43 protein-coding genes, 1 tRNA gene and 2 pseudogenes (1 of these 46 only partly in view) are annotated in these 50,642 nt (G+C 62.0%); 30 read left to right on the top strand and 16 right to left on the bottom strand.

Features of this window, described 5'->3' with window-relative positions; genetic code table 11:
- Nucleotides 1-145: 145 nt before the first annotated feature.
- The gene (locus tag BSU04_RS42885) at nucleotides 146-2,281 is read left to right on the top strand and encodes a prolyl oligopeptidase family serine peptidase (RefSeq protein WP_089166234.1); all 2,136 of its coding nucleotides are present in this window, start codon (nucleotides 146-148) and stop codon (nucleotides 2,279-2,281) included.
- A 91-nt stretch (nucleotides 2,282-2,372) separates the two neighbouring features.
- Here the strand turns inward: BSU04_RS42885 and BSU04_RS42880 are convergent, their stop codons facing one another.
- Nucleotides 2,373-3,596, bottom strand: a complete 1,224-nt coding sequence (locus BSU04_RS42880) for a Bcr/CflA family multidrug efflux MFS transporter (RefSeq protein WP_089166233.1) — start codon at nucleotides 3,594-3,596, stop codon at nucleotides 2,373-2,375.
- A 407-nt stretch (nucleotides 3,597-4,003) separates the two neighbouring features.
- Here BSU04_RS42880 and hemL point away from each other — a divergent pair, with 407 nt between their 5' ends.
- The 10 genes from hemL to BSU04_RS42820 all read left to right on the top strand — a co-directional run bounded on the left by hemL (nucleotide 4,004) and on the right by BSU04_RS42820 (nucleotide 14,083).
- On the top strand, nucleotides 4,004-5,287 hold the full coding sequence (gene hemL, locus BSU04_RS42870) for a glutamate-1-semialdehyde 2,1-aminomutase (protein WP_089166231.1): 1,284 nt from the start codon (nucleotides 4,004-4,006) through the stop codon (nucleotides 5,285-5,287).
- A gap of 11 nt (nucleotides 5,288-5,298) precedes the next feature.
- Entirely contained in the window at nucleotides 5,299-6,435 is a 1,137-nt protein-coding gene (gene ribD / locus BSU04_RS42865) for a bifunctional diaminohydroxyphosphoribosylaminopyrimidine deaminase/5-amino-6-(5-phosphoribosylamino)uracil reductase RibD (protein WP_089166230.1), read from the top strand.
- Between the two features lie 33 nt (nucleotides 6,436-6,468).
- A complete protein-coding gene (locus BSU04_RS42860; protein WP_089166229.1) occupies nucleotides 6,469-7,110 on the top strand; it encodes a riboflavin synthase in 642 nt (213 codons plus the stop codon).
- A 641-nt stretch (nucleotides 7,111-7,751) separates the two neighbouring features.
- A complete protein-coding gene (locus tag BSU04_RS42850; RefSeq protein ID WP_089166227.1) occupies nucleotides 7,752-8,732 on the top strand; it encodes an ABC transporter substrate-binding protein in 981 nt (326 codons plus the stop codon).
- Nucleotides 8,733-8,822: 90 nt separating this feature from the next.
- Nucleotides 8,823-9,797 carry an ABC transporter permease subunit gene (locus BSU04_RS42845; RefSeq protein WP_089166226.1) on the top strand — a complete coding sequence of 325 codons (975 nt, stop codon included), beginning with the start codon at nucleotides 8,823-8,825 and terminating at the stop codon, nucleotides 9,795-9,797.
- The gene (locus tag BSU04_RS42840) at nucleotides 9,794-10,555 is read left to right on the top strand and encodes an ATP-binding cassette domain-containing protein (protein ID WP_089166225.1); all 762 of its coding nucleotides are present in this window, start codon (nucleotides 9,794-9,796) and stop codon (nucleotides 10,553-10,555) included. The genes BSU04_RS42845 and BSU04_RS42840 overlap by 4 nt, the downstream gene beginning before the upstream one ends.
- Nucleotides 10,556-10,689: 134 nt before the next feature.
- Nucleotides 10,690-11,862, top strand: a complete 1,173-nt coding sequence (ribBA, locus tag BSU04_RS42835) for a bifunctional 3,4-dihydroxy-2-butanone-4-phosphate synthase/GTP cyclohydrolase II (RefSeq protein WP_089166224.1) — start codon at nucleotides 10,690-10,692, stop codon at nucleotides 11,860-11,862.
- Between the two features lie 45 nt (nucleotides 11,863-11,907).
- The gene (gene ribH / locus BSU04_RS42830; RefSeq protein WP_047896193.1) at nucleotides 11,908-12,411 is read left to right on the top strand and encodes a 6,7-dimethyl-8-ribityllumazine synthase; all 504 of its coding nucleotides are present in this window, start codon (nucleotides 11,908-11,910) and stop codon (nucleotides 12,409-12,411) included.
- Nucleotides 12,408-12,845 (top strand): transcription antitermination factor NusB, encoded by a 438-nt coding sequence (gene nusB / locus BSU04_RS42825; protein WP_089166223.1) that lies wholly within the window; start codon nucleotides 12,408-12,410, stop codon nucleotides 12,843-12,845. Before ribH ends, nusB begins: the two co-directional genes overlap by 4 nt.
- A 20-nt stretch (nucleotides 12,846-12,865) precedes the next feature.
- On the top strand, nucleotides 12,866-14,083 hold the full coding sequence (locus tag BSU04_RS42820; protein WP_089166222.1) for a pyridoxal phosphate-dependent aminotransferase: 1,218 nt from the start codon (nucleotides 12,866-12,868) through the stop codon (nucleotides 14,081-14,083).
- Between the two features lie 147 nt (nucleotides 14,084-14,230).
- On the opposite strand, the gene BSU04_RS42815 is transcribed toward BSU04_RS42820, so the two are convergent.
- Entirely contained in the window at nucleotides 14,231-15,391 is a 1,161-nt protein-coding gene (locus tag BSU04_RS42815) for a lytic transglycosylase domain-containing protein (protein ID WP_089166221.1), read from the bottom strand.
- A 670-nt stretch (nucleotides 15,392-16,061) separates the two neighbouring features.
- On the opposite strand from BSU04_RS42815, the gene BSU04_RS42810 reads away from it, so the two are divergent.
- From BSU04_RS42810 to BSU04_RS42800, 3 genes and pseudogenes are all read left to right on the top strand, one after another.
- Nucleotides 16,062-17,669 (top strand): UbiD family decarboxylase, encoded by a 1,608-nt coding sequence (locus BSU04_RS42810; protein ID WP_089166220.1) that lies wholly within the window; start codon nucleotides 16,062-16,064, stop codon nucleotides 17,667-17,669.
- On the top strand, nucleotides 17,666-18,724 hold the full coding sequence (locus BSU04_RS42805; protein ID WP_089166219.1) for an asparaginase: 1,059 nt from the start codon (nucleotides 17,666-17,668) through the stop codon (nucleotides 18,722-18,724). The genes BSU04_RS42810 and BSU04_RS42805 overlap by 4 nt, the downstream gene beginning before the upstream one ends.
- 105 nt (nucleotides 18,725-18,829) lie before the next feature.
- Nucleotides 18,830-19,508: pseudogene (locus BSU04_RS42800) on the top strand (LysE family translocator).
- A gap of 10 nt (nucleotides 19,509-19,518) precedes the next feature.
- Here the strand turns inward: BSU04_RS42800 and BSU04_RS42795 are convergent.
- The 3 genes from BSU04_RS42795 to BSU04_RS46955 all read right to left on the bottom strand — a co-directional run bounded on the left by BSU04_RS42795 (nucleotide 19,519) and on the right by BSU04_RS46955 (nucleotide 21,590).
- Nucleotides 19,519-20,484 carry a threo-3-hydroxy-L-aspartate ammonia-lyase gene (locus BSU04_RS42795; RefSeq protein WP_089166218.1) on the bottom strand — a complete coding sequence of 322 codons (966 nt, stop codon included), beginning with the start codon at nucleotides 20,482-20,484 and terminating at the stop codon, nucleotides 19,519-19,521.
- A gap of 226 nt (nucleotides 20,485-20,710) precedes the next feature.
- Complete coding sequence (locus BSU04_RS42790) at nucleotides 20,711-21,034, bottom strand: hypothetical protein (RefSeq protein WP_089166217.1); 324 nt, start codon at nucleotides 21,032-21,034, stop codon at nucleotides 20,711-20,713.
- A gap of 394 nt (nucleotides 21,035-21,428) precedes the next feature.
- A complete protein-coding gene (locus tag BSU04_RS46955) occupies nucleotides 21,429-21,590 on the bottom strand; it encodes a hypothetical protein (protein WP_165087753.1) in 162 nt (53 codons plus the stop codon).
- A gap of 217 nt (nucleotides 21,591-21,807) precedes the next feature.
- Here BSU04_RS46955 and BSU04_RS42780 point away from each other — a divergent pair, with 217 nt between their 5' ends.
- The 5 genes from BSU04_RS42780 to trmB all read left to right on the top strand — a co-directional run bounded on the left by BSU04_RS42780 (nucleotide 21,808) and on the right by trmB (nucleotide 25,066).
- The gene (locus tag BSU04_RS42780) at nucleotides 21,808-22,725 is read left to right on the top strand and encodes a Rossmann-like and DUF2520 domain-containing protein (RefSeq protein WP_089166216.1); all 918 of its coding nucleotides are present in this window, start codon (nucleotides 21,808-21,810) and stop codon (nucleotides 22,723-22,725) included.
- 299 nt (nucleotides 22,726-23,024) lie between these two features.
- Nucleotides 23,025-23,348 (top strand): EthD family reductase, encoded by a 324-nt coding sequence (locus BSU04_RS42775; RefSeq protein ID WP_089166215.1) that lies wholly within the window; start codon nucleotides 23,025-23,027, stop codon nucleotides 23,346-23,348.
- A gap of 121 nt (nucleotides 23,349-23,469) precedes the next feature.
- Nucleotides 23,470-24,042, top strand: a complete 573-nt coding sequence (locus BSU04_RS42770) for a YggT family protein (RefSeq protein ID WP_089166214.1) — start codon at nucleotides 23,470-23,472, stop codon at nucleotides 24,040-24,042.
- A 74-nt stretch (nucleotides 24,043-24,116) separates the two neighbouring features.
- Nucleotides 24,117-24,190: transfer RNA gene (locus tag BSU04_RS42765), tRNA-Gly, on the top strand.
- Between the two features lie 117 nt (nucleotides 24,191-24,307).
- Nucleotides 24,308-25,066 (top strand): tRNA (guanosine(46)-N7)-methyltransferase TrmB, encoded by a 759-nt coding sequence (gene trmB, locus BSU04_RS42760; RefSeq protein ID WP_089166246.1) that lies wholly within the window; start codon nucleotides 24,308-24,310, stop codon nucleotides 25,064-25,066.
- A gap of 148 nt (nucleotides 25,067-25,214) precedes the next feature.
- On the opposite strand, the gene BSU04_RS42755 is transcribed toward trmB, so the two are convergent.
- The 3 genes from BSU04_RS42755 to BSU04_RS42745 all read right to left on the bottom strand — a co-directional run bounded on the left by BSU04_RS42755 (nucleotide 25,215) and on the right by BSU04_RS42745 (nucleotide 27,055).
- Nucleotides 25,215-26,048, bottom strand: coding sequence for an undecaprenyl-diphosphate phosphatase (locus tag BSU04_RS42755; RefSeq protein WP_089166213.1), 834 nt, complete (start codon nucleotides 26,046-26,048; stop codon nucleotides 25,215-25,217).
- Nucleotides 26,049-26,126: 78 nt separating this feature from the next.
- Entirely contained in the window at nucleotides 26,127-26,714 is a 588-nt protein-coding gene (locus tag BSU04_RS42750) for a DUF1439 domain-containing protein (protein WP_089166212.1), read from the bottom strand.
- Between the two features lie 47 nt (nucleotides 26,715-26,761).
- Nucleotides 26,762-27,055, bottom strand: coding sequence for a YkgJ family cysteine cluster protein (locus tag BSU04_RS42745; protein ID WP_089166245.1), 294 nt, complete (start codon nucleotides 27,053-27,055; stop codon nucleotides 26,762-26,764).
- Between the two features lie 153 nt (nucleotides 27,056-27,208).
- Here BSU04_RS42745 and hemN point away from each other — a divergent pair, with 153 nt between their 5' ends.
- Nucleotides 27,209-28,606, top strand: a complete 1,398-nt coding sequence (hemN, locus tag BSU04_RS42740) for an oxygen-independent coproporphyrinogen III oxidase (RefSeq protein WP_089166211.1) — start codon at nucleotides 27,209-27,211, stop codon at nucleotides 28,604-28,606.
- A gap of 251 nt (nucleotides 28,607-28,857) precedes the next feature.
- Nucleotides 28,858-31,403: pseudogene (locus BSU04_RS42735) on the top strand (efflux RND transporter permease subunit); the annotation flags it as partial.
- A 90-nt stretch (nucleotides 31,404-31,493) separates the two neighbouring features.
- Here BSU04_RS42735 and BSU04_RS42730 read toward each other — a convergent pair.
- Nucleotides 31,494-31,961 carry a DUF2442 domain-containing protein gene (locus BSU04_RS42730; protein ID WP_218827422.1) on the bottom strand — a complete coding sequence of 156 codons (468 nt, stop codon included), beginning with the start codon at nucleotides 31,959-31,961 and terminating at the stop codon, nucleotides 31,494-31,496.
- Nucleotides 31,945-32,196, bottom strand: coding sequence for a DUF4160 domain-containing protein (locus tag BSU04_RS49080; protein ID WP_089166210.1), 252 nt, complete (start codon nucleotides 32,194-32,196; stop codon nucleotides 31,945-31,947). The genes BSU04_RS42730 and BSU04_RS49080 overlap by 17 nt, the downstream gene beginning before the upstream one ends.
- Nucleotides 32,197-32,581: 385 nt before the next feature.
- Here BSU04_RS49080 and BSU04_RS42720 point away from each other — a divergent pair, with 385 nt between their 5' ends.
- From BSU04_RS42720 to BSU04_RS42675, 9 genes are all read left to right on the top strand, one after another.
- Complete coding sequence (locus BSU04_RS42720) at nucleotides 32,582-33,958, top strand: amidase (protein ID WP_089166243.1); 1,377 nt, start codon at nucleotides 32,582-32,584, stop codon at nucleotides 33,956-33,958.
- Between the two features lie 132 nt (nucleotides 33,959-34,090).
- The gene (locus tag BSU04_RS42715) at nucleotides 34,091-34,603 is read left to right on the top strand and encodes a disulfide bond formation protein B (RefSeq protein WP_089166242.1); all 513 of its coding nucleotides are present in this window, start codon (nucleotides 34,091-34,093) and stop codon (nucleotides 34,601-34,603) included.
- Between the two features lie 461 nt (nucleotides 34,604-35,064).
- Nucleotides 35,065-36,567, top strand: a complete 1,503-nt coding sequence (gene xdhA, locus BSU04_RS42710) for a xanthine dehydrogenase small subunit (RefSeq protein WP_089166209.1) — start codon at nucleotides 35,065-35,067, stop codon at nucleotides 36,565-36,567.
- Between the two features lie 37 nt (nucleotides 36,568-36,604).
- Complete coding sequence (gene xdhB, locus BSU04_RS42705) at nucleotides 36,605-39,037, top strand: xanthine dehydrogenase molybdopterin binding subunit (protein ID WP_089166208.1); 2,433 nt, start codon at nucleotides 36,605-36,607, stop codon at nucleotides 39,035-39,037.
- 19 nt (nucleotides 39,038-39,056) lie between these two features.
- Nucleotides 39,057-40,082 (top strand): xanthine dehydrogenase accessory protein XdhC, encoded by a 1,026-nt coding sequence (gene xdhC / locus BSU04_RS42700; protein WP_089166207.1) that lies wholly within the window; start codon nucleotides 39,057-39,059, stop codon nucleotides 40,080-40,082.
- A gap of 28 nt (nucleotides 40,083-40,110) precedes the next feature.
- Nucleotides 40,111-41,157, top strand: coding sequence for an adenosine deaminase (locus BSU04_RS42695; protein WP_089166206.1), 1,047 nt, complete (start codon nucleotides 40,111-40,113; stop codon nucleotides 41,155-41,157).
- Nucleotides 41,158-41,168: 11 nt separating this feature from the next.
- On the top strand, nucleotides 41,169-42,530 hold the full coding sequence (locus BSU04_RS42690) for an NCS2 family permease (RefSeq protein WP_089166205.1): 1,362 nt from the start codon (nucleotides 41,169-41,171) through the stop codon (nucleotides 42,528-42,530).
- A gap of 34 nt (nucleotides 42,531-42,564) precedes the next feature.
- On the top strand, nucleotides 42,565-43,896 hold the full coding sequence (gene guaD / locus BSU04_RS42685; RefSeq protein ID WP_089166204.1) for a guanine deaminase: 1,332 nt from the start codon (nucleotides 42,565-42,567) through the stop codon (nucleotides 43,894-43,896).
- A 387-nt stretch (nucleotides 43,897-44,283) separates the two neighbouring features.
- Entirely contained in the window at nucleotides 44,284-44,724 is a 441-nt protein-coding gene (locus tag BSU04_RS42675) for a hypothetical protein (RefSeq protein ID WP_089166202.1), read from the top strand.
- A gap of 97 nt (nucleotides 44,725-44,821) precedes the next feature.
- On the opposite strand, the gene aepY is transcribed toward BSU04_RS42675, so the two are convergent.
- The 6 genes in view from aepY to BSU04_RS42645 are tightly spaced (at most 21 nt apart) and all read right to left on the bottom strand, a layout consistent with a single transcriptional unit that may run on beyond the window.
- Nucleotides 44,822-46,006, bottom strand: a complete 1,185-nt coding sequence (gene aepY / locus BSU04_RS42670) for a phosphonopyruvate decarboxylase (protein WP_089166201.1) — start codon at nucleotides 46,004-46,006, stop codon at nucleotides 44,822-44,824.
- The gene (gene aepX / locus BSU04_RS42665; RefSeq protein WP_089166200.1) at nucleotides 46,003-47,712 is read right to left on the bottom strand and encodes a phosphoenolpyruvate mutase; all 1,710 of its coding nucleotides are present in this window, start codon (nucleotides 47,710-47,712) and stop codon (nucleotides 46,003-46,005) included. Before aepX ends, aepY begins: the two co-directional genes overlap by 4 nt.
- Nucleotides 47,709-48,476 (bottom strand): phosphocholine cytidylyltransferase family protein, encoded by a 768-nt coding sequence (locus tag BSU04_RS42660; RefSeq protein ID WP_089166199.1) that lies wholly within the window; start codon nucleotides 48,474-48,476, stop codon nucleotides 47,709-47,711. The genes aepX and BSU04_RS42660 overlap by 4 nt, the downstream gene beginning before the upstream one ends.
- A gap of 21 nt (nucleotides 48,477-48,497) precedes the next feature.
- Nucleotides 48,498-49,505, bottom strand: a complete 1,008-nt coding sequence (locus BSU04_RS42655; protein ID WP_089166198.1) for a flippase-like domain-containing protein — start codon at nucleotides 49,503-49,505, stop codon at nucleotides 48,498-48,500.
- On the bottom strand, nucleotides 49,502-50,320 hold the full coding sequence (locus BSU04_RS42650) for a HalD/BesD family halogenase (RefSeq protein WP_256983898.1): 819 nt from the start codon (nucleotides 50,318-50,320) through the stop codon (nucleotides 49,502-49,504). The genes BSU04_RS42655 and BSU04_RS42650 overlap by 4 nt, the downstream gene beginning before the upstream one ends.
- On the bottom strand, nucleotides 50,317-50,642 hold the final stretch of the coding sequence (locus BSU04_RS42645; protein WP_089166197.1) for a CDP-alcohol phosphatidyltransferase family protein. It continues 379 nt past the right edge of the window; 326 of the gene's 705 nt are visible here — the last part of the coding sequence; its start codon lies off the right edge, out of view — the gene reads right to left on this strand; its stop codon occupies nucleotides 50,317-50,319. The genes BSU04_RS42650 and BSU04_RS42645 overlap by 4 nt, the downstream gene beginning before the upstream one ends.

Below are 50,642 nucleotides of genomic sequence, written 5' to 3'. Positions count from 1 at the left end.
AGCCCGCAAGGGCTGCGCGGCTTTTTACGTTGCTGCGCCGCAAGCTTAAAAACCAGCTGGGCGGCCATCAGGCACAATCCCCCTTCTGAACTCCCGAACACGCCGGCGCATCCACCGGCAACGCAAAGCAGGCGGCCTCCCCGACATGACAGATTCTTTCCTCAGCCAGCATCCCGAACTCGAATGGCACGCCGCCAACGGTACCGATCCGTTCATTGAACTGGAAGCGCTTGACAATGCCCGCGTCGACACGTGGGTGAGCGCCCAGAACGCGCGCACGACCGATGCCTTCGGCAAGACCACGGAAACCGACGCACTCACAAAGAGGCTGGCGAAGGCCTACACCTCGCAGGAGCGCATCGTGTCCTGTTCGCGCTATGCCGACTGGGGATACAACACATGGCAGGACGAGCAGAACCCACTGGGCATCGTCAGGCGCACACCTTGGCAGAAATGGCTCGCCGGCACGCCGGAATGGCAAACCATCCTGGACGTCGACCAGATCGACTTGAATACGAGCGCCGCCAAAGACGGCATCCGCTGGGCGCTGCATGACTTCGACATGCTCTACCCGACCTGGGACCGGGCGTTGGTGAGCTTGTCGCCGGGCGGCTCGGACGCATGCATGGTCCGCGAGTTCGACATCGAAACACAGCGCTTCGTAGAGGACGGCTTCACGCTTGCGGACGTTGGCAAGCACGGCATTTCGTGGATCGATCGCGACACGGTGTATGTCGGCTGGGACGATAGCGCGCACAGCAAGAAGCCCGCACTGACCACGTCCGGTTTCCCCCGCCAGGCCCGCAAATGGAAGCGCGGCACGAAGCTGGCGGATGCGCCTATCGTCTTCGAAGGCAAGCGTCGCGATGTCTCGGCCGGCGTGGACTACGATCAACTCGAAAAGCTGCATCTGGCTTCCCGCGCGACGTCGTTCTTCGAAACGCTGCAATACTGGCTCGATGAAGCCACCGGCGAGTGGCAGCAATACGATGTCCCGCTGCACGCAGAACTGGAGCATTGGAACGGCTGGCTGTTCGTCACGCCACGCGAGTCCTACGAAGCGGGCGCAACATCGGGCGCAACGACCTACGCGAGCGGTTCGCTGCTCGTCATTCGCCGCGATGCCTTCCTGAAAGGCGCGCGCAATTTCACTGTGCTGTTCACGCCGTCGGGCCGAACCGTTCTCGCCGATATCGACTTCACGAAGCACTGGCTGGTGGTGTCGCGCATGGACGATGGTTCGCCGCGCGTGGAATTGCTTGGCCCCCCGGCCGATCTGGAAGGCGAATGGGCCCGCCGCGATTTCGCGCTGCCGGCCGCCAGCCAGTCATACGTGGATTCCATCGACAGCGAACGCGACGACACCGTGCTCGTTCACGTCGAACATTTCCTCACGCCGCCGTCGCTTTACTACGCCGACTTCGCGCAGCCGCAAAGCGAATGGCAACTGCTCGCACGCCTTCCCGCTCAATTCGATGCGAGTGGTCTTGTCGCTGAACGTCGTCACGCGATTTCGACCGATGGCGTGGCTATTCCCTATTGGCTGATCGGTCGTAAAGCGAACGTCAAGGGTCAGGAAACCGCGCCCTGCCTGCTATATGGCTACGGCGGTTTCGAAGTTGCGCTCGACCCGCATTACGACGCGACCACGGGCATCGCATGGCTCGAAAGCGGCGGGTTGTATGCAGTCGCGAACATTCGTGGCGGCGGCGAGTTCGGGCCGCAGTGGCATCAGGCGGCGCAGCGTGAAAAGCGCCAGGTCGCCTTCGATGACTTCATCGCAGTTGCCGAAGCGCTGGTGGCGTCAGGTGTGACGACATCGAAACAACTTGCCATTCGGGGCGGCAGCAATGGCGGCTTGCTCACCGGCGTCATGCTGGTCCAGCGTCCGGAATTATTTGGCGCGGTGTTGTCCGAAGTGCCATTGCTCGACATGGCGCGGTTTCACTTGCTGCTCCAAGGCGCATCGTGGATCGATGAATACGGTGACCCCGCCGACGACCGCGACCTGCGCTTCCTGATGACGTACTCGCCGTATCAAAACGTGAAAGCCGATGTGGTTTATCCGCCGGCGCTGTTCACGTCGTCGGCGACCGATGACCGCGTGCATCCCGGCCACGCCCGCAAGATGGCGGCACGGTTGCAGGCGCTGGGGCATGACCGCGTGTGGTATCTGGAGAACCGCGACGGCGGTCACGGCGCAGGCGTGGAGGCGGAAAGCATCGCCCGCGTGGAAGCGACCGCGTTCACGTTCTTGCAGCAGATGGTAGGCGACAAGTGAGTGCTGCCGGGCGCGTGGCTGACATGGCAACGCGCCCGGTTTCTCTCCAGCGGCCCACGTTCAGAGTGGCGCTCGCGAGCGCGTCGATCAATCACCCTGCGCGAGCAGCCCGCACCGGCGTGCCATGCCAGCGCAGCACCAGCGTTCGGCCGACGAACGTCAGCACGCCCGTCACCCCGATCACGATTCCCATCCCCTGCGGCGTACCGTCGTGGAACATCCCGACCGCAACGCTCGCCAGCGCGCCGAGCGCCAGCTGCACCGCGCCGAACACCGCGGCGGCTGCACCCGCATTGTGTGGGTATCGATGCATCAGGTCAGTCGTGCAGTTGGCCGATAACAAACCCACGACCCCGACCACGAAGAACAGGCAGCCGACGATCGACCACAAGCCCCCGAACCCGGTGATACACACGAACGCCGTCGCCAGCGCCGCGATCACGCTGACAAACGAGGCGATCGAAATCAGTTTCAGCGACCCCAGCGGCCCGACCAGCCGCGTGTTCACCACGTTCCAGCCGATGATCCCGATAATGTTCAGCCCGAAGAAAAACCCGTAGTGCTGCGGCTTCACATGAAAGTAGTCGATATACACAAACGGCGTCGCGGTGATGTACGCGAACATCGACGCGAACGCCATGCCGCCGCATAGCGTGTGGCCCCACGTGACGGGATCGGTGAGAAGACGGCCGTACGCGGCGAACGATGTCCCAAGCGCTGAAGTCGCACGCTTCTCGCGCGGCCAGGTTTCCGGCACCCGCAAATACGTAGTTACCGCGCACACCGTGCCGAACAGCGTGAGCGTGACGAACACCGCGCGCCAGCCCCCCAGCAGCAGCAACTGCCCGCCGATCAGCGGTGCGAGCAATGGCCCAATCGACGTGACAATGGCGAGCATCGACAGCACGCGGGCCGCGTCCGACGGCGCGTGGGCATCGCGTGCAATCGCCCGCGCCAGCACCGACGCCGAGCCTGCGCCGAGCGCCTGCAGGAAGCGCAGGATGACCAGCGAATCGATGGAAAACGACAGCGCGCACCCCACGCTCGCAAGCGTGTACAGCACGATGCCGCCGAGCAGCACCGGCCGGCGCCCGTAGGCGTCTGAGAGCGGTCCGTACACGAGCATCCCCAGCGAAAAACCCAGCATGAAACTGGTCAGCGTGATCTGCGCGGCGGCGGCGGTCGTGCCGAACGAGGCGGCGAGCGCCGGCAGGCTCGGCAGATACATATCGATGGAAAGCGGGCCGCACGCCGCCAGCGCGCCAAGCAACAGGATCAGTCGGCGGTCAGAACGGCGCTTGATGATTTCGGGCATGAGAGGCGAAAGGAGGCTTGAGGAAAAGGCGCGGTTTTCGGGACGGGCGAATGACGAACGACAAAAGGCGAAACGACCACGAAACAAATACGAAGCGAGTGCAAAAACCCTCGCAAGGGCCACGTCCGGCGTGCAAGCGAACGGCTTAAACAGAGCCTTAAAACAGTGTGCATTGTACGCGCCCTGCTTTCACAAGCCTCACGGCCGTCTGTTTGGAATGCAGCACCAGGACGCAGCGTCGCGGGCTGAAGCCAAGCGACTCCGGTACAATTTCATCTTGATTTCCTGCAGCCGCGAGAGACGCGCCGGACGCAGCCGGTTCCGATCCCAGCGCAGATCCAGGCTTGAACGAAGCCAGCGGCCGCAGCCCTCTCCAGCCGAACCCGTCATTCAGCGCAGGCCCCGTCATGTCCAGAAATGAAGCTCTCTTTGAACGCGCCCAGAAAACCATTCCCGGCGGCGTGAACTCGCCGGTGCGGGCGTTTCGCTCGGTCGGCGGCACGCCGAGGTTCATCGAACGCGCGCAAGGCCCGTATTTCTGGGACGCCGACGGCAAGCAGTACATCGACTACATCGGTTCCTGGGGGCCGATGATCCTGGGTCACGTTCATCCCGAGGTGCTTGAGGCCGTGCAGCGTGTGCTCGCGAACGGGTTTTCGTTCGGCGCGCCGACCGAATCCGAAATCGAGATCGCGGAAGAGATCTGCAAGCTGGTGCCGTCGATAGAACAAGTGCGCATGGTGTCGAGCGGCACCGAGGCGACCATGAGCGCGCTGCGCCTGGCGCGTGGATTTACGAAGCGGGATCGGATCATCAAGTTCGAAGGGTGTTATCACGGTCACGCGGACAGCCTGCTCGTGAAAGCGGGATCGGGTCTGCTGACCTTCGGCAACCCAACCTCAGCAGGCGTTCCCGCCGATATCGCCAAGCACACGACCGTGCTCGAATACAACAACGTCGAACAGCTTAACGAAGCGTTTGCCGCGTTCGGCGCGGAAATAGCATCCATTATTGTGGAGCCGGTGGCAGGCAACATGAACCTCGTGAAAGCCACGCCCGAGTTCCTGCAGGCGCTACGTGAGCGCTGCGACGAGTACGGTTCGGTGCTGATTTTCGATGAAGTGATGTGCGGTTTTCGCGTGGCGCTGGGCGGCGCGCAGCAGGTCTACGGCATCACGGCGGACCTGACGTGCCTTGGCAAGGTGATCGGCGGCGGCATGCCGGCGGCGGCGTTCGGCGGTCGCCGGGACATCATGGCGCATCTCGCACCGCTCGGCGGCGTGTACCAGGCGGGCACGCTGTCGGGGAATCCGATCGCGGTCGCGGCCGGGTTGAAAACGCTGCAACTGATCCAGGCGCCAGGGTTCTACGACACGCTCACGAAGCAAACGCGCCGTCTCGCCGATGGCCTCTCATCAGTTGCCAAGGACGCCAAGGTGCCCTTCTCGGCGGACGCTATCGGCGGCATGTTCGGCCTGTATTTCGCCGAGCGCGTCCCGGCGAGCTTCGCTGAAGTCACGCAGGGCGACACGAAGCGCTTCAACGCGTTTTTCCACGAGATGCTCGATGCCGGCGTCTACTTCGCGCCATCGGCGTATGAGGCAGGATTTGTATCGATCGCCCACGACGACGCCGTCGTCGACGCGACGCTCGACGCCGCTCGCGGCGCCTTCGCCCGCCTCGCTGCTTAAGCGCCGCCGCCATGTTCTCGCAGACCGATTTCTCGCACATGGAGCGCGCGCTGGCCCTGGCCGCGCGGGGCATGTACACGACGACGCCGAACCCGCGCGTCGGCTGCGTGCTGGTGAAAGACGGCGAGGTCATCGGCGAAGGTTTCACGCAGCCCGCCGGTCAGGATCACGCCGAAGTTCGCGCGTTGAAAGACGCGCGGGCGCGCGGTCACGATCCGCGGGGTGCCACCGCCTACGTCACGCTTGAACCGTGCAGCCATTTCGGCCGCACGCCGCCTTGCGTGCATGCGCTGATCGACGCGCGGGTCGCCAAGGTGATCGCAGCAATGGAAGATCCGAATCCGGCGGTGTCCGGGCGCGGGCTGGCGATTCTCCGTGATGCGGGTATCGATGTGCGCTGCGGCCTGCTGGCTAGCGAAGCGTACGAGATGAACATCGGCTTTTTGTCGCGCATGACGCGCCGCCGTCCGTGGGTACGCATGAAGGTCGCGGCAACGCTGGACGGTCGCACGGGTTTGCCGACCGGCGAAAGCCAGTGGATCACCGGCGAAGCAGCGCGCGCCGATGGTCACGCATGGCGTGCCCGGGCGTGCGCGATCCTGACGGGCATTGGCACGGTGAGGGAGGATGATCCGCAACTCACCGTGCGCGCCATCGACACCCCCCGTCAGCCGCAACGCGTGCTGATCGACAGCCGCCTGGACGTGCCGCTCACGGCCCGGATCCTGGAGGGCGCGCCGCCATGGGTGTTTTGCGGCGCTGAGCCCGACCCCGCGAAAGCCGATGCACTGCGCGAACGCGGTATCGAATTCACGCCATTGACGAACGAGCACGGCAAGGTCGACCTGCCCGCCATGCTTGGAATTCTCGCTGATCGCGGGATCAACGAACTGCACGTGGAAGCGGGCCACAAGCTCAATGGCTCGCTGCTGCGCGAGGGATGCGTCGATGAATTGCTGATCTATCTCGCGCCGAGTTTGCTGGGCAACGCGCCGGGCATGTTCGATTTCACGCCGCCCGATACACTCAATGCGCGGCCGCATCTGCGGTTTCACCGGATCGACCGGCTGGGTGATGATCTGCGCATCCTGGCGCGCTTCGCGGTGGTGAAAACCGACGCGCCCGCAGACGCAAAACCGATTACCTGACGCACAACACGCATAACCTAAGGAAGCTCGACGATGTTCACAGGAATTGTCGCGGCGCTCGGCCGCATTGAAGCAGTTACGCCGTTGGGTTCAGCCACCGATGCCGATACCGGCGTGCGCCTCACGGTCGCCTCCGGCGGGCTGGATCTCACGGACGTGGAGCTTGGCGACAGCATCTCTATCCAGGGCGCGTGCATGACCGTGATCGAGAAGTCGGCGGCGTCGTTTGCCGTCGATGTGTCGCGCGAGAGTCTGAACAAGACGGCTGGCCTGTCCGAACCCGGCGATGTGAACCTGGAAAAGGCGTTGCGTGCGCATGACCGGCTGGGCGGGCATCTGGTGTCGGGACACGTTGATGGTCTTGGTGAAGTAACGCATTTCGCCCCTGTTGGCGAGTCACATGAACTGCGGATTCTCGCGTCGCGCGATATCGGCAAGTATCTGGCCTACAAGGGTTCAGTGACGGTGAACGGCGTAAGCCTGACGGTGAATACCGTGAACGACCGGCCCGATGGCTGCGAGTTTTCGATCAACCTGATTCCGCATACGGTGGAAGTAACGACGTTGCGGCATTTGTTGCCCGGGGCGAAGGTGAATCTGGAAATCGATTTGATCGCGCGGTATGTGGAGCGGATTCTGTCGACGTCGAATGATAACCATCAGGCCGCACGCTGATTGAAGGCGTGTACACGGGGCGCGTGCAGAGCAAGGTCGCCGAACGTCGTGTTGCCGGATGACTGCTCCAGCATGGCGTCCGACAGCTGACCTCGTTGTTCGGGCAATACACCGGCTGCTGCCCTCCAGTGTCCTTGTGAAGGGTTAGCTAAGATGGACACCGCCTGCTCGTCCTACAAGCTAGTCGCAATGTATGTCGTCGCGGGCACGTAACCAGGCGACGATCGCGCGTGGGCGCTGCCGACATCCAACCAAGAGCAACTGTCGTGCGAGCGCGGCGTGGTTCATCTGCGCGCCGCCCGGATGCTCGCCCGGGTGCCCATCGGTCCATGCGCCGCAATGGCGTGATCAGGCAAGTGACCCTCGCGATGCACCACCAGCTTATGCAGGTCATCGCTGTGAGCAAAAACCCGTTTGCAATGCTCGCCGTGGGCATAGCCGGAGTTTTTCGCGGAATCACTAAAATCACTAAACACCACACCGCCAAAGCGCTATCAGTTGCACCGTAACTAGCGTTGTCATTCCAATGGTCACTGACACCGCTCGCGCCTATACTGCCCAACAACCGATTGCAGTCGCCATGGAGCGTATAGAACAAGTCGGGCGTCGCAAGTCGGACTCAAAAACTGGAGGAAGACAAAATGAAGCGTTTCGTTTCCCGCTGTATGGTTGCGGCCTCGACGATCATCGTTTTTTCGCTACCGGGGCTCGCGCAGGCAGATGCTGCCCATCCGGTGGTTGCACTCCTGCCCGGTGTAGTTGATCCGTTCTACTTCACAATGCATCGCGGCGCGGAACGGGCCGCCAAGGAAGAGAAAGTCGAGTTGCTGTTCCAGGTTCCCAAAGAGTGGAACACCAGTGAGCAGGTGCCGATCCTCAAGGCGTTTATCGCCAAACGTCCTGACGTACTGCTGATTTCGCCAGTCGATAAGCAACAGCTGATTGGGCCGCTGAAGGAAGCCGCCGACGCCGGCATCAAGGTCATTACCGTCGACACCTATATCGGCGATGGACATTATCAGACGGGCAAGGGCGATGCGGATTTCCCGCTTTCTTATATCGCTTCAGATAATCTCGAAGGCGGCCGAGTCGCAGCACGCGCGCTTGCCAAAGCTATCGGCGACAAGGGCACCGTCTATTGCGAGAACAACAAGCCAGGCATCTCGAGCACCGACGCGCGCGCTGAAGGCTTCGCGCAGGAGCTGAAAAAGCACCCGAACATCACCGTGCTGCAAACGCTGTACAACGAGGACGATGCCAACCAGGCCGCGGCTCACGTAGCTGCAGTTTTGGCGCGTAATCCGAATCTCGCCGGCGTATTCGGCGCCAACACCTTCTCCGGCAGCGGCGCGGCCCAAGGCGTCAAGGCGGCGGGCAAACAAGGCGTCGTCAAGGTGGTCGTATTCGATGCGGTGCCAGGCATCGACAAGCAAATCAAGAGCGGCCTGGTCGATATCGCGATTGCACAGCGCCCGGACGAAATCGGTTACTACGGCGTCAAGTACGCCGCCGACGTCATTCATGGCAAAAAGATTCCCACCCTCAAGAGCACGGGTTTCGAGGTTCTCGATAAAAACAATATCGACAAGCCCGACATGCAGCAATACATCTATTCGAACTAGCTTCCGCAGAGTGGCTCAAGCGAAAAGATCGTCTCCACCGCGTGCGCCGCCGCGCACGCGGGTTCTGCTCATGACAACGCGGATAACTCCATGGATAACTCGCGTCTCGACAAGATCGCGCTGATTACCAAGCTATGGCCGTGGCTCTTCCTGGCCGCCCTGCTCGCCTTTTTCGAGGTATATGCGCAGATCTCGGCTCATCGGTCGTTTCTATTCAACGCCTACAACCTGCAATCGATTGGTCTTGCCGCCGCCGCTCCGCTGCTGCTCGCCATCGGCCAGACTTTCGTGATCATCACGGCCGGCATCGATCTGTCCGCGGGTTTCGTGATGGGACTCGCGGCCGTGTGTGTCGCACAATTCACCCTGTTTGGCAGCGGCTCGCCGTGGATCCTGATCGTGTCCATTCCGCTCACCATCGTGGTCTGCCTGATTCCCGGGCTGGTCAACGGCGTGCTGATCGCGTGGCTTGGCGTGCCGGCCTTTATCGGCACGCTAGGCATGTATGGCGTGGCGCGAGGTGCGGGCTTTCTCGCGGCCGGCAGCGGCATGACTGTCTCGGTGGACAACACCGGTCTTGCGTGGCTCGGCGCCGGCTGGACACCGGTGGTGCTGACCGGGGTGCTGCTAGTGATCATGCATCTGCTGCTCTCGAAGACGCGCTTCGGCCAGTACACCTACGCAATCGGTGGCAATCCGCAGTCGGCGGTACGGGCCGGCATCAACGTCAAACGCCACCTGCTCGTGGTGTACCTGATCGCGGCCGCGTTCGCCGCGGTCGGCGGGATCATCTATACCGCGCGTTTCGCCGCAGGCGCTGCCAATGCCGGCGAGCCAATGCTGCTCGATTCGATCGCCGCCGTGGTGATCGGTGGCGCGAGCCTGTTTGGTGGGACCGGCAATGTCGTCGGGACGCTGATCGGCGCGCTGATCATCGCCGTGATCCAGTTCGGACTGGTGTTCGTCGACGTGAACGCGTTCTGGCAATTCATCGTGGTGGGTATTGTCATCATCCTGTCGGTCCTGATCGATCAATACAAGGACCGTCTCGGAGGCGCCCAATGACCACGCCGATCCTGGAGGTGCGCGATATCTCGATCCGCTTTGGCGGCGTGGAGGCGCTCAAGCACGTGTCGTTGCAGCTGCTGCCGGGCGAAGTGCTGGCGCTCGCCGGCGACAACGGTGCCGGCAAGTCGACGTTGATCAAGATCATTTCAGGCGTCTACCGGGCCGACCAGGGCGAACTGCTGTTCGACGGCGCGCCGTTGCAATTGCGCGATCCGCAGGATGCGCGCGCTCGCGGGATCGAGACGATCTATCAGGACTTGGCGCTCGCCGACAACCTGGACGTCGGCAGCAATATCTTCCTGGGACGCGAACCGCTACGCCGGCAGCTGGGCTTTCAGGTCATCGACCGGCCCCGCATGGCGCAGGTCGCGCGCGAGGTGCTGAAGCGCCTGGACATCGTGATTCCCGAGCGCAAGCTCGGCGGTCCGGTGAAGATGCTCTCAGGCGGACAGCGACAGGCCATTGCAATTGGCCGGGCCATTTACTGGAACGCCCGGGTGCTCATCATGGATGAGCCCACCGCCGCGCTGGGCGTGCCCGAGCAGCGCAAGGTAATGGAGTTGATTACGGCGTTGAAGGCCCAGGGCGTCTCCGTGCTCCTGATCTCGCACAACCTGCACGACATCTTTGCGATCGCCGATCGCATTGTCGTGCTGCGGCGCGGCGAGGTGGCCGGCGAGCGGCAGGTCCAGCAAACCAATGGAGATGAAATCGTGCACCTGATGGTCGGCGATACCTACGTGAGCCCGGGATAGGCGCGACCGACCGCCTTCAGGTCCGGCCAATACCCGGCCGGATGGCCAACGCCAGCCCAAAACCGGCAAAACCGGCGCGTTGGCATCGGCGGTGGCGTAAAATACGCCCTTTCTCGCACCGGACGACCACCGAAATGACGCTCGCCTCCACCCCAGAGATCATCGCCGAGCTGAAGGCTGGCCGGATGGTGATTCTTGTCGACGAAGAAGACCGCGAAAACGAAGGCGATCTCGTCATCGCCGCCGATTTCGTGACGCCGGAAGCGATCAATTTCATGGCGCGCTACGGCCGTGGACTGATCTGCCTGACACTCACGCAGGACCGCTGCCGCCAGCTGAACCTGCCGCTGATGACGCAGCGAAACGGCACCCAGTATGGGACGGCGTTCACGGTGAGTATCGAGGCGGCCGAAGGCGTGACCACCGGCATCTCCGCCTCGGACCGCGCACGCACCATTCAGGCAGCGGTCGCGCACGACGCCAAAGCCGAGCATATCGTCCAGCCGGGTCATGTGTTTCCGATCATGGCGCAACCGGGCGGCGTGCTGGTGCGCGCGGGACATACGGAAGCGGGCTGCGACCTGACGGCGATGGCGGGCCTGACGCCGGCATCGGTGATCTGCGAGGTGATCCGCGACGACGGCGAAATGGCCCGGCTGCCCGATCTGATCGAATTCGCCGAACTGCACGGTATTCGTATTGGCACGATCGCAGACCTGATTCACTACCGCTCGCGCACGGAATCCATTGTCGAGCGGGTCGCGGAACGCACCATGCAGACCGCGCACGGGGCATTTCGCGCGGTGTTGTATCGCGATCAGCCAAGCGGTTCGCCGCATATTGCGCTGGTGCGCGGCCAGCCGTCGCCGGAACGGGAAACGCCGGTGCGCGTGCATGAACCGCTGTCGGTGCTGGATCTGCTCGAAGTGGACTTGTCCACGCACTCCTGGACCCTCGACGCCGCGATGAAGGAAATCGCCGACCGTGACCTGGGCGCCATCGTGCTGCTCAATTGCGGCGACACGAAAGAGCATCTCGTTGATGTATTCCAGGCGTTCGAGCGCGAAGACAAGGCGGCCGAACTCAAACGCCGGCCGGTCGATTTCAAGACCTATGGCATCGGCGCGCAGATCTTGCGCGAATTGGGCGTAGGCAAGATGCAGGTGCTGTCGAATCCCCGCAGACTCGGCAGCATGTCGGGTTACGGCTTGGAGGTGACCGGGTTCATCCCCATGCCGGGTTGCCCCGCCACGCCTTCGACGGATTCGGCCGATCCTGCTTCCATCGCCCATTTGCGCTCTGTCTGACCACCGCCAATCACCACACTGCATCACACTGAAAACGGATAAATAATGGAAATCGGACAATATCAACCGAACCTCGACGGCGACGGACTGCGCATCGGCATCGTGCAATCGCGCTTCAACGAACCGGTCTGCAACGGCCTCGTTGATGCCTGCACGGAAGAACTCGAACGACTTGGCGTGATCGGTGAAGACGTACTGCTCGTCACCGTGCCGGGCGCACTCGAAATTCCGCTGGCGCTGCAAAAGCTGGCTGAATCCGGCCAGTTCGATGCATTGATCGCTCTCGGCGCGGTGATCCGCGGCGAAACGTACCACTTCGAGCTGGTATCGAATGAAAGCGGCGCGGGCATTTCCCGTATCGCGCTCGACTTCGGCACGCCAGTCGCCAACGCGGTCCTGACGACCGAAAATGACGAGCAAGCCGTTGCCCGCATGACGGAAAAAGGCCGCGACGCAGCACGCGTGGCGGTGGAAATGGCAAATCTGTCGGTCGCGCTGGAACAACTCGGCGGCGACGACGAAGACGAAGACGACGAGGACCGGGCATGAAAAGCGCTCGACGACGCTCGCGCGAACTCGCGACGCAAGGGCTTTACCAATGGCTGGTGTCGGGCGCGCCCGGCGGCGAGATCGACGCGCAGTTGCGCGGCGCGCAAGGCTTCGATAAAGCCGACCAGGAACATCTGGACGCCATCCTGCACGGCGTGATCAAGGAAGCGGACACCATTTCCGCCGAACTCCAGCCGTGCCTCGACCGTCCGCTCGAACAGCTTTCGCCGGTCGAACGCGCGGTGCTGATGGTCGCCGCGTTCGAGTTCAAGCATCACCTCGACATTCCGTATCGCGTGGTGATCAACGAAGCAATCGAACTGACGAAGACGTTCGGCGGCTCCGACGGCCACAAATATGTGAATGGCGTGCTGGATAAACTCGCCGTCCAGTTGCGGCCGACGGAAGCGCAAGGCCGCGGGCAGCGCAGCTGAACGACTGGTCTCTCCAATTGATGAACTTCGCAAAAGAACCGTTGAACGCAGCTATCCCACGCGGCGCCATCCGATACGCCGCCCGCGTTGACGCCATCGAACCGTTCTATGTGATGGAACTGGCGAAACAAGCGCAGGCGCTTGAACGGGCGGGCCGCAACATCATTCACATGGGCATCGGCGAACCGGATTTCACGGCGCCGGAACCGGTGATCGCGGCCGCCACCGACGCCTTGCGTCGCGGCGTCACGCAGTACACGAATGCGCTCGGACTGGCGTCGTTGCGCGAGGCTATTTCCGGCCACTATCGCGACACGTTTGGGCTCGATATCGATCCGGCGCGCATTGTGGTGACGGCGGGCGCGTCGGCCGCGCTGCTGCTGGCGTGCACCGCGCTGGTCGATCGCGACGACGAAGTGCTGATGCCTGACCCGTGCTACCCGTGCAATCGCCATTTCGTGGCCGCCACCGAAGGCCGTCCGGTCCTGATCCCGAGTGGTCCGGCCGAGCGGTTTCAGTTGACGGCGGCTCAGGTCGAAGCACATTGGACGTCCGCCACGCGCGGCGTCCTGCTCGCGTCGCCGTCCAATCCGACTGGCACGTCCATTGAACCGGACGAACTCGCGAAAATTGTCGACGTAGTGCGTGCGCACGGCGGTTTTACGATTGTCGATGAGATCTATCAGGGCCTGAGCTACGACGCGAAGCCCGTGTCGGCCCTTTCACTGGGCGACGACGTGGTCACGGTGAACAGCTTTTCGAAATACTTCAACATGACCGGCTGGCGGCTCGGCTGGCTCGTGGTGCCGCCAGCGATGGTCGCCACCATGGAAAAGCTCTCGCAGAACCTGTTCATCTGCGCGTCGGCGCTCGCGCAGCATGCGGCACTGGCGTGTTTCGAGCCGGCCACGCTCGCGATTTACGAGTCGCGGCGACTGGAATTCGGGCGCAGGCGAGATTTCATCGTGCCGGCACTGCGTTCGCTGGGTTTCGAAGTGCCTGTTGTGCCGGACGGCGCGTTCTACGTTTATGCCGATACACGGCACGTCGCGCATCCGGCGGCCGGCGACAGCAACGCATTGACGCGTTCCATGCTGCACGACGCCGGGGTCGTGCTGGTACCGGGGACCGATTTCGGCTTCCATGCGCCGCAGGACTATATCCGGCTGTCTTACGCGACCGCGTACTCACAGCTTGAAGAGGCCGTGCAACGGCTGGGAACGCTGTTTCGGGTTTGAGCCACGGGTTTGAGCCACGGCTCCGCTCTCTCAGATATCTCTCAGGAAAGCAGAAGCAAAAAAGCCGTTCCAACTTACGTTGGAACGGCTTTTTGTCTTACCCGGCCCACGATTAACAACTCGGGCTTTGGCCTTTAACGCAACGCTTTAAGCACCGAACTCCGCCGAAGCGACATGCTTTGCTTGCGCGTCTGCGTCGTCGGTATTGTTATGGTCGCTGGCTTGCGGTGCGGACTTGGCCGGCGCTGTTATGGCCGGAGCGCCGTCGAGCGTCACGTGCACACGCTTTTCGCCGGTCCCTGAGTTAGACGGAGAAGCCGACGCCACCACTTGCTTTGGCGCAGGCTGCACCGGGGCTTGCGGCGTGACGATCGGCACATTGCGGCCACGGGCTACGTCGCGCAAGCGCGAACGTTCGGCCAGGACCTTCGCGCCGTAACCGCCGTCGTCCTGTGCCGTCGAACCCACGTAGAAGCGCAATCCACCCGCCACCGAACCGCCTCGTGCAATGCAATCCTTCAGCACCAGGGCACCGACCTTGATGTTTGCGAGCGGTTCGAGCGCTGCATGCGAACCACCGAAATACTGGAATTTGTCGGAGTGAACCTTCGACATCACCTGCATCAACCCTTGCGCACCCACGCCACTTTCAGCATACGGATTGAAACCCGATTCGATCGCCATGACGGACAGCAGCAACAGCGGATCGAGGCCAACCTCGCGGCCGGTATCGAAGGCTGCTTTCACCAGCTCACCGACCGGTTCCTGCGCCACGTGATAACGCCGCGCAATGAAGTTTGCCACCAGGTTTTGCTCACGATCCGACACGAGCACGCGGTCGTCGCGAGCATCGGCGACAACCCGTTGCGATGAAATCGCGCTGGCAAGCGTCGCAACAGTCGGCAACGTGCGCGGATCGAGCCCGTTTGGCGACACGGCGAGGCTCAGGCCACCCGTGAGCTTACGGGTGCTGTCGTCGTCGCTGGCAGCAGCGCCGAGTGAAGTCGTCTCGCCAGTACCGTTGCGCAACTCCTCTTCACGCTGATGTCCAAGCGCGAAGGGGGGGAAAGGTTGTCCGGAGAGCAACCGGGCCGGACCGGCTTGCACCGCGGCCGAAACGAGGGGCATGAGTTTGGCGGCAAACGAACCGCGCCAGGCGGGAAGCAGCCACAGCGCCAGCGCGGTCACTACAGCAGCGCAACCGACCAGGCTAAAAACCGTCAGACTCATGTGTTTGGCGCGACGCAGCATAGCGCGTAGATGGAGCGCCAGGCGAGCGTCGGGACGCCACGACAACCAAGCATTCATTGGATGGATCTCCCAAATTACGTGATTTCCGCAGATGAAAACCCGAAAAACTGGTCCACCACGCAGAAATCGACACCGCCAGCCCTGGGTTAGCCACGAGCGGTATCGGGAAAACGGCACAAACCGTTGGGGAAACCTGACCGGAACATTACGTCTTCCGGGTGCGCGCAGCACGAAGGACATGCCGGGGCGCGCACAAAGGTCACCACGCGAAAAACCGGCGAAGAAGAGCGCCGGCAAGAAAACCAAAGCCTTGATTCACCGTACTAATCCGGCGCAGGTGACGCGTCGCGTCGTTTCAAAAGACCTGAGGCAGTGGTAAAAAGTTTCAATTGGTGTTGTCAATGAAAAAGGATTCTAGCAGGCTCAAATGATCCGTCAATGCTGGTAAATGTAAAAGCTATTACTTTCAGTAATTATGAACACTGTTCAGGGCGGCGAGAACGGCCTGCCAAGCCACTTTCCAGCGGAAACGCCGGATTTGTGCCGTTGTGTGCTCTGACGTACCGACATCAACACAGGTAAAATCGACAATCGCCCGCGCGCGAAAGTTCCTCACAAAGGGCTTGGACGCCACTTGAACCGCTACATCAGCCGTCGCGTCTGCTGTCCGTGCCCTTTTATCCTTATACGCAGACCGCGCTTCCCGCAGGCCCCTTCCCTTTAGCCGATGAAATACAAAGACCTGCGCGACTTCACCGCCCGCCTCGAAACACTCGGCGAATTGCGCCGCATCAGCCAGCCGGTTTCGCCCGTCCTTGAAATGACCGAACTCTCGGATCGCGTCCTGCGTTCGGGGGGTCCAGCGTTGCTGTTCCAGGCGCCGACGGGACACTCCATGCCCGTGCTGGCCAACCTGTTCGGTACCCCGAGGCGCGTGGCGCTCGGCATGGGTATCGAGACGCAAGCTCAGGCGGCGGCCGATCCCAGTCTCCTCAGCGATAAAGCCGCGCTCGAGTCGTTGCGCGACGTCGGCCGGTTGTTGTCGGCGCTCAAGGAACCCGAGCCGCCGAAAGGCCTGAAGGACGCGGGCAAGTTGGTGTCGCTGGCGAAAGCCGTCTGGGACATGGCGCCGAAAACGGTTAGTTCGCCGCCCTGCCAGGAGATCGTATGGGAAGGACAGGACGTCGATCTGGCGCGCCTGCCCATTCAGACGTGCTGGCCAGGCGACGCGGGCCCGCTCATCACCTGGGGACTCACAGTCACGCGCGGCCCGAACAAGACGCGGCAGAACCTTGGCATCTATCGGCAGCAGCTGATCGGGCGCAACAAGTTGATCATGCGCTGGCTCGCGCACCGGGGCGGCGCGCTGGATTTCCGCGAGTTCGCGCTCGCCAATCCGGGCAAACCGTATCCGGTGGCGGTGGTCCTTGGTGCGGATCCGGCCACCATTCTTGGCGCGGTGACGCCCGTGCCGGACTCGCTTTCCGAATATCAATTTGCCGGCTTGCTGCGCGGCGCAAGAACCGAGTTGGCAAAATGCCTTACGCCGGGTGTCGATACGTTGCAGGTACCCGCGCGCGCGGAGATCGTGCTCGAAGGCTTCATCTATCCGCAGGACGGCCCTGTTCCGCCACTGCCCGCCGGCGCGCCGCCGCGGCCAACGAATTCATCGTCGGCGAAATACGAGCATGCGCTCGAAGGCCCATACGGCGACCACACCGGCTATTACAACGAACAAGAGTGGTTCCCGGTCTTCACCGTCGAAAAGATCACCATGCGCCGCGACGCGCTCTATCACTCTACCTATACAGGTAAGCCGCCCGACGAACCGGCCGTGCTCGGCGTGGCACTCAACGAAGTGTTCGTGCCGCTCTTGCAAAAGCAGTTCACCGAGATCACCGACTTCTACCTGCCGCCCGAGGGCTGCAGTTATCGAATGGCGATCGTTCAGATCAGGAAGAGCTATCCGGGCCACGCGAAGCGCGTGATGTTCGGCGTCTGGAGCTTCCTGCGGCAGTTCATGTATACGAAGTTCATCGTGGTGGTGGACGCCGATGTCAACATCCGCGACTGGAAGGAGGTGATCTGGGCGATCACCACGCGCATCGATCCGTCGCGCGACACGGTGCTGGTCGATAACACCCCGATCGACTATCTCGATTTCGCGTCGCCGAAGGCGGGGTTGGGATCGAAGATGGGGCTCGACGCCACCAACAAATGGCCCGGCGAAACCGACCGCGAATGGGGCCGGCCGATCACGATGGACGATGCGGTGAAACGGCGCGTCGACGCGCTATGGGACGAAATCGGCTTTTCCGGAGGGAAGCGCTCATGAACGTTGCGGCGACGGTTTATCGAGGGAGTCTGGTTGAAAACACGCATGCCGCGCATGTGGCGGTGGTCGATGCCAATGGCCGGTTGATCTACGCGTTCGGCGATCCGTCACGCATGACGCTCGCGCGGTCCGCGGCGAAACCGGCGCAAGCGCTTGCGGTGCTGGAAACGGGCGCGCTGGACCGTTTCGGTTTTGACGACGCCGATCTCGCCCTGATGTGCGCATCGCACAACAGCGAGCCGCGCCACATAGAGCGCACACGCGCCATGCTGGAGAAGGCGCACGTCACCGAAGCCGATCTCCGATGCGGCGGCCATGCGCCTTTGTCGGACGCGGTCTTGAAGGAATGGATCAGGCGTGATTTCACGCCAACCGGCGTATGCAGCAATTGCTCGGGCAAACATGCGGGCATGCTGGCGGGTGCGCAGGCGCTGGGCGCGGCCGTCCTTGACTATCACCTGCCTGAGCATCCGCTGCAGGTTCGGGTGAAACGGACCGTGGCCGAGTTGTGCGATCTGCCTGAAGACGGCGTGCAATGGGCTATTGATGGCTGCAATCTGCCCACGCCGGCCTTCCCCCTGGATCGGCTCGCCCGGCTGTTCATGAAGATGGCCGACGCGAAGGCGGCGGTTGAGACCGGGGTTGAGACCGGGGTTGACACCGGGGTTGACACCACGCCACGCTCGAAAGCCCTGGCCCGGATCTATCGCGCGATGACGGCGTATCCGGAACTCGTCGCGGGCGACGGCCGATTCTGTACCGCGTTGATGCAGGCCTTCGGCGGCGATCTGGTCGGTAAAGTAGGCGCCGATGCGAGTTATGCGATCGGTGTCCGTGCTACCGGTGCGCGCGGATCACTGGGCATTGCGGTCAAGGTGGAAGACGGCAACACGGCCGTGCTTTACGCAGTCGTCACGCATGTTCTGGCGCAACTCGACATAGGCCAGGAAACGCAGCGCGCGCAACTCGCTGCTTATGGAAACCCGCCAATGCGTAACACGATGGGTATCGAGACAGGGCGGCTGGTGGTGTCGGTGCCGCTCGAGCGCGTTTAGTACGGGAGCGGTCGACCGGTTGCCCCGCACGCCGTAGCAAGATGAATTCACGAAGCCGGACAACCCGCTTCGCTCAATACAAAAAGATCAAAAAGGAAAGTCGGGATGCACGTGTTGCCATTGCTGTCTGATGGATTGTTTCTGTCGTTGTCGTTGTGTCTGGATATTTGGTATCGCAAACGTCGCGATCATCTCATTGACGCTTACCCACGGCTTCAGGCCGGGCATGATGCTCGGCCTCGGCACCTGTTTCGGCGATCTCGTCTACGCAGCGCTTGCACTCGCGGGCATGGCCGCGCTGCTCCAGTTTGATACCGTGCGCTGGGTCGTCTGGATCGGCGGCTCGATCGTGCTGCTGTTCCTGACCTTCAAAATGGCGCGTGAAGCGCTGTTTCCGGCATCGGCGCCGCCGGTTGCGGGGGAACCCGATCTGATCGCCACGCCGCGGCCCTCACACTTGCGCAGCTTCATGCGCGGCGCCCTGCTCGCCGTGTCTTCGCCAAGCGCGATCCTCTGGTTCGCCGCCGTGGGCGGCGCACTGATCGCGAAAGCCGGCGCAACAGGCGGGCTAAGCGCGTCGGTGTTTCTCATCGGCTTCTTTTGCGGCGGGCTCGGCTGGACGCTGTTTATCTGCTCGCTCGCCAGCCATGGCCGCAAACGCGCAGGGACGACGTTGCTGCGCGCTTGCCACATTTTATCGGCGGTGCTGTTCGCATACTTCTCGTACAGCGTGATCGTCAACGGTTATCACGACCTGATCCTGAAGGGCGCGCAGACGCTATGACGTCACGCTGTCAAGCGAGGAATTGAGCGAATCGCGCCAGGTCGACATTGCCGCCGCTGACCAACACGCCCACGCGCTTACCCTTCACCGGCACGATGCCCTGCAGCACGGCGGCCGCAGCCAGACAACCCGTTGGCTCAACCACCATCTTCATGCGCTGCGCGAAGAACTTCATGGTCTGCACGAGCTGGTCGTCGCTGACGGTGACGACCCGGTCCACGTAGCGCTTCAGAATCGGAAAGTTGTATTCACCCACGTGCGTAGATGCAGCGCCGTCGGCAATCGTGCGCGGTACTTCTATATGGACGATCTCTCCGCGTTCGAGCGATTGCTGTGCGTCGTTGCCCGCCTCCGGCTCCACGCCGATCACCGTGCATGATGGGCTCAGTTCGGCTGCCGCCAGCGCGCAACCGGCGAGCAAGCCTCCGCCACCCAGGCACACGAACAGATAATCCAGCGGCCCGGTTTCTTCGATGAGCTCCTTCGCCGACGTCCCCTGCCCCGCGATCACATGAGGATGGTCGTAAGGCGGAATCAGCGTCATGCCGCGCTCTTGCGCGAGCCTCGCACCAATCTCCTCGCGATTCTCTGTGTATCGGTCGTACGTGATCACTTCGCCGCCGTAACCCCGCGTGGCTTCCATCTTCGCGGCCGGCGCGTCCTCCGGCATGATGATTGTTGCCTTGATGCCGGCGATGCGCGCCGACAGCGCGATTGCCTGCGCGTGGTTGCCCGATGAATAAGTCAGGACGCCGGCCTGGCGCTGGGACTCGGAGAAATGCGAGATCGCGTTGAACGCACCCCGAAACTTGAAAGCGCCCATGCGCTGGAAGTTCTCGCACTTGAAGAACAGGTTCGCGCCGGTGAGCGCGTCGGCGGTGCGGGAAGTCATCACGGGCGTGCGATGAGCGGCGCCGGCAATACGTTCTGCGGCGTCGGCGACGTCGGCGTAGGTGGGTGCGGGAAGGATTGACATCGGAACTCAAGGGCGGCGGTTGAGGAACCACCATTGTCCCAGCATCGTGGAGCGTTTGGAAAGCTGGCCGAGCAGCTAACACGGCGGTTGGACCGAGCGTTGATAACGGAAGAACCCCAGATGCAAAATAAAACAGCGCAACCCGGCTCGATGCCGGCGCTGCGCTGTATTGCTGCCGATCCAATATTCAAAAAATCAGTTAGCGGATCCGGTCGCGCCTGCGGTTTCAGTGGCGCCAGCCGCCATAACCACCGTGGTAGCCGCGATATCCGCCGTGATATCCATACCCGTAACCGCCACGATAATGACCACGCCAGTACGGACCACCACCGTAATAGCCGCCGACCACAACGGGCGGCGGTGCGTAGACCACCGGCGGCGGCGCATATACAACCGGGCCCGGCGCGTAATACACGGGCGGCGGCGGAGCCGCGTACACGGGATAAGCCGGCACCCCAATGCCAATCCCCACCGAAACGTGCGCTTGCGCGGCGCTTACAAGGCCTACGCCAAGTGCGGCGGCAGCCAAAATCTGGATGATCTTTTTCACTTTTATTCTCCACGCCGCGGTCCTGTACAGATGACCGGCTACCGCAACGACATGCATTCAATGTAGCTAAAAACCCTGAATTTCAGCTTAAGCAATTGTTGCAAATTGCAATATCTACAGTCCAAAAACGGGATTTTGTCTGCCTAATTTCAAGCGGGCGGTCAGCCTCGCCAGCCTTGGCGCACAGGCTTATCGAGACGGATTAAGGGTTTGCTGAGAAAGACGCCGGCTGTTGCCGTTGTCCAAGCCGCTAAGCCGAATGTCACCAAAGTAATGATTCATTACAATTTGCTTTTAGCGCCCTAAAAATGGAAAGCCCCGCCGACCGGGAAGCGTCGAGCGGGGCCTCCGCAAACGGTGCTGATTTCTTAGGCAGATGGATTCGACTCCCCTCTCAGCCCACCTTCACGTAAGCAAATTCACGGGTGACGCTGGGCGGCACGTATGCCCCGCTGATCCTGACCCGCGGCGTAAGCCGCTTGCGCTGATCCCACCATTGGCGCCGATGTGTCTGGCTAAGAAAACGCAGGTGTTTCCGATACGCAAAAATACTCATGGCGACCCCCAAACGTTGCAAAACAAGCACTGGCACACATCGGCCAAAAGACCAATCCTGACTGTTCAGGCCCGATCGCACGTTTGCTCGAGCCTCGCAAAACCTTTGACTGCGGCGTGCCGCGCCGTTTTTATGGCGCCAACGCCGTTGCGCGATACTTCATCGTGCGCTGCGAACGCGAATCCGCGCCTCGCAACAATTCTATGGAGCAACAACCATGCCTTTTTCAACGACGCCCCGTTTGGGCTTCGTCGGCGCGGGGCGCCTCGCGCGCTGCCTGGCAGCCGTCTGGTCGCGCGCGGGCTACCCGGTCAGCGCGATAGCGAGCCGATCGGCGGCATCGGCACACGAATTCGCAGGCGAATTGCCGCAATGTCTAGTCGCCAACGACGCCAGCGCGGTCGCGCAACACGCCGATATCGTATTTTTAACCGTTCCTGACGACTCCATTGGTGCGACGGCGAACGCTTTGCGCCTGGATCAGGTTCGCGACGGCACAAAAGCAATCGTGCATTGCAGCGGCGCCACGCCCCTCGATGTCCTTGCTGGTGCCCAGGCGCAGGGTGCAGACATCGGCGGATTCCATCCGTTGTTCCTGTTTGGCGGCCTGCCGAGCGACCAGACGCGCATTGCAGGCTGTTCAGTCACGATTGAAGCGAGCGGTGCCTTGCACGACACGCTGACCGAGTTGGTTCAGGCTCTGGGCTGCCATCCGCTATCCATCCCGCCGGGCGGCCGCCTGCTCTACCACGCCGCCGCGCACTACGCGGCCAGCTTTGCGCTGTGCTCGCTGTCGGAGACGGTGACGCTCTGGAAAGAGTTGGGGTTCGCCGAGGACGACGCATTGCGCGCAGTCCTGCCGATGCTTGCCGGCACCATCGAAACCGCGCGTGAAAAGGGTTTGCCGGGTGCGCTTGCCGGCCCGGTGTCGCGCGGCGACGCGGGTATTGTGATTAAGCAGTTGGCGCTGCTGCAAGACCTTGGCGGCGATCACGCCGCGCTATATGCGCTGCTCTCGCGGCGCGCGGTCGCGCTGGCGAAACGGCGGGCATCGCCACCGCCCGCGCAAGCACTCGACGCGATGTCACACGCCATCGAACTCGTGTTGAACGGGACCGGGCCGAGCGACGATTGATTGACTCGATCCGACACGCATAGCCGGCCGTATGGGGGTACCTGTGCGCCGGCGTACGCCAAGCGGCACAAGGCGCCATCAAGCCATGCTATCGTGATGCCCGGCGCGCCAGTGTGGCAAAGCCGCCGAGGGGTTCGGCCACCGTGCCGGACGCCGGCAGGAAGCGGGCAACAAGCGGGCAACGAGCGGGCAACGAGCGCTCCCTGGTTCTGAACCCGGACCGTGCGTTGAACGCCAAGCGAAGTTCTGGCTTCGGCCGCCACCCTCGACGCCAACCCATTCAGCTACGAGAACAAACAATGATCAAGGTGAGCTTTTTTTATCCGTATCGCGAGAATGCGCCCTTCGACATCGACTACTACTGTACGAGCCATATGCCCTGGGTGGCTGGCTTGCTTGGCAGTGCATTGAAGGGATGGACGGCGGATGCGGGACTGGCGGGGGGCGCGCCGGGTTCAACGCCTACGTATATTGCAGCGGGCCACCTGCTGTTCGATTCCGTCGATGCCTTCACGGCCGCGGTCTCGCCACATGCGAAAGCCTTCTCCGCGGACATCGTTAACTATTACCCTGACGGCGTTGCGCCGGTCGTGCAGATCAGCGACGTTCGCGCCGCGAGCTGACTGACCGCAAGTCGCTGAGCGGTTCGATGAAGCCGGGCGGTTTCCCGTTGCGGCTTTACTTGCCCTCGTATCACTCCGCGCGGCCATGAGCGCCGCGCTTTTGCCTTGAAAAGGATTTGAGATGTTCGGCGAGATCGCCCGTTTTCTACTCAACACAATCTTCACGCTGTTCGGCGCTGCGCTGCTGCTGCGCGCCTGGATGCAGGTCGTCCGTATGCCGCCGTACAACCCCGTGTCCAACGCGGTGATGCAGGCCACGAACTGGCTCGTCTTGCCGTTGCGCAAGATCCTGCCGGCGGCAAAGACTATCGACTGGGCGAGCATTGTCGCGGCATTCCTTGCTGCGGTGGTATTTGTGATCCTGTTGGTTCTGGTCGCGGGGGTCGATCCCGCCGGACTCGTGCCCATGCTGCCCACACTGCTACTGGTCGCGGTGATCACCGTCATCAAATGGGCGCTGAATCTCATCATCTGGATGACGATCCTGATGGCATTGCTGTCGTGGCTGAACCCGCAATCTCCAGCCATGCCGCTGCTGTACCAACTCACGGCGCCGTTTCTCGAGCCGCTGCGGCGCGTGTTGCCGCGCATGGGCGGTATCGATTTGTCGCCTATCCTGCTGTTCGTGATCGTTCAGGTACTGCTGATGGTCGTGACGCGGCTGGCCGTGACCATGACCATGTTCGGGGTGTAATTTCGGAGTTCAATCTCCGTCGATCCCGGTAAAGTTGCGGTAGACGGGGTATTCCGCGTAAAATTGCGCTCTCTGCGGGCGTCGTATAATGGTAATACCCTAGCTTCCCAAGCTAGAGCCGTGGGTTCGATTCCCATCGCCCGCTCCAGTTTTCGTTCACAAAAAAGCCGCCTTCGAAGGCGGCTTTTTGATTTACAGCAGCGCCAGGTTTGCCTTGCATTTGCAGCCAAGCTCCGCTCAACCCCAGAATCCGCGTCCTTTTTCGATGATCCACGATCCCACCCCCGACCAAGACGAGACCCGCGATAGCGACGAGGCTAAAGGCAGCGAAGCGGCCGACGCGGCCGGCACGCTTCGACATCGGCGGATTCGCAGCTTCGTCACGCGTGCGGGACGGGTGTCCACGGGACAGCGCCGCGCGCTCGATGAATTCGGACCGCGCTTTGTCGTGCCCTACGCGCCGCAGCCGCTCGACTGGGACGCCGCGTTCGGACGCCAAGCGCCGCGCGTGCTGGAAATCGGCTTCGGCATGGGCGGGACGACCGCGGAAATCGCGTCGGCACGCCCCGCCGATGACTTCCTTGGCATCGAGGTCCATGAGCCGGGCGTGGGCGCATTGCTGAAGCTGATCGGCGAACAGGAGCTGACGAACATTCGCGTCGTCCAGCACGACGCCGTGGAAGTGCTGGAACACATGATCGCGGCGGACAGCCTCGATGGCGTCCATATCTATTTCCCCGATCCGTGGCACAAGGCGCGTCACCATAAACGGCGGCTCATCCAGCCGAAGTTCGTGGCATTGCTCGTGTCGCGGCTCAAACCGGGCGGGTATCTGCATCTCGCCACTGACTGGCAGAACTACGCCGAACAGATGCTCGAGGTGTTGTCGGCGGAACCGGCGCTGGAAAACTCAGCCGGCTCGGATTACGCGCAGCGTCCCGATTACCGGCCCGTAACCAAGTTCGAACGGCGCGGATTGAAACTCGGTCACGGCGTGTGGGATCTGGTGTTCAAGCGCCGCTGAAAGACGGCCGAAAATCTATCGGCCCAGACAAAAACAGGCCGTTCCAACCGACGTTGGAACGGCCTGTTTCGTATGCGCTTGCGGACTCGAGCCTTAACTTTTGGGCAGCACCGCAGCACCCATGAACGGCTCTAACAACCGCGAATCCTCACTCGGCCCAACTCAATCCGCCGCTATACCCAACAATCAGGATCAGCAGCCCGAAGCCGATCCGATACCACGCGAACGCCGTGAAATCGTGCGTGGCGACGTAACGCAACAGCCATCGAATACACACGAATGCGCTGACGAACGCGGCCACGAGCCCGACGATAAACAAGCCTACCGAATCGACGGACAACGTGCGCCACTCCTTCGCAAGCTCGTAAAGCGTGGCGCCGAAAATGATGGGGATAGCGAGAAAGAAAGAAAACTCGGTAGCGACTTTACGTTCCAGCCCAAACAACATCCCGCCGATAATCGTCGACCCCGAGCGCGACGTGCCCGGAATCAGCGCGAAACATTGGGCGAGCCCGACTTTGAAGGCATCGGCATAAGAAAGATCATCCACCGACGTCACCCGCGGCGCGACGTTTCGCTCGCGATGCCGCGCTTCCGCCCACAGGATCACGATCCCGCCCACGATCAACGCCACGGACACCGGCACTGGCGCGAACAAAACCGCCTTGATGTGCTTTTCGAACAGCAAGCCGAGCACCACCGCCGGAATGGTCGCGATGATCACGTTCAGCGCAAACCGGCGCGCCTTGGGCTGCGTGGGCAATCCGGCGACGACCGCGCCGATCTTGCGCCGGTATTCCCAGACAATCGCGAGGATCGCGCCGAACTGGATCACGACGTCGAAGGTCTTGGCCTGGGCGTTCGTGAAATTCAGCAGGCTGCCGGCAACAATCAGGTGTCCCGTGCTCGATACCGGCAAAAACTCAGTCAAGCCCTCCACCACACCCAGAATCAGTGCTTTGCAAAACAGAATCCAGTCCATCGCTCCGCCCTTTTGGCATAGTTTGGCCGTCGCCAGCCAATCATTCGGGCACGCGCGTACTGGATTGCGCCGGAAAGACTACTTCTCGACGATCTGCACGCGTATGCCGTTTGTAAGGACGGTGATTGTACCGGGTTCGTAATTAACACCGGCAAACTGTAATTGTTCAGGCTTGAATGTGTAGATGGGGTAACGGTCCAGGAACTGAGTCGCCATGACCGCGCCGACTGCATTGATCTGCTGGCTGTATTGCGCAGCGTCGCCGGAGACCTGGGCGTTATCGACAGTCGGCGACATCAGGATGACCGAATGGCTAGGTGCGTCGTAAGCCAGTTGACTGGAAAGAGTAAACACGCCGGTGACTGGATTCGGCATGAAGGGCGTGGCAAGCCGCGCGTCCAGACGCACGGTTATCCGGTTGCGATCGGGCGCAAGGCCAACTACCGGGTTAGCCAACGTGACATCGAAAATCTGCGAGGCCGTGCGTTGGAACGGAAATTTGCGCTGCACCGCGTCCTGGACCTGCGCCTGGCTAAACGTGTAGTGGTCGGGGATGAACGGAAATATCGATGCGGCGCATCCCTGGGTTCCCAGCGCCACCGCGCTCGCGCCGCCAAGGGCTGCAAGCAGGAACCGGCGCCGCTTCGGCGCAACGGCTTGAGTCATGCGAAATTCTCCAGTGACTTGAACTTGGACAAAGAGCATTCGACCGGCTAGGCGCGCTCAGGTTGCGTATCGATTTCGAGTTGCGTGAGCCAGGCCAGCGCGTAGGCACGCGTGCCGCCGCACATGGACTCCGATGGCTGCAAGCCCGAGCAGCAGGCCGGCCTGCGGGCATCGCCGAATATCGCACAGCGCAGATCCGCCCCAAGCTGGACGCAGCGCACACCGGCCGGCTTGCCGTCGGGCATGCCGGGAATCGCGCTCGAAATCGACGGCGCGATACAGCATGCACCGCAGCTTTCGCGGCACGCGTGGGCGGGGTTCGGACGGAGGGCGGCAGACATCGGTTCGTACTGTTTGGGCAAATGGGGCAACCCGGCATTGTGCCACCGCGCGGCTACGGCGTTCGGTGCGGCGTTATCACGCAAGATTCAGGGGAACGGGTCGGCTAGACTCGAAGCACCCTCCTCAAGCCTGTCCGACCGAGTCTGTACGCAATGTCCCTCTTCCGCCCCGACCTGCTCACAAAATACGACGCTGCCGGTCCGCGCTACACGTCGTATCCCACCGCCGTTCAATTCACCGACACCTTCGATCCCGCCCATTACCATCGGGCTGCGGCGGACCCGGGAGCGGCATCGGCCGATCTTTCGCTGTACTTCCATATTCCATTCTGCGACACCGTCTGCTTCTATTGCGGCTGCAACAAGATCGCTACAAAAAATCGTGCGCATGCGCGTCCGTATCTTGATCGGCTGAAACGTGAACTGGTGTTGCAAGCGGCATGTTTCGATACCACCCGGCCGGTCTCGCAACTGCATTGGGGCGGTGGCACGCCCACGTTTTTATCCCACGATGAAATGGCCGAATTGATGGCCGCGACCGCTGAGTCGTTTCGCTTGTTGCCCGACGCACAGGCCGAGTATTCGATCGAAGTCGATCCGCGCGAGGCATCGGCGGAAACAATCGGCGTATTACGCGACCTGGGTTTCAACCGGCTGAGCTTCGGCGTGCAGGACTTTGATCTGCGCGTGCAGCAAGCGATCAATCGCGTTCAGCCACTCGAAACCACGCGGACGGTCATGTCGGCGGCACGGGCCGAGGGTTTCAAGTCGGTCAGCGTCGACCTGATCTATGGCTTGCCGCATCAGAACGTAGAGAGCTTCAGCCGTACGCTCGACACGATTATCACGCTCGCTCCCGACCGGCTCTCCGTGTTCGGCTATGCGCATATGCCGGCTGTTTTCAAGATGCAGCGGCAGATGGATGAAGCCGCATTGCCCACGCCGGCCGTGCGTCTGGCGATTCTCGAACGGGTTATCGAGAAACTGACTGAGGCAGGTTACGTGTACATCGGGATGGATCATTTCGCCCTGCCGCACGATGAACTCGCCGTTGCACAGCGAGCGGGTACGCTGCATCGAAATTTTCAGGGTTACAGCACCCGGGCGGATTGTGATTTGATTGGTTTGGGGGTTTCTGCCATTGGCAAGGTCGGCGATGTCTACGCGCAGAACGCCAAGGACATGGCAGGTTACGCCGCTGCGATCGATCGCGGCGAGCTCGCTATTGCGCGAGGCGTGCAGCTAAACACCGATGATCGGCTGCGACGCGACATCATCACCGAAATCATGTGTCAGTCTTCACTGCGTTTTGATGCGTTCGAAGCGGCTTATGGGATCCGGTTTAAAACTGCTTTTGCCAGTGAGCTGGAGCGCTTGAGATCGCTTGAGGCCGATGGGCTCGTCAAGGTGAACCACGACGGGATTGATGTGCTCCCTGCCGGACGACTGCTCGTGCGTAACGTGGCCATGATCTTCGATCGATATCTCGCGGGGAACCTCGCTGGCAATCTCGCCGGAACCGCCAAGCCGCGGTTTTCACAAACAATTTGATCGATATCCGCGGTCAGTTGCCCACGCTACCTTCGGCAACCTTGACGCCCGCCGGCCGTAAATGCGCTATCGTGCGGCGTGCTTCACGCTCCACTGACAAGCAATGCATTCATCGAGAAAACGGAACCTCTTTCTAGCGGCAATCGTCATCATCGTGCTGGCGCTCAGCATCACTCACACGCTCAGAAAACGCGCAAGCGCGAGTGCCCCGGCAACGACACCGTCCTCCGCGGACGAGTCCGTCATCGAATTCACTGGAATCCGACGTCACCCGCAAGATCGAGGAATCCGTCAACACGATCAGCGGCATCGACGAAATTTCATCGCACTCCTACAACGCGTTGTCCGTTGTGATCGTCCAGTTTGATCTCTCGATCAACGTCATGCAGGCCGCGCAGGACGTCCGCGACAAGGTGGCGCTGATCAACGGTAATCGCGCGCTGTTTTATCGGTAGTGAAGGCGCAGGGCGAGAACACGGTCGACGTGGCGCATGGCATCCGTGCCGAAGTGCAAGCGCTGCAAAAAACGCTGCCGCCGGGCGTCAAGCTCGATATCACCGACGACTCGTCGCTCGATATCGAAAACAGCGTGAACGAAGTCAAGGGCACGTTGATCGAGGGCGCGCTGCTGACCATCGCAATCGTGTTCCTGTTCCTCGGCTCGTGGCGCAGCACCGTGATCACCGGGCTCACGCTGCCGATCGCGTTGATCGGCACGTTTGCGTTCATGTTCGCCGCCGGCTTCACGATCAACGTCATCACGCTGATGGCGTTGTCCCTGTGCGTGGGCTTGCTGATCGACGACGCGATCGTGGTACGCGAAAACATCGTCCGGCATGTTCAGCTTGGCGCGGATCACCGCACGGCCGCACTCGACGGCACGAAGGAAATTGCCCTGGCCGTGCTCGCCACAACGTTTTCGATAGTGGCCGTGTTCCTGCCGGTGGGGTTCATGAGCGGCATCATCGGCCGCTTCTTTCACCAGTTCGGCGTGACGGTCGCCGCCGCCGTGCTGATCTCGATGTTCGTCTCGTTCACGCTCGACCCCATGCTCTCGTCGATCTGGCCCGATCCCGCGCTGCATGTTCGCGGCACGCGCCATCTCGCGCGTTTGCTCGCGTTCTTCGAGCGCGGCGTGGAACGGCTCGCGCGGTTCTATCAGCGGCAGCTCGGCTGGTCGCTCAAGCACCGCATCACCACGCTGTCGGTCGCAGCCGCGACCTTTTTCGGCAGCCTGTTCCTCGTGCCGCTGATCGGCACCGAGTTCGTACCGAATGCCGATTTCTCCACTACGCAGATTGGCTTGAACACACCCGTGGGAACGTCGCTGGAAGCGACCGCCGACAAAGTCCGGCAGGTCGAAGCAGCACTCGCGCAATACCCCGAGGTTCGATACAGCTACGCCACGATCAACTCCGGCAACGCGCAGGGCAAGAACAACGCGTTGATCACTGTGCGCCTGAAAGAGCGGCGCGCGCGGACCCGCGGCGTACTGGAATTGAACCAGGTCTTTCGCACGCGCCTGCAGAACATTGCCGGGGTCGTGGTGACCGAGATCGGCATGCCCGACGGCGCCGGCTCCAGCCAGGCCGTGCAGTTCAACCTGCAAGGCGACAACCTGGACGAACTGCGGCGTCTGTCCGCCGAAGCACAACGGCGCTTGCAAAAGATTCCCGGCCTCGTCGACCTGGACGCGAGCCTGAAGGACGACAAACCCATTGTGGCCATCGACGTTCGTCGCGAACTCGCGTCGGACCTGGGCGTGGGCGTAGCCGAAATCGGTCAGGCGCTGCGCCCGCTGCTGTCCGGCGCCGCCATCAGCACATGGCGCGCGCCCGACGATCAGGATTACGACGTGAGCGTGCGTTTGCCCTCGGCGCAACGCCGCAACGTGGATGACCTGTCAAAGCTGATGATTGCCACCAGCCGCACCGACGCCAACGGCGCGCCGGTACTCGTGCCCTTGCGACAGGTCGCCGCGATCACCGAGACGACCGGGCCGGATGTGATCGGCCGGCGGGATTTGTCGCGGGAGGTCGAGATTTCGGCGAACGTCATGGGACGCTCGCCGGGCGAAGTCGCCGCCGATGTGAAGAAGACCCTCGACGAGATGCGCCTTCCCGCAGGCTACCGATACCGTTTCGGCGGCTCAACAAAAAGCATGAACGAGTCGTTCATCTATTCAGTCTAGGCGCTGGCGCTCGCCGTGATCTTCATCTACATGATCCTCGCGTCACAGTTCGGCAGCTTCCTGCAACCGCTCGCGATCATGACGTCCTTACCGTTGACGCTCGTGGGCGTGCTGCTCGCATTGCTGCTGTTCGGCAGCACGCTCAACATGTTCTCGATCATCGGCTTCATCATGCTGATGGGCCTTGTCACGAAGAACGCGATCCTGCTCGTCGACTTCGCGAATCAGGCGCGGCGCGGCACCCTGCTCGACGCGAAGGGCAAAGGCCACCCGATGACCCGCACCGACGCCTTGCTGGAAGCAGCACGCGTCAGGCTGCGTCCAATCCTGATGACCACGCTCGCGATGATCTTCGGCATGCTGCCGCTCGCGCTTGGCTTGGGCGAAGGCGGTGAGCAACGGGGACCGCTCGGCCAGACGGTCATTGGCGGCGTGATCACCTCGTCGTTGTTGACGCTGGTGGTCGTGCCCGTGGCTTATACGGTCCTTGATGATTTCGGTGCATGGGTGACGAGAAAATGGCGGCGTGGCGCAAAGGGAAAGACGCTCATTGCACCTGCCGAACGCTCCCGAGACATTCCCACCGAGGTGGACCGCGTGCCTTGAATGCATCGTGGCGCCGCGTACGTTCGCTTTAGCCTTTACGCACGAGCTTGCATTCGACGTTGCGTTCGTAGTGGGTTAATTAACCCCAGGCTACTTCTTCGCGATCGCGGCCCCACCCTCATGCTCCTCGTTTTCAACCGTGACCTTGCGGGGCCGCCCGCCACGTGCTCCGTTCGCGCGGGCCGCAGCCGCTTTGGATTCGCTGCGGCTGGCCCCTCCCTGCTTGCCCAGTCGCCTGGCCATGAACGATCGCGATCCCAGCACACCGGCAAGTAACGGCGCCACGAGAATGTCAGCGTCGACGGTGGGGAAATACAGACCCGTGCCGGAGGCGGTGATTTCGATCGTTTCCAGGTCGCTGTCCGCAGCGTTCTCCAAACCCTGGATAATCCGCGCGGGAATCGCGAACAACGCGCCATTTGACAGTTCGATCGCCACCCTGCCGTCCGCCGGATTAAACGAGACGGACACGGCAACAGGATGTTCAGCAATGTGCTCGCTCATTCGCTCTTCGGCTTCGCGCATCTGGTGTTCGGTGATATCAACAAAAGCAGTCATGAAGTGTTTTCCATTCAGTGCACAGCGAGCCGACTACGTTATGCATCCGGCGAGCGAAGGTATTTGCATCAACGTGCGAAAAGCCGTGATTCTTTTGCAAGGTCGGCGGTCCAGCCGGACAGTGCAGGTTGAAGATGGCGTGTTGCTTGCCATCAAGGACATGCACGTGAGCGGGTTGATGGTCGTTTAAATAAATCACGACGCGGGCAGCGCCGATGCGGAAAATCGTTGGCATGTAGTCACTTTATCCGTTAGCTGCGCGCAAGTAAACCCAAACGCTTGGGTTTACTTGCGACTGTTGTTTTCCGCCGCGAAAGACCGTCTGCAGGGACAGGCCAAGCTTAGGCAGGAAGCAGTCACGGCGCTATCAGCCGAATGGCCGAGGAGCCCGGTTTATCAAGCGCCACGCGCGCCGCGTCGAGTATTTATTACTGGGCTGGCTTAGAATGACAGCCACTTTTGGGCAAGTTACTTCAGGCGTTTCATTGCGGCCCTCGGCACAGCAATGCGCAATGCCACGGCGCGAACGGATCACTCGCCGCGCGGCATTCGCGCCCTGTGCAACACGTCTGTCCTTGCCCGTTTTGCAGCCCGTCAAGCCACCGGTTTCTCTCGACATCATGCCCATCACTTCACCTCAGTTCGCGCCTCTTGCACAACTTGCCGCCGCGCTTCGTGACGGTAGAACTACCAGCCGCGAGCTGGTGGAGCAGGCACTCGAGCGCATTGCAGACCCTTCGGGGCAGGGAGCGGTTTCCTTCCTCCACGTTGACGCAGAGCGCGCCCGCGCCGCCGCCGACGCCCACGACGCATTGCGCCGTGCGGGCACCGTCCTCTCGCCACTCGCGGGCGTTCCTGTGTCGATCAAGGATCTCTTCGATATCGAAGGCCAGGTGACGCGCGCCGGCTCGCGGGTACTGGCCGACGCGCTGCCAGCCAAGGCCGACGCTATCGCCGTAGCCAGGCTGCGGCGAGCAGGTGGCGTGATCGTCGGGCGCACCAACATGAGCGAATTCGCGTTCTCCGGGCTCGGGCTCAACCCGCACTTCGGAACGCCGCACTCGCCGTATCGAAGCGATGTGGCGGGAGACGAGCGGATTGCCGGGGGTTCGTCATCAGGCGCTGCAGCGTCGGTGGCCGACGGCATGGCGGCCATTGCACTCGGCACCGACACCGGTGGCTCCATTCGCATCCCGGCCGCGCTCTGCGGACTCACCGGCTTCAAGCCGACCGCTGCCCGCGTGCCTACGCAAGGCGGCGTGCCGCTTTCCACCACGCTCGACTCGTTCGGGCCGATCGGGTTGTCGGTGGCGTGCTGCGCGCTTGTAGACCGCATCCTGTCCGGCCGGGACTCCGGCGTGCCAGCGACCCGTCCACTGGACGGCGTGCGTCTTGGCGTGCTGACGAACTACGTCATGGACGGTGTCGACGAAACGGTCGCCAGTGCCTACTCCGCGGCAATCGGGCATCTGTCGGCAGCCGGTGCGCTGGTGGAAGACGTGCGTTTCGCGCCGCTCGAGCGGCTCGCCGAGATCAATCGATTCAGCTTCGCGTCAGTTGAGGCTTACGCATGGCATCGGCCGCTATTGCAGGCACACGCCGATGAATACGATCCGCGCGTCCGCGTGCGGATCCTGAAAGGGCAGCCCGCCAGCGCGGCTGATTACATCGACTTGTTGCAGGCGCGCGCCGCGATGATCGAGCAGGCGCGCGCACTGTGGCAGCGCTTCGACGCCATTGTGTGCCCGAGCGTCCCGGTCGTACCGCCGCGTGTGGCTGACCTCGAACACGACGACGAAGCGTTTGGGCGGACCAACGCGCTGATCCTGCGCAACCCCTCCGTTTTCAATTTCCTCGATAGTTGCGCATTGTCGCTGCCGTGCCATCCGCGGGGCGAGGCGCCGGTCGGCCTCATGCTGGCCGGAGCGCCGTTCGGCGACGATGCGCTGCTCTCCATCGGTCGTGCCGTCGAAGCCGTACTCGAAACCACGCGCTGAGCCGCTCATGCCGCGCCTGAAAGCGCCAGGCGATCACGATCGCGATAGAATTCCGTCGCCGGATGTGCTCTTTCAGGTGTTTTTTTCTCGAACAATTCGGAAAATATGAACAACTCCTTGAATCATTTCACCATGCACCACGACGACCGCGGGATTCGCCGCGAACGACGATTGCTGGTCTTGCTCGCTGTGATCTCTCTGGGGCTCGTTGGCGGAGCGCTCTATCTTCAGTTCGTCAAAGGTGAAGATCCCTGCCCGCTGTGCATCATTCAACGCTACTTTTTCGTGCTGATCGCAGTCTTTGCCTTGCTCGGCGCTTCGTTCCGGGGATGGCGCGGGATCGCATTGCTCGAAACGCTGGTTGCGCTGTCCGCTCTCGGGGGCGTGGTCGCGGCCGGACGGCACGTTTATGTACAGGCGCATCCGGGGTTCAGCTGCGGGTTCGATGCCCTCCAGCCTGTCGTGGATTCTCTTCCGCCCGCGCAGTGGCTACCTCAGGTCTTCAAGGTCGCCGGGCTTTGCGAGACGCCCTATCCGCCCATTTTCGGACTCTCGCTTCCGCAATGGGGTCTTATCGCGTTTGCGGTGATCTTCCTGGCCGTTGCCGGCAGTTTGTGGGGTAAGCGCAGGTTGCGCGCTGGTTGAATGGGGATGGCAGGCGGTTCTGACCTTAGATCTTGGCTGAACCGCTCTCGCGTTCCGCAAAAGCTGGAGCCTCGGTGCGAGGCGAGCCTTCGACTTGCCAAAGAACACCGTTGCCTAGCCACGCTTTCCTGCAGCGCCACCGCGCACGAACGTCCATCGCCGTTGGCCGATCCGGCGGCCTTGGACACCCCCGGCCAGAGCCGTGTCCTCGCGCTCTCGTTGCATCGCAGTCCCTCCGCCTCAATATCCCTGCGCACCGGTTTGCGGCGCTTTCTCCGCCGACCCTCATCCGTCTCTTCGCATAGTCTTGATACGTTCGCCGGAATCTTTTTGAGATATTGCGGTGATATCGTTATCTTTGGATGGCGATCCACGTGCGCGCTTTCGGTCTGGTTTCTTTTGAATCCTGATGCCGATTTTCGCGTAACGCGCGCCCGATCCGCAATGTCCTGGACTTGTTTATGACAACGCAAACCATCCGGTTCTTCCATCGCAACGCGCTGCGCGAAGTGCACGACGTATCGGCCTCCCGTACGGTGCTCCAGCATTTGCGCGAGCACGACCAATGCACCGGTACCAAAGAGGGATGCGCGGAAGGCGATTGCGGTGCCTGCACGGTGGTGATCGGCGAACTCGATGCACAAGGCCAGCCCGTCCTCAAGGCCGTCAACGCCTGCATCCAGTTCATGCCTACGCTTGATGGCCGGGCGCTCTTTACTGTGGAAGACCTGCGCGCCAAGGACGGCACGCTGCATCCGGTCCAGCAAGCCATGGTCGATTGCCACGGCTCCCAATGCGGCTTCTGCACGCCCGGGTTCGTGATGTCGATGTGGGCCCTTTATCAGAATCAGCCGGCCGACGCCGGCCTGCCCACCCGTGACGAAATCAACGCCGCCCTCTCTGGCAATCTCTGCCGCTGCACGGGCTATCGTCCGATCGTGGATGCGTCGCAGAAAATGTTCGAGTACCCTCGCGCGCCGCTTGATCGCGACACGCTCAAACGCCAGCTCGAAACCATTCAGCGCAAGGAAACCCTTGAATACTCAGGGCCCGACGCGCGCGGCGCTGCATTCGGTCACCCAACGTTCTTCGCGCCCGTCTCGCTCACCGAATTCGCCCGCTTGCGCGCCGACCATCCGGACGCGCGCATCCTGGCCGGCAGCACCGACGTGGGCCTGTGGGTCACCAAGCAGTTCCGCAATCTCGGGGACGTCCTGTATATCGGCAATGTGAACGAACTCAAGTCGATCACCCGCGACGGGCAATGGCTGAGCATAGGAGCTGCCGCCTCACTGGAAGAGTCATACGGTGCGCTCTCGGCCGTTTATCCGGAACTGGCGGAACTGTGGACGCGCTTTGCATCTCGGCCTATCCGGAACGCCGGCACGCTCGGCGGTAACGTAGCGAACGGTTCACCCATCGGCGATTCCATGCCGGCACTGATTGCCCTCAATGCGCAAATCGTGCTGCAAAAAGCCGCCAAGGTCCGCACGATGCCGCTCGAGGCCTTCTATCTCGGCTATCAAAAATCCGCGTTGGAAACTGGCGAATTCGTCGCGGGGGTTCGCGTGCCGTTGCCATCGGCGAAACTGCGCTTCCGGACTTACAAGATATCCAAGCGCTACGACCAGGACATCTCGGCGGTGTGCGCCGCGTTCGCCGTGACACTCGACGGCACCCGCGTGAGCGCCGCGCGTTTCGCGTTTGGCGGCATGGCTGCCACGCCCAAACGGGCATCGAATGCGGAAGCCGTACTGGTGAACGAGGAGTGGAACGAAGCCAACGTGCAAGCCGCCATGCGCGCGCTGGACGTTGACTTCCAGCCACTCACCGACATGCGTGCGTCGAGCGCATACCGCAGCAAGGTGGCGCGCAACGTGCTGTGGCGTTTCTTCCTCGAGACTCGTGAGGATTCGCCGCTCGCACTGCGCGACGTCAACGCGTTCGCGTTCGACTTGCCATGAACGGCATAACGCCACACCAAGCTCCAAGGACCACGCGATGAACAAGCGTACCGATCCACACCACATCGACCATGCCGCCGCAGACGCACTCGCGCTGCACGGCGGCGAGAAAACGCCGGAGCGCGCCACGATCGGCGTCGGCTTGCCGCACGAATCGGCGAGTCTGCATGTGAGCGGCGAAGCGACTTACGTTGATGACATCGGCGAACTGCGTGGCACGCTGCACGCGGCGCTCGGTCTGTCGCGGCATGCGCATGCGCGCATCGTCTCGATCAATCTCGACCTGGTTTTGGCCGCGCCTGGCGTGATCGCCGTGTTCACCGCCGACGACATCCCCGGTGAGAACAATTGCGGCCCCGTTCTCCATGACGACCCGATTCTCGCGAAAGATGAAGTGCTGTATCTGGGACAACCGGTGTTCGTGGTCATCGCGCAAACGCACGATCTCGCGCTCCGTGCGGCGGCGCTGGCCAAAAGCGAAGAAGTGATCCGGTACGAACCGCGCGAAGCCATCCTGACGCCGCGCGAAGCCCGCGCGAGACAGCAGTTCGTACTGCCGCCGCTGCATCTGAAACGCGGCGATCCGGACGGGAAAATCGCCGCGGCGGCGCATAGGCTGCAAGGTGAATTCGAGGTTGGCGGACAGGAACAGTTCTATCTCGAAGGGCAGATTGCGTATGCCATTCCGAGGGAACTGGATGGCTTGCTCGTCTACAGTTCCACGCAGCATCCAAGTGAAATGCAGCATCTGGTCGCGCATATGCTCGATTGGCCAACGCATAACGTGATCTGCGAATGCCGCCGGATGGGCGGCGGGTTCGGCGGCAAGGAATCGCAGTCGGGCGTTTTCGCATGCATCGCGTCGCTGGCTGCGCACCTGCTGCATCGGCCGGTGAAATTGCGCGCGGATCGTGACGACGACTTCATGATCACCGGCAAACGCCACGACGCCATCTACACCTACGAAGCCGGTTTCGATGACGACGGCCGCTTGCAAGGCGCGCGTGTGGAAATCGCGTTGCGCGCGGGTTATTCGGCGGATTTGTCGGGTGCGGTGGCCACACGCGCCGTCTGTCACTTCGACAACGCGTATTACCTGCAGGACGTCGATATCACCGCGCTCTGCTGCCGCACCAACACGCAGTCGAACACGGCGTTTCGCGGCTTCGGCGGTCCGCAAGGCGCGCTGGTGATGGAAGTGATGATGGACGAAATCGCGCACCGGCTGAAGCGCGATCCCGTCGATATCCGTCGCGTCAATTACTACGGCATCACCGAGCGCAACGTGACGCCCTACGGCCAGACCGTGGAAGACAACATCATCGTGCCGCTGACCGACGAGCTGGTGGCGTCGAGTGCATATGTGCAGCGGCGCAACGCAATTGCCGCGTTCAATGCAACGAGTCCCGTGCTCAAACGGGGCATCGCGTTCACGCCGGTCAAGTTCGGCATTTCGTTCAACGTGCCATTCCTGAACCAGGCGGGCGCGCTCGTGCATGTCTACAAAGACGGCTCCGCGCTCGTGAATCATGGCGGCACCGAGATGGGCCAGGGCCTGAACACCAAGGTCGCGCAGGTCGTGGCGAATGCGCTGGGTGTGGCGTTGTCGCGCGTGCGCGTGACCGCTACCGACACCTCGAAGATCGCGAATACTTCCGCCACCGCCGCGTCCACCGGCAGCGACTTGAACGGCAAGGCGGCCGAAGCCGCCGCGCTTACCATTCGAGGACGCCTTGCAGAACTTGCCGCGAAGCAGCTCGGCGGACGCGCGGAAGACGTGCGTTTTCACGATGGCGTGGTCGAGTCGAACGGCGGCCAGATGCCTTTTGATCAACTGGTCGGGGCAGCCTATCTCTCGCGCGTGCAGTTGTGGTCGGATGGTTTTTACGCCACCCCCAAGGTCAACTGGGATTCGAAAACGCTGACCGGCCAGCCCTTCTACTACTTCGCGTATGGCGCGGCGATCTCGGAAGTGGTCGTGGACACGCTCACCGGCGAATGGCGCCTGTTGCGCGCGGACATCCTCCACGACGCGGGACAGTCGATCAATCCAGCGCTCGACATCGGCCAGGTGGAAGGCGGTTTTGTCCAGGGCATGGGCTGGCTCACGACGGAAGAACTCTGGTGGAATCGTGACGGCCGCCTGATGACGCATGCGCCGTCCACCTACAAGATTCCATCTGTGAGCGACATCCCGGCCGAAATGAACGTCGCGCTCTACGATAACCAGAACGTCGAGCCGACCGTGTTCCGGTCGAAAGCCGTGGGCGAACCGCCGTTGCTGCTCGGTTTCTCGGTGTTGCTTGCAATCCGCGCAGCGGTGGCGTCGGTCGCGCCCAATTCAACCGACGCGCCCGTACTGCGCGCCCCGGCCACGCCCGAATCGATCCTGAATGCCCTGGACGCACAGGCATTGAAAACGCTCGCCGCGACGACTCCGGACGTCGCCCAGCCCGCGCAGGTCAACTAACCAACCCGGAACCTACTCGATGCAAGCCTGGCTACACGATCTGCAACACCTGCTCGCACACGGCGACGCCGTCGTGCTGGTGACGGTCGCGCGCGTGGAAGGCTCGGCGCCGCGCGAACCGGGCACGAAGATGATCGTCACACGCGACGATGCACGCCACACGATCGGCGGCGGCCATCTGGAATGGAAGGCGATTGAAACCGCGCGGCAAGTGCTGAAAGATGGCGCGCGCAGTCCGCATATGCGGCGGCTCGAGCGCTTCGCACTGGGCCCAAGCCTCGGTCAATGCTGCGGCGGCGCGGTCGTGCTGGCGTTCGAGCGGCTCGACATAGGCGATCTCGGCTGGGTCACGTCGTTGAACAAACGCATGGCGCAGGGGCAATCCACCGTGCGCAGCGTCGGCTTCGGCCCGATTCCGGACGGCGTGATGATCTCCGATCCAGAACCGGGAGTAGCCGGCCCCGATTGCCTGCTCTGGGACGGCGCGGGTTTCGACGACAGCGGCGCATTGCTGACCGAAACCATCGCGCTACGCGAGTTTCCAGTCGTGCTGTTCGGTGCCGGCCACGTGGGCGCGGCGCTGGTCAGGGTGCTCGCGAATCTGCCGTGCCGCGTGGTGTGGGTCGACGAGCGCGATGAAACCTTCCCGCCCATGGACCGGCTGCCCCCAAACGTCACGATGGACGCCAGCGGGACCCCGGACGCCGCCGTGGACGAAGCGCCGGCCAATAGTTACTTTTTGGTGATGACGCACAACCACGCGCTCGATCTCGCGCTCGCCGAGCGCATTCTCCGGCGCGGCGATTTCGCCTACTTCGGCATGATCGGCTCGCATACGAAGAAGGTGCAGTTCGAACGCCGGTTGGCGTCGCGGGGCATAGATCCTGTACGGATCGGGCGCATGACGTGCCCCATCGGCGTACCCGGCATTGACGATAAAGCGCCGGAAATGATTGCAGTTTCGGTGGCAGCTCAGTTGCTGCAGAGGGTCGAGGAACGCGCCGCGCACAGCTACAATTCCGCGCAGCATCCGCAAACCGCGTGATCCAGACCCTTTAAAGCACAAAACAAGCATGAATCCCACTCTCGCTGACAAGATCGCCCGCGCGCCCAAGGCCGAACTCCACATTCACATTGAAGGTTCGCTCGAACCCGAGCTGATCTTCGAACTCGCGAAACGCAACGGCGTGACGCTCGCGTACGACTCCATCGACGCATTGCGCGCGGCCTACGCGTTCACCGACCTGCAATCGTTTCTCGACATCTACTACGCGGGCGCGAGCGTGCTGCTGCACGAGCGCGATTTCCACGACATGACCTTGGCGTATGTCGAACGTGCCCTCGCCGATCATGTCACGCACACCGAAATTTTCTTCGATCCGCAGACCCACACCGAACGCGGCGTATCCATCGCAACGGCGGTCGCGGGTATTGAAAGCGCGCTGGCTGAAGGTGAGCGGCGCGGTTTGACGAGCAAGCTGATCCTGTGTTTCCTGCGCCATTTGCCGGAAGAAGATGCGCTGAAGACCTTCGACGAAGCGTTGCCCTTGTTCGATCATTACAAACATCGGCTAATTGGCGTCGGGCTGGATTCGTCGGAGCGCGGCCATCCGCCTTCGAAGTTCGAACGCGTGTTCGCGAAGGCGCGTGAAAAGGGGTTGAAGCTCGTGGCGCACGCTGGCGAGGAAGGACCTCCGGCCTACGTTTTCGAAGCGCTCGATCTGTTGAAAGTGGACCGCGTGGATCATGGCGTGCGCAGCATGGAAGATCCGGCGCTGGTCGCCCGTCTCGCCGATTCCCGTATTGCACTGACCGTCTGCCCGCTGTCGAACCTGAAGCTGCGCGTGTTCGACGACATGGCGAAACACACGCTCAAGGCGCTGCTGGATCAGGGCGTGGCCGTGATGATCAACTCCGACGACCCCGCCTATTTCGGCGGCTACGTGAACGCCAACTACTTCGCGATTCTTGATGCATTGAAACTCAATGACGCCGAGTGTTACACGCTGCTGAAGAACAGCCTGGAAGCATCGTTCGTGACGGACGCCGAACGCCTCGCGATGGTAGCCAAACTCGATGCCTATTGGCACGGCGGGCACAACGGGCACGGGGCGGCTTGAGCGAGAACGTCATGGCTACGATTACCAACGACACAACTACGCTCGAGCGTTTCTTCGGCATTCGAGCGGCGGGATCGCGCACGAGGACCGAGATTGTTGCGGGCATCACGACCTTCCTCACGGCGATGTACATCATCGTCGTCAATCCGGGGATCCTGTCGCAGGCCGGTGTCCCCTTCCCTGCCGCGCTGACGGCGACTGTCATTGTCAGTTTCCTCGGCAGTTGCGCGATGGGCCTCTACGCGCGCAACCCGGTGCTCGTCGCGCCCGGCATGGGCATGAACGCGCTGTTCGCGTTCGTGATGGTTCACAGCGGCAAGATGTCGTGGCAGACCGCGCTCGGCTGCGTGTTCTGGGCCGGCGTGATCTTCGCGGTGCTCGCCGCGTTCAACGCGCGCAAGCTGGTTGTCGATGCTATTCCGGCAAACCTGCGTCACGCAGTGTCCTGTGGCATCGGACTGTTTATCAGCCTGATCGGATTGGTCAACGCGAAATTCGTTATCAGCGATCCGGTGACGATCGTGCATTCGGCATCGCTGAATCCGGTGGTGATCACGTTCCTGATCGGCCTCGCCGTGACCACCATCTTGGTTGCACGAAAGATAACCGGCGCGTTGATGATCGGCATCATTTTCACGACCGTGATTGCGATTCCCATCGGCCGCTTCTGGGGCGACGGCACCGCTTACTGGCCCGCAGCCATTGCCACGAAAACGTTGGTGAACTGGAACGGTTTGTTCTCCGCACCGGACTTCTCGGCGGTAGGCCAACTGGACTTGCTCGGCTCGCTGAAGGTGATCTACTGGCCGTTTATATTCGTGATGCTGTTCACGTCTTTCTTCGACGCGCTGTCCACGTTCATGGCGATCTCGGAAGCCGGCAAGCTCTACGATAAAGACGGCAACCCGCGCAACATCCGTCAGTCGATGATGGTCGATTCATTCGCCGCCCTGGTCTCCGCGCCGCTTGGCACGAGCCCGGCGAACGCGTACATAGAATCGGCGGCGGGGATTTCTGCGGGCGGCCGCACGGGACTTGTCGCGGTCGTGGCCGGCTTGTGTTTCCTGCCCTTCCTGTTCCTCTCGCCGCTGCTCTCGCTGGTGCCCGCCATTGCAACCGCGCCCGCGCTGGTGCTCGTCGGCGTGTTCATGATGGAATCGATCACGAAGATTGAATGGAGCCGTTTCGACGAAGCCATTCCCGCCTTCCTTGCAATGATCCTCATCCCGCTGACATATTCGATCACCGATGGCATCGCTTACGGGTTCCTCGCGTTTGTCGTGATCAAGTCGTTCACCGGCCGCAGAAATGAAATCAAGCCGGCGATGTGGATTGTCGCCGCGCTGTCGTTGCTGTTATTGACACAGCTATAAGGGCGTTGACCCGCTTTACTGGAGACGTTTCACCATGACTCAGACCGCTTACCGCGCGCAGCTACTCACTTTCCGCGACGACCCCGCTTTTTCCGATGACAACGCCGTGCATGAAACCGACGGCCTGTTGCTGGTGGAAGATGGCCGCGTGGTGGCGGCGGGCGCGTATTCGGCGTTGCGCGACGCTATCGCGCCCGATGCAGTTGTGAAAGACCTGCGGGACAAATTGATCGTGCCGGGTTTCATCGACTCGCACATTCACTATCCGCAGACCGACATGATCGCCTCGCCTGCGCCGGGTCTGTTGCCATGGTTGAACACGTACACGTTTCCGACCGAACGCAAGTTCGAAGACCCGGCGTACGCGCGCGAGACGGCGGCGTTTTTCATCGATGAACTGCTGGCTTGCGGCACAACGACGGCGCTTGTGTACTGCACGGTCCACAAGCAATCCGCCGACGCGTTCTTTAGCGAAAGCGAGTCGCGCAATCTGCGCATGATCGCGGGCAAGGTGCTGATGGATCGCAATTGTCCAGAATATCTGCGTGACACGGCGCAATCGGGCTATGACGACAGCGCCGAGCTGATCGCGCGTTGGCATGGTCGCGGCCGGCAGGAATACGCGCTGACGCCACGTTTTGCGCCCACCTCGACGGAGGCGCAACTCGAAGCCTGTGCGGTGCTCGCGCGCAAGCACCAGGACGTGTACATCCAGAGCCACGTCGCAGAAAACACCGACGAGATCAAGTGGGTCGAAAGCCTGTTCCCGGGGCATCGGAGCTATCTGGATATCTACGATCACTATGACTTGCTGCGTCAGCGTGCGGTCTACGGCCATTGCATCTATCTCGACGATACCGACCGCCAGCGCATGGCCGAAACCGGCGCGGTGGCGTCTCATTGCCCGACGTCGAACCTGTTCCTCGGCAGCGGTTTGTTCGATATGGAAAAGGCCGGGGCCGCGAAGATGCCGGTGGCGCTCGCCACCGACGTAGGCGGCGGCACGACGTTTTCGATGCTGCAAACCATGGGCGAAGCGCACAAGATCGCGCGCCTGACGGGCCATCACCTGACGGCCGCGCGCATGTTCTGGCTCGCGACCACGGGCGCGGCTCAAGTGCTCGACATGGCGGACCGCGTCGGGACGCTTGCGCCCGGCAGCGAGGCGGATTTCGTCGTGCTGGATCCCGCCGGTACGCCCCTGCTCGCGCGCCGGACGACGCGGGCGGAATCGCTGGAAGAACTGCTGTTCGCGTTTGCTATGCTCGGCGACGACCGCGCCGTGTTCGAGACGTATGCGGCGGGGAAATGCGTGCATCGGAGAGAGACGCGGCGCGCGGTGGTGCCTGAGTTGGCAGCGGCTTGAGGGGTTGCGGTTCGCTGTCCGGGTTCGTCGGCGACACGTGAGCCTGAGTGCGCGGTCGTGCCGCTCGTGCGCCTAACGCCGCCTTGATAATTTCAACGCGTCGAGCAAATCCAGCGTGCTCGCCGCCTTCGTCACTGACGCCGGCTTGCACGCCTTGATTTCGCTTAATTATCCTTATCGACGGAGCGGTTCAACCACTCCTCAAACCCGTTCGCACAGCTCACCGTAATTCCGCTGAGGATTACCGGCCAGAATTTCAGTGCGAACCGGTTGGGATCCTCCCCGCAGAGCCCCGCCAGACGGGCTCCAAGCACTTGCTTAAGCACACTTTCCGGCTTCCGGCTAAAGTCTAGGCTTTCGCAGCGCCCGAGCGCGTACTCACCGTTCATGAAGCCATTCGTTCAAGCCGTCCGCATCGGCTTATCCATCCTCATTGCGGCAGCGTCCATGCAGGCTTCAGCGTATGCGCTCGACGCCCAGCTCGACTGCAAATCGACCGCGCACGCGTTCATCGCGCCACTTCAGGAAAACCACACGATAGAAACCACGCCGATGCGCGTGGAATCCAATTCGATCAACGCGTTTAAGCCCACGCACGGCAGCCACCTCACGGCGTTCGATTTCGGCGTATTCGCGGTAGTTGGGTATCAGAAGAATGACGCGATTTTCAAGCAGGGCAGCGGTAACCCGATCGCCGACTCGGCGTATGGCGCCGTCGTGATCGGCGAGGAAGGCTCCGTCAAGGAAAAGGTCCGCGCGGCCGGCAGCGATGCTGTTATTCATCACGTCGCGCCTTTTATCACCGCGATCTTCTGCAACCGCGATTAACCACGCCCAGCCACGCCCACCACGCCCAGCCACGCTTAACGCGCGGCCTTTGGCTGAACCACCGCTACGGGACCCGGGTGGGGCAACGGTGGCCCTTCTAGCGTCCGATATGGGTTTGCAACCGGCGACGCACATCTTCCGGCGTGATCGACGGGCGCGGCAGGTCGCTCGGCGTGCCGGTGTTGATCGACAGCCGCGCAAAACGCACGCCATCGACTTCCTTCGCGTCGAACAGCCGGTCGATGATCGAGAGCTCACCGCCGTCCAGCGCCAGTGCGTACCCGCACGCTGAAGCGATCCGCGCGAACTCTACGCCTTGGGACACCGTCGCCTGACCGCCGGTCGACTCATGCGCACCGTTGTCCAGCAGCAGGTGCGTGAGGTTGGCCGGCCCATAAGCGCCGAGGGTCGCGAACACGCCCATGCGCATCAGCGCGGCGCCGTCGCCGTCGAGCGCCACCACGTTCAGGTCAGGCCGCGACAACGCCAGGCCGAGCGCCATAGGTGTCACGCATCCCATTGATCCAACCAGGTACACCTGGTTCTCGCGGTCATCGATAGCGTAGAGCTCCCGACCGCAAAATCCTGTAGATGCCAAGACGACCGTCGACTCTTTCGGCGTGTGCGCGATCACTCGCTGCAACGCGTCGTGACGTGACACACCTGACACGCGTTCGCCCGTGTCTTCGAACGACTCAACCTTCGCGCGCTCGTTCAACGCGCGCTGACGTACACCGCTCAAGCCTTTCTTGTTCAACTTGTACGGCGCGACACTTCCCTTCTGCATCACCAGCGCATACGGGCGACCCGTGCTGTCCATATGAGCGGTCGCGCGATCGAGCGCGGGTCCGATCGCATCGGCTTCCGTGGGGAACACCTCCCACGGGATCTCCATAGTGTCGAGCATGGCCGGCGTGACGGGTCCCATCAGCGCGTGCTGCGGTTCATCGGCGACACCCGGTTGACCGCGCCACGTGACGATCAACAATTGCGGCAGCCTGAACGTCCACGTGAGCGAAGTCAGCGGGCTCACCGCGTTGCCGAGCCCGGAGTTCTGCATCATCGAAATGCCACGGCGCGCCTTGTGCACGCCCGACGCGCCAAGCGCCACGCCCGCGATCAACGCAACGGCGTCGCCCTCATTGGCCGCCGACACGTAATTCAGCGACTCATCCTGCAGCACGTAATTGATAAACGGCGTCAGATACGAGCACGGAACGCCCGCGTACCAGTCGAAACCCCGCTCGCGCGCGGCTTCGACGAATTGTGCAGCTTCGATCACGCGCCGGCCTCCGAGGAGCCCGAGCCGTTCGATCCGTACGGTGCTTGTCCGTGGGCGAAATCGCCGGCCTGACGCAACTCGTCCAGGTCGTTCACGCCGCGCCAGTGACCGTGCACATACTGCACTTCGATCTTTTCGTCCGCAGCCACCAGCGCGTTGAGCAGCGCGGCCATGTCGAGCTTGTCGAAGTCATCGCGTTGCTGCAGCTTTTCGAGCATGGCGACCAGGCGTTCCCGGCCTGCGCCGCGCACGTTGAGCAGACCCATCCAGCGGCCTTGCGGCGTCTTCGCAATTGCAGAACCCGCCGGACCTGCCGAGCTCGTCACGCTTTCGAGCCAGACCTTTTGCCCGAACAACGCGCGGTCGTCCGCGGTGGAGCAATACGCAAAATCCGTCGATGACACCCCGGTCGCCGGCGTCTGCGACGAATCCACGACCACGCAGAAGTCGCTGTCCGACTCCACCAGATCGCGAAGAATGTAGCTGCGGAACAAGAGATCGCCGTAGGAGATCACGGTGTCCGCGGTGAACGATTTCGCGGCGCATGCCAGCGACGCCAGTTCGCCCGTCTGCTCATGTTTCTCGTTCACGACCAGCCGGATCCCCGATGTATCGATGGCATCAGCGCGATAACCGCCGACCACCGTAATGTCGTTGATGCCTTCCTTCTTGAACGCTTCAACCAGACGGCGCAGCAGCGGCTTGCCCGCGATCGGCAGCATGACCTTGGGTTTATCGGCGGTAACGGCTTCCAGCCCCGCGCCCCGGCTTGCCGCCAGCACGACGGCATTGCGCGAAGCACTTGCCGACGACAGATACACGCTTTCAGCGGTTGAATATTCCTCGGCGTCCTGGAGACGGAAGATTTCGTTCACCGTCGCCACTCGGTCTTCCACGTTCACGAGCGTCTCGCTGCTGTGGATTTCCTTCGCGATCGCCTGCATGGTCGACGCGGCGCCGCGCAGCAAATGGTTCGCCCAGATCACCGTGCTGATGCCGGCTTGACGGAACACATCGGTCGGCGTGCTGTAGTACTTGGTCGGCACGATCACGAGCGGACCGCGGCCGGCCCATTCGCGTGCGAACGTGAGGATTTCGTCGGGCTTGGACAGCTTGCTGTGAATCAGGATGGCGTCCGCGCCGGCCTGGCGGTAAGCCTCCGCACGCTTCAACGCCTCTTCCATGCCCCAGCCCGCGATCAACGCTTCCACGCGCGCAACGATGGAGAAATTTGGATCGCTTTGCGAGTCCTTGCCAGCCTTGATCTTGCCGCAGAATTCGTCCATCTCGGCGAGCGGCTGACGCTCGCCGTTAAGGAAACTATTGGTCTTCGGAAACTGCTTGTCTTCGATACACACGCCGGCAATGCCGCGCTGCTCCAGCTTCTTCACCAGCCGGCGGACGTTGTTGAAGTTGCCGTAGCCGGTGTCGCCGTCCAGCAGGATAGGCAGGTCGCTCGCGTCCGCCATGAACTCGAGCGTGTCGACCACCTGGGTCCAGCTCGCTTCGTTGTTATCACGCACGCCGAACTGCGCGGAGATCGTAAGTCCCGATCCCCAGATCGCCTTGAAACCGGCTTCCTTCACAATGCGCGCGGACAGGCCGTTATGCGCTTCCATCAGGAATTCGAGCTGATTGCTCTGCAGCATCTCGCGCAGGCGAAGGCTGCGGGCATAGGCAGCGGGTAGTTGATACGGTGCGTTCATCGTAGGGCTCCTGCAAGCTGACGCAGTTGCGGCATGACTTCGTCGGCCGCGCGTTTAACGTCGTTCTGAAAATCGATTTCTATCCAAGGCGCGCCGGTTACATCGGCCACGTCGAATACCTGGCTACGTTCCAGCAGCAGATCGCGTACGGCTTCCTCGTGCGGCAAGTTGGCACGGCCCGTCGCGACATACCCCGCGACGAGTTCGGCCAGACGCCGCGCCGCCGTTTCGTCGAAGCGGAAAAATCCCACCGACTCGCCGATCACGTCGAACTGCAGGTCCGCCAACACTTGCTTGCGCAATTCCACCGGCACGCCATTCGCAACGCACAGTTTCACGGGTTCATCGCCGGCTTCGAAATCACGGTCGATCAACAAGCGATTCACCGGTCCCGCACCCGCCACCAGCGGCTCGAGAATGCGTTCGTCGTAGAGCACGTCGGCGTCCATCAGCAGCACGTCACCGCCACGGGTCAGCGCTTCGGCCGCCGTGTGCACGGACAGCACGCTGCCGAGCGAAAACTCGCGGTTCACGACCACTTCCGTATGCGGTTTCCAGTCGATCGCGGCGAGTTCCGCTTCCACTTGTTCATGCTTGAAGCCGAGCACAAAGACGATTTCGTCAACGCCCACTGTCTTCAGCAGTTGCAGATGGCGCTCGAGCAGCGACGACTCGCCGAAACGCAGCAGGCACTTCGGCTTTTGCTGCCCTTCCGGCTGAACCAGGCGCAAACCCATCCCGGCGGCAAGAATAATTGCGCGCATGTTGATCCTATCGGTGATGCTTTATTCGATTTCCGGCACGCGCGCGAGACGACGGCGCTGCCAGCCCTTTTCAGCGAAATGCAGATAAACGATACCCGGCAGGCCGAGCAGTAATTCCCGCGCACGCTTCGCTAACGATAGCGCGAGCGCGGCCTCCGGCGGCAAGCCGATAAGACGCGCGAGCAGCAAGTAGCCGCCCTCCTGCACGCCTAGCGAACCGGGAATGAAGAACGCCGCGCCCCGAATGGCCTGGCCGAGACTTTCCAGCATGAGCGCTTCAGCCCAGCCGACCGGCGAGCCCAGCAAATGCAACGCAAGCCACACTTCGCCAGTACCCACGAACCAGCCTAGCAAACTCAACGCAAAACTCGCCGCCACCGGGCCAGGCTTTTTGTAGAGTTCGAGCACGGCGGTGTCCACCGCTTCCGCGCGCGACACCAGCGACGACCAGTCGCGTTTCTTCGAAAAACGCGCTGCAAATTGCGAAGCAAACCGCGTCGCGCGGGCGAACAAACCCTTGCGCTGTGCGAAGAAAAACCCAATGACCATCAGCGAGCACACCACGATCACGACCAGCACCGGCAGGAGCATGCCCACGCCCGACGCGTAGCTACTCAGCAGCGCGAGACCGATCATTGCGAAGATCATTTGTCCGACGGATTGCATGGTCGTGCTGACGGTGATGACTGCCGCGGCGTCGCGCGCCCGCATGCCGCGCTGCGAGAGATAACGCACCATCAACATCGGACCGCCGATCTGTCCGGCCGGCATCAGGCTATTCACCGACTCACCGGTCCAGCGCGCGAACAGCGCGTCGCGCAAGCTCACATCGCGTTCATTGCGGGGAAAGAGCGTTTCGATAGCCAGCGCGTCGATCACGACAGGCAGCAGATGGAACGCCGCCACCGCGAGCAGGCCCCAGCCTGCAGCCGCGAGCGCGGCCGCGACGGAACCGAAGCCCTGCCAGCCAAGCAGCGCGATGAACAACACCACGCCGAGCGACAGGAGGACCGTTCCGGCGCGGCTCATGCTTCGCCGTTCTTCCCGCCTTTGCGGCGGAAAACCTGCCCGAAGCCGAAGTACGCGATCGAGTCCTTCATGTTCGAGATAAAGCGCTGCCACGGCCGCATGTTCGGATTCGTGACGTACTCGAATGTCAGCGACACGCGGAATTCGTTCGCGCGAGCCGGCGTGATGCGATGACGCAGCTTGTCGCCATCGAAGAAAACCAGGCCGCCCGGCGGAATCTGCACCGAACCCGGTTGGTCGGGAATCTCCGGCGTGCGAGTGTGCAGCTCGTAGTCGAGACGGCACGACGAATCGTCCATCACGCCGAGCAGAAGCGTATAACGGCGGCCTTCGTAGTAAGAGGTGTCGTAGTGCCAGCCGATATGGTCACCCGCCTTCGTATAGAAATACAGCGCGTACGCGTGCGGATCGTCGGCGGGCGATTCCTGCAGCGTGTCGCCGCTGATTTTCTCCAGCCAGCCAATCAGCGCTGGCGACCGGTACAACTCGGCGATGAACGGCGCGAGTTCGTCGATCGCGTGACGGCTGACGCTGCCGCCCTGCTTGTGTCCCGGCAAATAGTTGCGGTTGATCGCGGGCGTGACGGCATGGACAGCAGCGACCAGCTTCTCGGTGAACTCGCGCGGCAGAAAGCCATCCAGATAGAGGAACGCGCCCTGACTATCGAACGTTTCGTGCAAATTCGCGGTCTGGTGCTCGGGAGACAGGCGCTGAAGATGCGCGGCCAGGGTTTCGTCGAGAGCATGAAGGTTCTTGCGCTCAGCGGACTGGCCGCCAAACGCACGCGTGGAGAGGGAATCGACAGATGAATTCATTGAACAGCCTGCAAATCTTGATCTTGACCATCAGTATCTTTGTTGCCCGCCGTGGCCCGGGCAAAACGCCGCACTGCGCGCTTGTAATCCACGACCACCCAGACGGCAAACAACGGCGCGCCAATAGAAGCCGCCACCAGGAACGGCGTCATGCCGTTGAGCAGCGTCACCACCGGCAGCAAATACAAGACGTCTTCGGTCTCGAAACCCGCCATGGAGGCCTGCTTCGTGCCGCTCTTGCCAGCCATCGATTCGATCCGCATGCGCAGGAAGAAGATCAGCGCGACGGCGACGCCCGCAATCCCGCCAAGCCATTCAGCCG

The sequence above is a fragment of the Caballeronia sordidicola genome, from assembly GCF_002220365.1.
In the GTDB taxonomy this organism is placed as follows: Bacteria; Pseudomonadota; Gammaproteobacteria; order Burkholderiales; family Burkholderiaceae; genus Caballeronia; species Caballeronia sordidicola_C.
The sequence above is the reverse complement of the archived record's forward strand: the minus strand, read 5'-3'. Positions and strand labels throughout refer to the sequence as shown.

What these genes read in the sequence shown, in the direction of transcription:
- BSU04_RS42655 (WP_089166198.1), bottom strand. Translation starts at nt 49,505, where the DNA reads ATGAGCCGCGCCGGAACGGTCCTCCTGTCGCTCGGCGTGGTGTTGTTC.
- BSU04_RS49080 (WP_089166210.1), bottom strand. Translation starts at nt 32,196, where the DNA reads ATGCCAACGATTTTCCGCATCGGCGCTGCCCGCGTCGTGATTTATTTA.
- BSU04_RS42845 (WP_089166226.1), top strand. Translation starts at nt 8,823, where the DNA reads ATGGATAACTCGCGTCTCGACAAGATCGCGCTGATTACCAAGCTATGG.
- ribBA (WP_089166224.1), top strand. Translation starts at nt 10,690, where the DNA reads ATGACGCTCGCCTCCACCCCAGAGATCATCGCCGAGCTGAAGGCTGGC.
- BSU04_RS42770 (WP_089166214.1), top strand. Translation starts at nt 23,470, where the DNA reads ATGTTCGGCGAGATCGCCCGTTTTCTACTCAACACAATCTTCACGCTG.
- xdhC (WP_089166207.1), top strand. Translation starts at nt 39,057, where the DNA reads ATGCAAGCCTGGCTACACGATCTGCAACACCTGCTCGCACACGGCGAC.
- ribD (WP_089166230.1), top strand. Translation starts at nt 5,299, where the DNA reads ATGTTCTCGCAGACCGATTTCTCGCACATGGAGCGCGCGCTGGCCCTG.
- BSU04_RS42885 (WP_089166234.1), top strand. Translation starts at nt 146, where the DNA reads ATGACAGATTCTTTCCTCAGCCAGCATCCCGAACTCGAATGGCACGCC.
- BSU04_RS42810 (WP_089166220.1), top strand. Translation starts at nt 16,062, where the DNA reads ATGAAATACAAAGACCTGCGCGACTTCACCGCCCGCCTCGAAACACTC.
- BSU04_RS42780 (WP_089166216.1), top strand. Translation starts at nt 21,808, where the DNA reads ATGCCTTTTTCAACGACGCCCCGTTTGGGCTTCGTCGGCGCGGGGCGC.
- BSU04_RS42840 (WP_089166225.1), top strand. Translation starts at nt 9,794, where the DNA reads ATGACCACGCCGATCCTGGAGGTGCGCGATATCTCGATCCGCTTTGGC.
- BSU04_RS42690 (WP_089166205.1), top strand. Translation starts at nt 41,169, where the DNA reads ATGGCTACGATTACCAACGACACAACTACGCTCGAGCGTTTCTTCGGC.
- BSU04_RS46955 (WP_165087753.1), bottom strand. Translation starts at nt 21,590, where the DNA reads ATGAGTATTTTTGCGTATCGGAAACACCTGCGTTTTCTTAGCCAGACA.
- BSU04_RS42730 (WP_218827422.1), bottom strand. Translation starts at nt 31,961, where the DNA reads ATGACTGCTTTTGTTGATATCACCGAACACCAGATGCGCGAAGCCGAA.
- ribH (WP_047896193.1), top strand. Translation starts at nt 11,908, where the DNA reads ATGGAAATCGGACAATATCAACCGAACCTCGACGGCGACGGACTGCGC.
- BSU04_RS42805 (WP_089166219.1), top strand. Translation starts at nt 17,666, where the DNA reads ATGAACGTTGCGGCGACGGTTTATCGAGGGAGTCTGGTTGAAAACACG.
- BSU04_RS42650 (WP_256983898.1), bottom strand. Translation starts at nt 50,320, where the DNA reads ATGAATTCATCTGTCGATTCCCTCTCCACGCGTGCGTTTGGCGGCCAG.
- BSU04_RS42745 (WP_089166245.1), bottom strand. Translation starts at nt 27,055, where the DNA reads ATGTCTGCCGCCCTCCGTCCGAACCCCGCCCACGCGTGCCGCGAAAGC.
- BSU04_RS42675 (WP_089166202.1), top strand. Translation starts at nt 44,284, where the DNA reads ATGAAGCCATTCGTTCAAGCCGTCCGCATCGGCTTATCCATCCTCATT.
- trmB (WP_089166246.1), top strand. Translation starts at nt 24,308, where the DNA reads ATGATCCACGATCCCACCCCCGACCAAGACGAGACCCGCGATAGCGAC.
- BSU04_RS42820 (WP_089166222.1), top strand. Translation starts at nt 12,866, where the DNA reads ATGAACTTCGCAAAAGAACCGTTGAACGCAGCTATCCCACGCGGCGCC.
- BSU04_RS42775 (WP_089166215.1), top strand. Translation starts at nt 23,025, where the DNA reads ATGATCAAGGTGAGCTTTTTTTATCCGTATCGCGAGAATGCGCCCTTC.
- BSU04_RS42815 (WP_089166221.1), bottom strand. Translation starts at nt 15,391, where the DNA reads ATGAATGCTTGGTTGTCGTGGCGTCCCGACGCTCGCCTGGCGCTCCAT.
- guaD (WP_089166204.1), top strand. Translation starts at nt 42,565, where the DNA reads ATGACTCAGACCGCTTACCGCGCGCAGCTACTCACTTTCCGCGACGAC.
- xdhB (WP_089166208.1), top strand. Translation starts at nt 36,605, where the DNA reads ATGAACAAGCGTACCGATCCACACCACATCGACCATGCCGCCGCAGAC.
- BSU04_RS42850 (WP_089166227.1), top strand. Translation starts at nt 7,752, where the DNA reads ATGAAGCGTTTCGTTTCCCGCTGTATGGTTGCGGCCTCGACGATCATC.
- xdhA (WP_089166209.1), top strand. Translation starts at nt 35,065, where the DNA reads ATGACAACGCAAACCATCCGGTTCTTCCATCGCAACGCGCTGCGCGAA.
- BSU04_RS42880 (WP_089166233.1), bottom strand. Translation starts at nt 3,596, where the DNA reads ATGCCCGAAATCATCAAGCGCCGTTCTGACCGCCGACTGATCCTGTTG.
- BSU04_RS42715 (WP_089166242.1), top strand. Translation starts at nt 34,091, where the DNA reads ATGCACCACGACGACCGCGGGATTCGCCGCGAACGACGATTGCTGGTC.
- BSU04_RS42755 (WP_089166213.1), bottom strand. Translation starts at nt 26,048, where the DNA reads ATGGACTGGATTCTGTTTTGCAAAGCACTGATTCTGGGTGTGGTGGAG.
- BSU04_RS42695 (WP_089166206.1), top strand. Translation starts at nt 40,111, where the DNA reads ATGAATCCCACTCTCGCTGACAAGATCGCCCGCGCGCCCAAGGCCGAA.
- hemN (WP_089166211.1), top strand. Translation starts at nt 27,209, where the DNA reads ATGTCCCTCTTCCGCCCCGACCTGCTCACAAAATACGACGCTGCCGGT.
- aepX (WP_089166200.1), bottom strand. Translation starts at nt 47,712, where the DNA reads ATGAACGCACCGTATCAACTACCCGCTGCCTATGCCCGCAGCCTTCGC.
- BSU04_RS42660 (WP_089166199.1), bottom strand. Translation starts at nt 48,476, where the DNA reads ATGCGCGCAATTATTCTTGCCGCCGGGATGGGTTTGCGCCTGGTTCAG.
- BSU04_RS42720 (WP_089166243.1), top strand. Translation starts at nt 32,582, where the DNA reads ATGCCCATCACTTCACCTCAGTTCGCGCCTCTTGCACAACTTGCCGCC.
- BSU04_RS42795 (WP_089166218.1), bottom strand. Translation starts at nt 20,484, where the DNA reads ATGTCAATCCTTCCCGCACCCACCTACGCCGACGTCGCCGACGCCGCA.
- hemL (WP_089166231.1), top strand. Translation starts at nt 4,004, where the DNA reads ATGTCCAGAAATGAAGCTCTCTTTGAACGCGCCCAGAAAACCATTCCC.
- nusB (WP_089166223.1), top strand. Translation starts at nt 12,408, where the DNA reads ATGAAAAGCGCTCGACGACGCTCGCGCGAACTCGCGACGCAAGGGCTT.
- BSU04_RS42750 (WP_089166212.1), bottom strand. Translation starts at nt 26,714, where the DNA reads ATGACTCAAGCCGTTGCGCCGAAGCGGCGCCGGTTCCTGCTTGCAGCC.
- BSU04_RS42860 (WP_089166229.1), top strand. Translation starts at nt 6,469, where the DNA reads ATGTTCACAGGAATTGTCGCGGCGCTCGGCCGCATTGAAGCAGTTACG.